The organism is Methylocystis sp. WRRC1 (assembly GCF_020733155.1).
Classification (GTDB): Bacteria; Pseudomonadota; Alphaproteobacteria; order Rhizobiales; family Beijerinckiaceae; genus Methylocystis.
Genome location: NZ_JAJFZJ010000001.1, coordinates 3203715 through 3258183, shown reverse-complemented (window position 1 = coordinate 3258183; position 54469 = coordinate 3203715). Strand labels below are relative to the sequence as shown.

The 54469-nt window shown below is 61.3% G+C and carries 61 protein-coding genes, 3 tRNA genes and 1 pseudogene (2 of these 65 only partly in view); 28 read left to right on the top strand and 37 right to left on the bottom strand.

The features are described 5' to 3' along the window. The 4 genes from LG047_RS16020 to mdh all read right to left on the bottom strand — a co-directional run. Positions 1 to 534, bottom strand: the start of a protein-coding gene (locus LG047_RS16020; RefSeq protein WP_227967747.1) for a tetratricopeptide repeat protein. Its footprint begins 1242 nt before the window's first position; 534 of the gene's 1776 nt are visible here — the first part of the coding sequence; it begins with the start codon at positions 532 to 534; its stop codon lies off the left edge, out of view. A gap of 183 nt (positions 535 to 717) precedes the next feature. Then, positions 718 to 1914: an ADP-forming succinate--CoA ligase subunit beta gene (sucC, locus tag LG047_RS16015; protein WP_036282971.1), complete on the bottom strand. Its 1197-nt coding sequence runs from the start codon at positions 1912 to 1914 to the stop codon at positions 718 to 720. Between the two features lie 716 nt (positions 1915 to 2630). Next, complete coding sequence (locus LG047_RS16010) at positions 2631 to 3137, bottom strand: YcxB family protein (RefSeq protein ID WP_227967745.1); 507 nt, start codon at positions 3135 to 3137, stop codon at positions 2631 to 2633. Positions 3138 to 3150: 13 nt separating this feature from the next. Continuing rightward, positions 3151 to 4113 (bottom strand): malate dehydrogenase, encoded by a 963-nt coding sequence (mdh, locus tag LG047_RS16005; protein WP_227967743.1) that lies wholly within the window; start codon positions 4111 to 4113, stop codon positions 3151 to 3153. Between the two features lie 272 nt (positions 4114 to 4385). Between mdh and LG047_RS16000 the strand changes: the two genes are divergently transcribed. The 3 genes from LG047_RS16000 (at position 4386) to LG047_RS15990 (ending at position 6365) form a co-directional block, all read left to right on the top strand. Beyond that, the gene (locus tag LG047_RS16000) at positions 4386 to 4949 is read left to right on the top strand and encodes a hypothetical protein (protein WP_227967741.1); all 564 of its coding nucleotides are present in this window, start codon (positions 4386 to 4388) and stop codon (positions 4947 to 4949) included. Between the two features lie 97 nt (positions 4950 to 5046). After that, positions 5047 to 5122: transfer RNA gene (locus tag LG047_RS15995), tRNA-Lys, on the top strand. A 718-nt stretch (positions 5123 to 5840) separates the two neighbouring features. Next, on the top strand, positions 5841 to 6365 hold the full coding sequence (locus LG047_RS15990; protein ID WP_227967739.1) for a hypothetical protein: 525 nt from the start codon (positions 5841 to 5843) through the stop codon (positions 6363 to 6365). Positions 6366 to 6573: 208 nt separating this feature from the next. Here LG047_RS15990 and LG047_RS15985 read toward each other — a convergent pair whose 3' ends face one another. Beyond that, positions 6574 to 8073 (bottom strand): ATP-binding protein, encoded by a 1500-nt coding sequence (locus LG047_RS15985; protein ID WP_227967738.1) that lies wholly within the window; start codon positions 8071 to 8073, stop codon positions 6574 to 6576. On the opposite strand from LG047_RS15985, the gene LG047_RS15980 reads away from it, so the two are divergent. Continuing rightward, positions 8072 to 8704 (top strand): response regulator transcription factor, encoded by a 633-nt coding sequence (locus LG047_RS15980; RefSeq protein ID WP_036285509.1) that lies wholly within the window; start codon positions 8072 to 8074, stop codon positions 8702 to 8704. The two genes, LG047_RS15985 and LG047_RS15980, sit on opposite strands and share 2 nt — an antisense overlap. Positions 8705 to 8713: 9 nt before the next feature. Here LG047_RS15980 and LG047_RS15975 read toward each other — a convergent pair whose 3' ends face one another. From LG047_RS15975 to LG047_RS15920, 12 genes are all read right to left on the bottom strand, one after another. Continuing rightward, positions 8714 to 9229 carry a hypothetical protein gene (locus tag LG047_RS15975; protein ID WP_227967736.1) on the bottom strand — a complete coding sequence of 172 codons (516 nt, stop codon included), beginning with the start codon at positions 9227 to 9229 and terminating at the stop codon, positions 8714 to 8716. A 2-nt stretch (positions 9230 to 9231) separates the two neighbouring features. Further along, positions 9232 to 9756: an SRPBCC family protein gene (locus LG047_RS15970; protein WP_036285504.1), complete on the bottom strand. Its 525-nt coding sequence runs from the start codon at positions 9754 to 9756 to the stop codon at positions 9232 to 9234. An 11-nt stretch (positions 9757 to 9767) separates the two neighbouring features. Then, complete coding sequence (locus LG047_RS15965) at positions 9768 to 10757, bottom strand: vWA domain-containing protein (RefSeq protein WP_227968516.1); 990 nt, start codon at positions 10755 to 10757, stop codon at positions 9768 to 9770. Then, positions 10757 to 11347, bottom strand: a complete 591-nt coding sequence (locus LG047_RS15960; RefSeq protein ID WP_227967735.1) for an MxaK protein — start codon at positions 11345 to 11347, stop codon at positions 10757 to 10759. Before LG047_RS15960 ends, LG047_RS15965 begins: the two co-directional genes overlap by 1 nt. Then, a complete protein-coding gene (locus LG047_RS15955; protein ID WP_227967734.1) occupies positions 11344 to 12345 on the bottom strand; it encodes a vWA domain-containing protein in 1002 nt (333 codons plus the stop codon). Before LG047_RS15955 ends, LG047_RS15960 begins: the two co-directional genes overlap by 4 nt. Next, complete coding sequence (locus tag LG047_RS15950; RefSeq protein ID WP_227967733.1) at positions 12342 to 13223, bottom strand: nonribosomal peptide synthetase MxaA; 882 nt, start codon at positions 13221 to 13223, stop codon at positions 12342 to 12344. Before LG047_RS15950 ends, LG047_RS15955 begins: the two co-directional genes overlap by 4 nt. An 8-nt stretch (positions 13224 to 13231) precedes the next feature. Then, the gene (locus LG047_RS15945) at positions 13232 to 14077 is read right to left on the bottom strand and encodes a DUF58 domain-containing protein (protein ID WP_227967732.1); all 846 of its coding nucleotides are present in this window, start codon (positions 14075 to 14077) and stop codon (positions 13232 to 13234) included. Further along, on the bottom strand, positions 14074 to 15105 hold the full coding sequence (locus LG047_RS15940) for a MoxR family ATPase (protein WP_227967731.1): 1032 nt from the start codon (positions 15103 to 15105) through the stop codon (positions 14074 to 14076). Before LG047_RS15940 ends, LG047_RS15945 begins: the two co-directional genes overlap by 4 nt. Positions 15106 to 15236: 131 nt before the next feature. Further along, positions 15237 to 15527 (bottom strand): methanol dehydrogenase [cytochrome c] subunit, encoded by a 291-nt coding sequence (locus tag LG047_RS15935; protein ID WP_036285493.1) that lies wholly within the window; start codon positions 15525 to 15527, stop codon positions 15237 to 15239. Between the two features lie 81 nt (positions 15528 to 15608). Continuing rightward, entirely contained in the window at positions 15609 to 16181 is a 573-nt protein-coding gene (moxG, locus tag LG047_RS15930) for a cytochrome c(L), periplasmic (RefSeq protein ID WP_255679583.1), read from the bottom strand. Between the two features lie 36 nt (positions 16182 to 16217). Further along, positions 16218 to 17135 carry a methanol oxidation system protein MoxJ gene (moxJ, locus tag LG047_RS15925; protein WP_227967728.1) on the bottom strand — a complete coding sequence of 306 codons (918 nt, stop codon included), beginning with the start codon at positions 17133 to 17135 and terminating at the stop codon, positions 16218 to 16220. Between the two features lie 97 nt (positions 17136 to 17232). Continuing rightward, complete coding sequence (locus tag LG047_RS15920) at positions 17233 to 19107, bottom strand: methanol/ethanol family PQQ-dependent dehydrogenase (RefSeq protein WP_036285491.1); 1875 nt, start codon at positions 19105 to 19107, stop codon at positions 17233 to 17235. Between the two features lie 350 nt (positions 19108 to 19457). Between LG047_RS15920 and LG047_RS15915 the strand changes: the two genes are divergently transcribed. Next, positions 19458 to 20267, top strand: coding sequence for a serine protease (locus LG047_RS15915; protein WP_227967727.1), 810 nt, complete (start codon positions 19458 to 19460; stop codon positions 20265 to 20267). A gap of 1 nt (position 20268) precedes the next feature. On the opposite strand, the gene LG047_RS15910 is transcribed toward LG047_RS15915, so the two are convergent. Beyond that, positions 20269 to 21096 (bottom strand): c-type cytochrome, encoded by an 828-nt coding sequence (locus LG047_RS15910; protein WP_227967726.1) that lies wholly within the window; start codon positions 21094 to 21096, stop codon positions 20269 to 20271. 157 nt (positions 21097 to 21253) lie between these two features. Then, positions 21254 to 21886 (bottom strand): pentapeptide repeat-containing protein, encoded by a 633-nt coding sequence (locus LG047_RS15905; protein ID WP_227967724.1) that lies wholly within the window; start codon positions 21884 to 21886, stop codon positions 21254 to 21256. Positions 21887 to 22062: 176 nt separating this feature from the next. On the opposite strand from LG047_RS15905, the gene LG047_RS15900 reads away from it, so the two are divergent. Together LG047_RS15900 and LG047_RS15895 are read left to right on the top strand one after the other, a co-directional pair. Next, positions 22063 to 22488, top strand: a complete 426-nt coding sequence (locus LG047_RS15900) for a DUF3617 family protein (protein WP_227967722.1) — start codon at positions 22063 to 22065, stop codon at positions 22486 to 22488. 282 nt (positions 22489 to 22770) lie between these two features. Continuing rightward, a pseudogene (locus tag LG047_RS15895) lies at positions 22771 to 23359 on the top strand (DUF932 domain-containing protein); the annotation flags it as partial. On the opposite strand, the gene LG047_RS15890 reads toward LG047_RS15895, so the two are convergent. The 3 genes from LG047_RS15890 to LG047_RS15880 all read right to left on the bottom strand — a co-directional run bounded on the left by LG047_RS15890 (position 23273) and on the right by LG047_RS15880 (position 24936). Further along, positions 23273 to 23653, bottom strand: a complete 381-nt coding sequence (locus LG047_RS15890) for a type I restriction-modification system subunit M N-terminal domain-containing protein (RefSeq protein WP_227968515.1) — start codon at positions 23651 to 23653, stop codon at positions 23273 to 23275. The pseudogene LG047_RS15895 and the gene LG047_RS15890 overlap by 87 nt on opposite strands. 249 nt (positions 23654 to 23902) lie before the next feature. Beyond that, positions 23903 to 24118: a SlyX family protein gene (locus tag LG047_RS15885; protein WP_227967721.1), complete on the bottom strand. Its 216-nt coding sequence runs from the start codon at positions 24116 to 24118 to the stop codon at positions 23903 to 23905. A gap of 95 nt (positions 24119 to 24213) precedes the next feature. After that, positions 24214 to 24936: a thermonuclease family protein gene (locus LG047_RS15880; RefSeq protein ID WP_227967719.1), complete on the bottom strand. Its 723-nt coding sequence runs from the start codon at positions 24934 to 24936 to the stop codon at positions 24214 to 24216. A gap of 347 nt (positions 24937 to 25283) precedes the next feature. Between LG047_RS15880 and LG047_RS15875 the strand changes: the two genes are divergently transcribed. Further along, positions 25284 to 25628, top strand: a complete 345-nt coding sequence (locus LG047_RS15875; protein ID WP_227967717.1) for a hypothetical protein — start codon at positions 25284 to 25286, stop codon at positions 25626 to 25628. 233 nt (positions 25629 to 25861) lie between these two features. On the opposite strand, the gene LG047_RS15870 is transcribed toward LG047_RS15875, so the two are convergent. Then, on the bottom strand, positions 25862 to 26674 hold the full coding sequence (locus tag LG047_RS15870) for an IS5 family transposase (protein WP_227965361.1): 813 nt from the start codon (positions 26672 to 26674) through the stop codon (positions 25862 to 25864). 188 nt (positions 26675 to 26862) lie between these two features. Here LG047_RS15870 and LG047_RS15865 point away from each other — a divergent pair, with 188 nt between their 5' ends. The 3 genes from LG047_RS15865 (at position 26863) to LG047_RS15855 (ending at position 30087) form a co-directional block, all read left to right on the top strand. Then, complete coding sequence (locus tag LG047_RS15865) at positions 26863 to 27180, top strand: hypothetical protein (RefSeq protein WP_227967716.1); 318 nt, start codon at positions 26863 to 26865, stop codon at positions 27178 to 27180. 277 nt (positions 27181 to 27457) lie between these two features. Then, positions 27458 to 29080 (top strand): carboxylesterase, encoded by a 1623-nt coding sequence (locus LG047_RS15860; RefSeq protein ID WP_227967714.1) that lies wholly within the window; start codon positions 27458 to 27460, stop codon positions 29078 to 29080. A gap of 674 nt (positions 29081 to 29754) precedes the next feature. Further along, positions 29755 to 30087 (top strand): hypothetical protein, encoded by a 333-nt coding sequence (locus LG047_RS15855; protein ID WP_227967712.1) that lies wholly within the window; start codon positions 29755 to 29757, stop codon positions 30085 to 30087. 98 nt (positions 30088 to 30185) lie between these two features. On the opposite strand, the gene LG047_RS15850 is transcribed toward LG047_RS15855, so the two are convergent. Then, positions 30186 to 31229: an AI-2E family transporter gene (locus tag LG047_RS15850; protein WP_227967710.1), complete on the bottom strand. Its 1044-nt coding sequence runs from the start codon at positions 31227 to 31229 to the stop codon at positions 30186 to 30188. Positions 31230 to 31368: 139 nt separating this feature from the next. After that, positions 31369 to 31434 (bottom strand) — tRNA-Ser (locus LG047_RS15845). A gap of 139 nt (positions 31435 to 31573) precedes the next feature. Between LG047_RS15845 and LG047_RS15840 the strand changes: the two genes are divergently transcribed. From LG047_RS15840 to LG047_RS15790, 11 genes are all read left to right on the top strand, one after another. Further along, positions 31574 to 32860 carry a site-specific integrase gene (locus LG047_RS15840; RefSeq protein WP_227967709.1) on the top strand — a complete coding sequence of 429 codons (1287 nt, stop codon included), beginning with the start codon at positions 31574 to 31576 and terminating at the stop codon, positions 32858 to 32860. Then, entirely contained in the window at positions 32853 to 33695 is an 843-nt protein-coding gene (locus LG047_RS15835) for a hypothetical protein (RefSeq protein WP_227967707.1), read from the top strand. Before LG047_RS15840 ends, LG047_RS15835 begins: the two co-directional genes overlap by 8 nt. 102 nt (positions 33696 to 33797) lie before the next feature. Beyond that, on the top strand, positions 33798 to 34094 hold the full coding sequence (locus LG047_RS15830; protein WP_227967705.1) for a hypothetical protein: 297 nt from the start codon (positions 33798 to 33800) through the stop codon (positions 34092 to 34094). Positions 34095 to 34097: 3 nt separating this feature from the next. Next, positions 34098 to 34436 (top strand): hypothetical protein, encoded by a 339-nt coding sequence (locus LG047_RS15825; RefSeq protein WP_227967703.1) that lies wholly within the window; start codon positions 34098 to 34100, stop codon positions 34434 to 34436. Between the two features lie 125 nt (positions 34437 to 34561). Then, positions 34562 to 36058, top strand: a complete 1497-nt coding sequence (locus LG047_RS15820; RefSeq protein WP_227967698.1) for a YfjI family protein — start codon at positions 34562 to 34564, stop codon at positions 36056 to 36058. 352 nt (positions 36059 to 36410) lie between these two features. Next, entirely contained in the window at positions 36411 to 36719 is a 309-nt protein-coding gene (locus LG047_RS15815; RefSeq protein ID WP_227967697.1) for a hypothetical protein, read from the top strand. Next, the gene (locus tag LG047_RS15810; RefSeq protein ID WP_227967696.1) at positions 36716 to 37207 is read left to right on the top strand and encodes a hypothetical protein; all 492 of its coding nucleotides are present in this window, start codon (positions 36716 to 36718) and stop codon (positions 37205 to 37207) included. The genes LG047_RS15815 and LG047_RS15810 overlap by 4 nt, the downstream gene beginning before the upstream one ends. Further along, on the top strand, positions 37200 to 37640 hold the full coding sequence (locus LG047_RS15805) for a DUF5681 domain-containing protein (RefSeq protein ID WP_227967695.1): 441 nt from the start codon (positions 37200 to 37202) through the stop codon (positions 37638 to 37640). Before LG047_RS15810 ends, LG047_RS15805 begins: the two co-directional genes overlap by 8 nt. Positions 37641 to 37803: 163 nt before the next feature. Further along, positions 37804 to 38301: a hypothetical protein gene (locus tag LG047_RS15800; RefSeq protein ID WP_227967694.1), complete on the top strand. Its 498-nt coding sequence runs from the start codon at positions 37804 to 37806 to the stop codon at positions 38299 to 38301. A gap of 52 nt (positions 38302 to 38353) precedes the next feature. Then, a complete protein-coding gene (locus LG047_RS15795) occupies positions 38354 to 40165 on the top strand; it encodes a hypothetical protein (protein WP_227967693.1) in 1812 nt (603 codons plus the stop codon). Between the two features lie 23 nt (positions 40166 to 40188). Then, the gene (locus tag LG047_RS15790) at positions 40189 to 40473 is read left to right on the top strand and encodes a hypothetical protein (protein ID WP_227967692.1); all 285 of its coding nucleotides are present in this window, start codon (positions 40189 to 40191) and stop codon (positions 40471 to 40473) included. 69 nt (positions 40474 to 40542) lie between these two features. Here the strand turns inward: LG047_RS15790 and LG047_RS15785 are convergent, their stop codons facing one another. Genes LG047_RS15785 through LG047_RS15770 form a run of 4 tightly spaced genes read right to left on the bottom strand, consistent with a single transcriptional unit; the run spans position 40543 to position 41955 of the window. After that, entirely contained in the window at positions 40543 to 40749 is a 207-nt protein-coding gene (locus LG047_RS15785) for a hypothetical protein (RefSeq protein WP_227967691.1), read from the bottom strand. Further along, entirely contained in the window at positions 40746 to 41411 is a 666-nt protein-coding gene (locus LG047_RS15780; RefSeq protein ID WP_227967690.1) for a hypothetical protein, read from the bottom strand. The genes LG047_RS15785 and LG047_RS15780 overlap by 4 nt, the downstream gene beginning before the upstream one ends. Next, positions 41408 to 41668, bottom strand: a complete 261-nt coding sequence (locus LG047_RS15775; RefSeq protein WP_227967689.1) for a hypothetical protein — start codon at positions 41666 to 41668, stop codon at positions 41408 to 41410. The genes LG047_RS15780 and LG047_RS15775 overlap by 4 nt, the downstream gene beginning before the upstream one ends. 26 nt (positions 41669 to 41694) lie before the next feature. Continuing rightward, positions 41695 to 41955, bottom strand: coding sequence for a hypothetical protein (locus LG047_RS15770; protein WP_227967688.1), 261 nt, complete (start codon positions 41953 to 41955; stop codon positions 41695 to 41697). 394 nt (positions 41956 to 42349) lie between these two features. On the opposite strand from LG047_RS15770, the gene LG047_RS15765 reads away from it, so the two are divergent. The 3 genes from LG047_RS15765 (at position 42350) to LG047_RS15755 (ending at position 44162) form a co-directional block, all read left to right on the top strand. Then, positions 42350 to 42610: a hypothetical protein gene (locus LG047_RS15765; protein WP_227967687.1), complete on the top strand. Its 261-nt coding sequence runs from the start codon at positions 42350 to 42352 to the stop codon at positions 42608 to 42610. A gap of 40 nt (positions 42611 to 42650) precedes the next feature. Continuing rightward, the gene (locus tag LG047_RS15760) at positions 42651 to 43733 is read left to right on the top strand and encodes a transposase (RefSeq protein ID WP_227965592.1); all 1083 of its coding nucleotides are present in this window, start codon (positions 42651 to 42653) and stop codon (positions 43731 to 43733) included. Positions 43734 to 43820: 87 nt separating this feature from the next. Continuing rightward, on the top strand, positions 43821 to 44162 hold the full coding sequence (locus tag LG047_RS15755) for a hypothetical protein (protein WP_227967686.1): 342 nt from the start codon (positions 43821 to 43823) through the stop codon (positions 44160 to 44162). Positions 44163 to 44393: 231 nt separating this feature from the next. Here LG047_RS15755 and LG047_RS15750 read toward each other — a convergent pair whose 3' ends face one another. The 4 genes from LG047_RS15750 to LG047_RS15735 all read right to left on the bottom strand — a co-directional run bounded on the left by LG047_RS15750 (position 44394) and on the right by LG047_RS15735 (position 47257). Next, complete coding sequence (locus LG047_RS15750) at positions 44394 to 45005, bottom strand: hypothetical protein (RefSeq protein ID WP_227967685.1); 612 nt, start codon at positions 45003 to 45005, stop codon at positions 44394 to 44396. 329 nt (positions 45006 to 45334) lie between these two features. Then, positions 45335 to 45814 (bottom strand): hypothetical protein, encoded by a 480-nt coding sequence (locus LG047_RS15745; RefSeq protein WP_227967684.1) that lies wholly within the window; start codon positions 45812 to 45814, stop codon positions 45335 to 45337. Positions 45815 to 46426: 612 nt separating this feature from the next. Next, positions 46427 to 46651 (bottom strand): hypothetical protein, encoded by a 225-nt coding sequence (locus LG047_RS15740; RefSeq protein WP_227967683.1) that lies wholly within the window; start codon positions 46649 to 46651, stop codon positions 46427 to 46429. 529 nt (positions 46652 to 47180) lie between these two features. Continuing rightward, a tRNA-Arg gene (locus LG047_RS15735) sits at positions 47181 to 47257 on the bottom strand. 113 nt (positions 47258 to 47370) lie between these two features. On the opposite strand from LG047_RS15735, the gene LG047_RS15730 reads away from it, so the two are divergent. Then, complete coding sequence (locus LG047_RS15730; protein WP_227967682.1) at positions 47371 to 48492, top strand: acetylserotonin O-methyltransferase; 1122 nt, start codon at positions 47371 to 47373, stop codon at positions 48490 to 48492. Between the two features lie 36 nt (positions 48493 to 48528). On the opposite strand, the gene pgi is transcribed toward LG047_RS15730, so the two are convergent. Beyond that, positions 48529 to 50172: a glucose-6-phosphate isomerase gene (pgi, locus tag LG047_RS15725; RefSeq protein WP_227967681.1), complete on the bottom strand. Its 1644-nt coding sequence runs from the start codon at positions 50170 to 50172 to the stop codon at positions 48529 to 48531. Positions 50173 to 50356: 184 nt separating this feature from the next. Here pgi and LG047_RS15720 point away from each other — a divergent pair, with 184 nt between their 5' ends. Further along, a complete protein-coding gene (locus LG047_RS15720; protein WP_227967680.1) occupies positions 50357 to 51397 on the top strand; it encodes a hypothetical protein in 1041 nt (346 codons plus the stop codon). On the opposite strand, the gene LG047_RS15715 is transcribed toward LG047_RS15720, so the two are convergent. Then, positions 51394 to 52359, bottom strand: a complete 966-nt coding sequence (locus LG047_RS15715; protein WP_227967679.1) for an L-threonylcarbamoyladenylate synthase — start codon at positions 52357 to 52359, stop codon at positions 51394 to 51396. The genes LG047_RS15720 and LG047_RS15715 overlap by 4 nt on opposite strands. Next, on the bottom strand, positions 52356 to 53108 hold the full coding sequence (locus LG047_RS15710; protein WP_227967678.1) for a peptidase: 753 nt from the start codon (positions 53106 to 53108) through the stop codon (positions 52356 to 52358). The genes LG047_RS15715 and LG047_RS15710 overlap by 4 nt, the downstream gene beginning before the upstream one ends. Positions 53109 to 53218: 110 nt before the next feature. On the opposite strand from LG047_RS15710, the gene mtnA reads away from it, so the two are divergent. After that, a complete protein-coding gene (gene mtnA / locus LG047_RS15705; RefSeq protein ID WP_227967677.1) occupies positions 53219 to 54319 on the top strand; it encodes an S-methyl-5-thioribose-1-phosphate isomerase in 1101 nt (366 codons plus the stop codon). On the opposite strand, the gene LG047_RS15700 is transcribed toward mtnA, so the two are convergent. After that, a protein-coding gene (locus LG047_RS15700) for a class II aldolase/adducin family protein (RefSeq protein WP_227967676.1) crosses the window boundary here: on the bottom strand, positions 54316 to 54469 show its end. It continues 497 nt past the right edge of the window; 154 of the gene's 651 nt are visible here — the last part of the coding sequence; its start codon lies beyond the right edge, outside the window; it ends in the stop codon at positions 54316 to 54318. The two genes, mtnA and LG047_RS15700, sit on opposite strands and share 4 nt — an antisense overlap.

The following is a 54469-nucleotide window of genomic DNA, read 5'->3' as shown; positions in this document are numbered from 1 at the left end:
GAGCGCCTTGCGCGTGTCCTTGGCGCCCGCATAGCTCCAGGCGACCAGCAGCGTGGAGGTGATGTCGCGCCGACGGTCGCCGCCGCCCTTGCCGAGCTCCGCGCGCGCCGCGGCATATTTGCGATTCTTGAGAAGATCGACGCCGCGCGCGAGATGGGCGAGGCTGTTGCCGCGGTCATGCGCCACGACCCGGCCCGCGAGCGGGATCGCCTCCGGCATATTGCCATTGGCGAGCGCGGCGACGAAGGCGCGGTCGACGAGATCCTCGTTGCGGGGATCGTCGCGCAGCGCCTCGCGGAAGAAGGTGGACGCGGCGAAAGTGTCGCGCGCCGAGCCTGCGACGATGGCCGCGAGATAATTGCCGGAGAGGCTCGTGCCAACCTCGAAGGGGCGCGCAACCGAAAGACTCTCGCGCGCCGCGAGGCTCGAATCGACGGGAAGCGCGAGCCAGACGGCCGTTGCGGCGACGAGTGTTGCGCTGGCGCGCGCGCCAAAGCTTTTGCTGCGAGCGGTCAGTCGAGCGGAGTTTGGCACAGGCGCGTTCCTATTGAGGTCGCGGGTCTCGCTGGCGCTCGATCGCGCAGCGACCCGGCTGGATGGACGAAGTGGCCGTTGGTCCATCGTCGGGCGTAAAGATGGCCCTTTTGCGCCGGGCCCGCAAGCAAAACTGCGTTTGAAAAACAAAGGGGGGAGGTCGCCCTCCCCCGCTCTGGCAAATCAGGCCGCCTTGATCGCGCCGACGATCTTCTGCGCGGCGTCGTCGAGGTCGTCGGCCGGGATCACGTTGAGCCCCGACTCGTTGATGATCTTCTTGCCCAGATCGACATTCGTGCCTTCGAGGCGCACGACCAGCGGCACCTTCAGGCCGACTTCCTTCACCGCCGCGATCACGCCTTCCGCGATGGTGTCGCAGCGCATGATGCCGCCGAAGATGTTGACCAGAATGCCCTTCACATTCGGGTCGGCGGTGATGATCTTGAATGCGGCCGTCACCTTCTCGGTCGTGGCGCCGCCGCCGACGTCGAGGAAGTTCGCCGGGAAGGCGCCGTAGAGCTTGATGATGTCCATCGTCGCCATGGCGAGGCCGGCGCCGTTGACCATACAGCCGATGTTGCCGTCGAGCGAGATATAGGCGAGATCGTGCTTGGAGGCCTCGATCTCCTTCTCGTCCTCCTCCGAGAGGTCGCGCAGCTCGGCGACGTCGGGGTGACGGTATAGGGCGTTGTTCTCGAAGCTCACCTTGGCGTCGAGGCAGCGCAGCTTGCCGTCCTTGGTGACGATCAGCGGGTTGATCTCGAGCAGCTCCATGTCCTTGGCGACGAATGCCGCATAGAGCTTCTCGGCCAGGTCGCCCGCCTGCTTGGCGAGGTCGCCCTTGAGGCCCAGCGCGTCGGCGATGTGGCGGCCGTGGTGCGGCATCAGTCCCGTGGCCGGATCGACCGAGAAAGTCACGATCTTCTCGGGCGTGTCATGGGCCACCTTCTCGATGTCCATGCCGCCTTCCGTCGAGACGACGAAGGCGATGCGCGAGGTGGCGCGGTCGATGAGCATCGACAGATAGAATTCCTTGTCGATCGCGGCGCCGTCCTCGATGTAGAGGCGGTTGACCTGCTTGCCGGCGTCGCCGGTCTGCAGCGTCACGAGCGTCGCGCCGAGCATCTGCTTCGCAAAGGCCTCGGCCTCCTCGATCGACTTGGCGATGCGCACGCCGCCCTGCGGGCCGGCCGAGTCTTCCTTGAACTTGCCCTTGCCGCGCCCGCCGGCGTGGATCTGCGCCTTCACGACATAAACCGGGCCCGGAAGCTGGCGCGCGGCGGCGGCGGCCTCCTCGGCCTTGAGCACGGGGACGCCCATGGCGACCGGCGCGCCGAATTCACGCAAAATGGCCTTGGCCTGGTATTCGTGGATATTCATGCCGAAGTCTCTCCTCGCAATAAACGGCGCGCCGCGCGGGCTTGGAGCCTAATGGCCATGGACGGGGCGGATTCGTCAAGCGGGCGAGGCGTCGCGGGGCGGATCACGCATCGCCCGCTGCGAACACCCTTTAGGGGACGGTGGAGGGATCGCCATTTTCGACCCAGGCCGGCAAGCTTGACAATCGCTGAATAAATTCCTATATCCCCGTCGCCCCCTCCAACCGCAAGGGGCGCTCCCGATGGGTCCGGGGCGCTGGCGGGGGTGCGGATCCGGCGGGGGCGGCGACCCTCGTTCCCGTCGGCGGCGCGTCGCCGGCTTTGGGCTTCTCCTTCGTGCGGAGCGCCCGTGAGGCTTTCGGCCTCATGGGCGAAAAATGAGCCCGGCCGCAATATCCGAGGTTGGCGCGGGAGCCGATTACCCGAACGGGGAAAAGCAACCTGGACCCGGAGGCGGCGAGAGAGACGCGATCCGCGTCCGGGACGATTTCGCGGCCCGATGACTTTTTGCGCCACGGCCGGACGGGCCAGCGGCGCCCCGGACGCCTTGCCCCGCGCCGTGACCGGCGGCGGGAAACTTCGCGCGGGCGATAATCCGCAGCCCTCATCCTGATGAGCCGCCGCAGGCTGCGTCTCGAAGGATGAGCCATTGGCGCGACTCGCGCGGCTTTCCACCCTTCGAGCCTCCTCGGCGAGAGGCCGCGGATCAATCCGCCCTCAAGGCTGCGACGGCGCCTCCGCCACATGCGCCTCGAGAAAATCCAGCGCCTCCTTCGGCGCGCCAGCGAGCGGCAGGGCGACGAAATGATTCGTCGCGAGGATGAGCAGCCATACGCCCTCGAACCGCCAGATCGCCCTGATCGCCGGCCATTCGAGCAGCGAGGCGGGATCGGGGCCGTCGATGACGACGCCGTCGTCGCGCAGCCGGGCCATCGCCCAGCGCCCGCGCATGGCCTCGATCTTCCCGCGCATCATGCGCCAGTGCATGCGCCAGCCGGAGAAAACGAAGATGGCGAGAATGGCCACTGCGGCGATGAAAAGCTCGACCGCGAGTTCATGGTCACCCGAGAAATAAAGCCCGGCGCAGGCGACGAGAATCGCCGCGAGCGGCAGGAAGGTCTTGAGAGGCGCCTCGCGAAACAGCGCGCGGGTCACGAATCCCGTGACCGCCGACCGCATCAGCTTCTCGTCGTAACGCAACGGGAAAACATAGCGGTCGGTCATGGGGAAAACCCCGTCAGGCGAAAGCCGGATTGAGCTTCTTCGCCGCCTCGATCAGCGAACGCACCGAGGCGACGGACTTCTCGAACATCGCCCTCTCGGCTGCGTCGAGCTTGATCTCCATAACCCGCTCGACGCCATTGGCGCCGATCACGGTCGGCACGCCGACATAAAGATCCTTCACGCCATATTCGCCCGAGAGATAGGCGGCGCAGGGCAGCACGCGGCGCTTGTCGCGCAGATAGCTCTCGGCCATGGCGATCGCCGCCGTGGCGGGCGCATAATAGGCCGAGCCGGTCTTCAGCAGACCCACGATCTCGCCGCCGCCCTTGCGGGTGCGGTCAACGATGGCGTCGATGCGCTCCTGCGTCGTCCAGCCCATGGCGATGAGGTCGGGCAGCGGCACGCCCGCGACAGTCGAGTAGCGGACCGATGGAACCATGTCGTCGCCATGGCCGCCGAGCACGAAGGCGCTGACGTCCTCGACCGAAACCTTGAACTCGTCCGCGAGGAAATAGCGGAAGCGCGAGGAATCGAGCACGCCCGCCATGCCGACGATGCGATTGGTCGGCAGGCCCGAGACCTTCTGCAGCGCCCAGACCATCACGTCTAGCGGATTGGTGATGCAGATCACGAAGGCGTCGGGCGCATATTGCCGGATGCCCTCGCCGACCTTTGTCATGACGCCGAGATTGACGCTCAGGAGGTCGTCGCGGCTCATGCCCGGCTGACGCGGCACGCCGGCGGTGACGATGACGACGTCCGCGCCCGCGATGGCGGAATAATCCGAGGCGCCGGCGAGGGCCGCGTCGAATCCCGCGACGGGCGAAGCCTGCGCGAGATCGAGCGCCTTGCCTTGCGGCACGCCGTCGACAATATCGAAGAGGACGATGTCGCCAAGTTCCTTGAGGCCGGCGAGATGGGCAAGCGTGCCGCCGATATGGCCGGCGCCGATCAAAGCGACTTTATTTCGCGACATAATTTATCTCATGCTGGACTTCAGATGAAACTGCTACCCCGGTTTCGCGCCGGATGGAAGACGCAAGGGCGGCTTTTTCACGCCGCGAATCCCCAATCGGAACAGAGCGGCTCCATCGCCCAAAAGCCCGGCGCCTCGCAGCGGGCGCCTGAATCCTGCGCAACACTCCCGCCGGAACGGGGCGCGCAAATGTCGCAGCGGATTGCGCGGGAGGGCGCGAGTTCCTACCTCACCGGACAGTCGCCGTTCCGGCGATCGGAAAGGGTGAAAACATGGGCAAGCAATTTGCGCAGGGCCGTTTCGGCGCCCTCGTCGCTGCGGCGGCCGCGGTTTTTCTTGCGGGCGGCGCGATGGCGGCGGAGGACGCCGACGAAGCGGAACTGCTGAAATACTTTGAGAAAGTTGACGTCTGGCATTTCCCGGTCGACACGACCGTTCGCTACAACAATCAGGACGCCGTGGTCACGCGCGAGCTGGTCTTTCAGCCCCCGGCGAGCGGCGAGCTTTGCTACGTCCGTTTCGACGTCTTAAAGGGCGAGGGCGATTACGGCTTCGGCCTCAAGCCCGCGACCGCCGCCGGCCCCCGCAAGAACACCGAATGGGGAATCAACGTCCTCAAACGAGGGACGGTTCTGAACCAGTGGTATTCGGCGCTGCGGATGAACGTCATCTATTTTTTCGTCGAGGGTCCGAAGGCCGAAGGCGCGAAGGAAATCTGCGCCCGCAAGCAGGCGGCCCCCACGGCGCAGGCCGGAAACGCCTATCAGGGCCCCTGGTCCGACCTCGTGACCAAGGCCAAGGCGATCCACGGCTGGCCGGCGACGGGCTCCAGGTGACAGAAATCTGACGGCGAGCGAATTACGGCGCTGGACATGGCGAGGCGCATTTGTTATTCGCTCGCTCGTTCCGGGGGCGCTGCGTCGCCCTACGGACGGGCGCATAGCTCAGTTGGTAGAGCAGCTGACTCTTAATCAGCGGGTCCAAGGTTCGAGCCCTTGTGCGCCCACCAATAAAATCAACGCGTTAGGTTGGTTTTTTGGCCGCTGATCCGAAGTAAGTCCGAGCTGATGTATGCACTGACGTAACACTCGGAATTTTCGGAAGCCCTTCACAGCCCATCGTGACGCGCATTTGGCGGACCGATCAATCTCGATAGGATTGATCGTGACTACGCCCAAAACCGTCCCTCCCCCGGCGCGCGCATCGCGAAGCCGCCGCCCGCCGGCGCGTCACTCGCGGCCCGCCGGCGCATTCGACCGCGCCGCCATCATGTCCGACGCCCATCGTCAGTTTCGCCTTATCGCGTCGCACGGCTGGAGCTGGTCGCGCTGTCTCGCCTTCTCATAGGCGCAGGCGAAGGCGCAGCGCAGCGGCTTTCCGGCGCTCGTCATGGACGGCGGCGAGAGCTTCGTGGAGACGGCCGTGCGGAAACTGCGTGTTGTCCATCAGACAATGTGCAGCCAGCCAGCGGGCGATGGCCGCGCGGCTAAGCCCGCGAGCCCGCCGCCGTCACCTGAAAAGTAGCTTACCGATCATGCCGACGACGGCGAGCGACGTCACTGAGTGAGTTTGATCCTGAACGGCGGCGCGTAGGTCAGGTTGACCCTGTTTGCGACCTGATAGAACGCGGGCTTGTTCACAGGCGACACCAGACACCTGAGCTGTCTCGACGCTGAATCGAAACGATATTGATAGATGCGCCGCTCGCGCATTGAACGGCGCACGATTTGCGCCGCACGGCGGCGAAATCTTTGCAGTCACTTGGCGGCGGCGTGCATATCGTCGAAAAGCGGTTGAATCACGTCTCGGGCAGCTTTCGAGGTATTGTCGGGGTGTATCAGCGTCACGAATATCTGAGCGAGCGGCGCCAGGCGTTTGCGATGCTGTCGGCGCAATTTGAATCGTTGACCGGCGCGAATGGCTTGGCGCTCCTGTTGCGCGCCTCACGGGCAGGACGAAGGACGACGATTGACAGAGAGAGAGAGACAAACGAGCGGCCGCATGAAGCAGCGTCGAATAAACCGCCGCAGTCCACCGAGCCGCGACAATCCGCGCTGGCGGAACTGGAGGCGCGCCTGAAGAATTTTCCCAAGGTCGCGGAAACGCTGGAGCAAAATCGCGTCGGTCAACGAACGCGGCGCCCAAGCTGGATTATTCCAGTAATGACGTGCGCCCTCGTCGAATCACCGCGACGCGGCTCAAAGCCACGCCGCCCGCGAAACGGCACGCTTTCATATCGTCTAAGACTTTAGACGATTCGTAGCGTGTGATTTCCATACCGACTCACGCTTCGACGCTCATCGGGCGCGACCAAGTCATGACTATTTCCTCCTAAATCGAGGCCACAGATGACGCCACTTGACAACGCAGCAATCGACCGCGCCTAACACAGCCAGAAATTTTACCTCGCGAGCATGCCAAAAATTCCCGAGCGATGCATCCACTGACGGCGGAGTCGAGCTAATCGCCACCCAACTCCTCTTCATCTCGGATCGGGAGCGAAACGATAACCCTGGTGCCGTCTCCCGCGCGACGCTCCACCTTCATCGATCCGCCAAGCCCTCGCACGCGTTCGCGCATGCCGAGCAGGCCCATTCCCGAGCGATGCTCTTCTGCAATCCCAATCCCGTTGTCCTCGATGACCAATGTCAGTGTCGGAACCTCTTCTGCTTCGCCCCCTCCCGTGTCGCAGACCAAATCCCACCCGAACGTCACGGAGACCTCAGCCCAATTCGCCTTTGCGTGCCGAAAAATATTCGTGACGCTCTCCTGAATGACCCTGTATGCAGTCAGGGCGGTCGTTTCGTCGAGCGATGATAAGTCGTGAGGCGAGACCAGCCGCAATTCAACCTCTGGATGACCCAGCGACCAAGAGGCAAAGAGACTTTTAAGCGCCGATTCGAGTCCAAGTTCTGTCAGGCCCTTCGGCCGCAAGCGCTCCAACAGGCCACGAAACAAAGACTGAAGCGCTTCGCTGGCGCGGTCCACAATTGTGCTGATCTGCCGCAGCCTTTCGGGATCTGGCGCCGTATGCGCCACTGCTTCTTGCAGCGAGGCCGCCGCCGCGCGGATTGAAAAGAGGCAGGGGCCCGCCTCATCGTGAAGATCTTGCGCGATTTCCTTGCGCTCGCTGTCCTGGATCTCGATGAGCTCATTGACGAGATCGCGGTTCTCCTGTCGCACGCGGTCGAGCGTCGTCGCTAACGAATTGAGTGCGTTTGAAATGCTGCGAAACTCCGACGCGCCGCGGGGGGCAATCCGGATCCCACTTTTTCCCGCTTCGAGGTCGGCGAGGCCGGCTTGCAACGCGCCAAAAGGCGTCAAGGAATAGCGGACAAGGAGAAGCACGAGAGCGATGATCGCAAGCGTCACAACCAGGCTGATTGACGCAAGCCACGTCATGTCCGACCAGATCTCCTCCAATTCGTCGAGTGGATTGGAAATGATCGCCACGTTGCCGTAATCGCTTTCATGGACGCGGATCGGCACAAGGATGACCCGTGGCGGGGGCACGTCGACCAGCTTGACGAACCAGATTGGTGGATCGGCGTCGGAGGCGTGATCTCCCGCTGACCAATGCGCCGGCGGGGCTTCTCCACGATCGAGTATCTTGATGTCGACGTGGCGCAAGCTGCCAAGGTTTGCATAAAGTCTGCGCAGAGCCGGCGTTGGGTTCCCGGCGTTGGGAAGACTTGCAATAGTTGTCAGGACGAATTCCCGAGCAAGACGGAGATTACTTCCCGCCTCGGCGCGAACGCGCGGCCCTGCGTGCGTCAATTGGATCCCGAGATTGATCAGCAGGGTGGCGAGAAGAACCATGCCAATCAGCCAGCTCAGCCCCGCTTTCAGAGAAATCATCGTTTGCCGCCCGGGAAAGAATGGCTGCGAAGCCACAAGATCATTGACACCGCGCACGCTTTTCACAACAAAGATCGAGGTCCACAACAAGAAAATCGTCATGCGCGTTCTTATCGTCGACGACCATCCGATGGTGATCGAAGGCTGCCGAGGCATGCTCTCGGGGCAGAAGGACATCGAAGTGTCCGAAGCTCACAACGCCGACGAGGCCCTCGAAAAATTCGCCTCGCTCGCGCCGGATGTAATCGTTCTCGACATCAACCTTCCCGGGGTCTCCGGCTTCGAGCTGCTGCGCCTTCTGTTGAAGCGAAACTCCAACGCAAAGATCATCGTTTTCACCATGAATGACGATCCGGTCTTCGCGGCGCGCGCGATCGAACGTGGCGCGCGAGGCTATCTGGCGAAGAGCGAGGACCCCAAGGCCTTCATCAAGGCGATCCGATCCGTCGGCGCCGGAGAACGCTATCTCTCCGGCAATCTGGCGCTCAAGCTTGCCTTTGGAGATCAGAGCCTGACCAGGAATCCACTCGACGCGCTCAACAGCCGGGAAATAGAAATCCTCCGCAATCTCGCCAATGGCAAAGATATGGCTGAGATCGCGTATATTCTGAAAATCTCCTACAAGACTGTCGCGAACAACTGCGTCCTGCTGAAGCGCAAGCTTGGCGCCAGGTCGAAGGCCGATCTTTTGCGCATCGCCGTCGAAAACAAGGTCGCGATGCGGTTGGTCTAGATCATTCCTTTATCTGAATTGCTTTTGCGTTTTGTAGCGCTCGGCAAGCACGCTTAAAGCCCCCTCCCGTGTCGCGCCTTTGTGACGCAGATTGTAATAGTGCTGGCAAAGCTCGCCATAGGTCTGCGTCTGCCCCGCGGCTTTCGCGATATCGGCGAGTTCGTAAAGGATGCCGGCGTAATCCTCCGCTCGCCCGTCCTCGGCGAGCATCTTGCCAATTTGCGCCGTTCTGTTGGCGAGCATGCGGTGGGATTCGAGGAAATGCGCGCGCGCCGCCACGATCGCCTCGCGCATCTTGTCGACGGCTGGATCGCTCTCCGCAAGCTCGCGGCCGGCTTCCCGGCTCGCGAGCCAAAGCGCAGGATCTACATGCTCGTTGGCGCGCAGCCAAATGGCGCTGCTTTTCTCGGCCTGCGTCTCGATCACGTCGTTCGTCTCATGCGCACGTTCCTCCTTGCCGCAAGCGACGCAGAGGAAGCACGCAACGAGCGCAACTCCGGCTTTCGAGACGCGAAGCAGCCTCAATGCTACTTGCCTTCGATCTTCTTCTTCAGGCCCTCCAGCCCGTTGTGAAGATAGGCCGCCATCGCCGTGCGCGCCGCATCGTCATTGAGATTGTCCGGCGGCTCGTTGCTCGTATCGCCGCGATAGAGACGGCCGTACCACTTCACCTGACTGCCGCCGCCTGCGGCAGGTTCGACAGAGAAGGAAAGCGAATAGGAACTCGCAGGCATCGCGTCGAGATTGGGGTCGGACATGCGCCAGGCGAGCTTGTGCGCGGCAGCGTCATATTCGTCCAGACCCTCCTTCAGCGCGCCGCCCTTCTTGAGTGTCACCTCGCGCTCCGCGCCCGCGGCGTCGCCGCCTGTGGCCTTCACCGACTGGACGTCTGGATGCCAGACGGCGAGTCCGTCGAATTTGCCCGCGACCGCCCACACGGCCTTGGGGTCGGCGGCAATGACGATCGTCTCGTCGACCTTGATGGGCGTTGGCCCATGCGCCAGGGCCGGCGCAGCGAACAGGAAGGCCATCAGCGACAGCGCCTTTTTCATTTGATACTCCCTCATTGATGTTTCCAGGCGAAACGCTTGCTTTGCCGTTTACGCACAAGGCGTTCCAAAAACGGGGCGATGCAGAAGGCTCCGAACAGGCACGCGGCGGACAAGCCGCCAAGATAGGGGCGTATGTCGAGCGCAGCAGCGCGGGCGCGCGCCGTCCCAGCGGCGCGATAGGCGTCGAGCAGGCTCGCCTTGTCATCGAGATGGAAGTATCCGAGGCCGGTCTTTTCCGAGAGCATGCGGATGTATTCCTCCTTCACCGAGGACAGATGCTCGACCCCGACTGTGGCCGTCGCGCCGAAGGGCGCGTTACGCGCGTTGAAGCCTTCGCGTTGCTCCGCGCCTTTGGGCGGGAGTCCGAAGCGACTTTCGTGCGGCACTTCGTCGATTGCGACAAAGCCGACCTCACGGCCTCTGTCATCGAATTTCGGGATCGGCGATAGTTCATAGCCGCCCGTACCGACAATCAGCCCACGCGTCTCTCCGGCTCTCCCCTCGAACACGGGACCGCCCGAGGCGGGTAGCGGCGGCGCCTCCTGGCCATCGGTGAAGAACAGGAGATCGGTCTTCAGCTCACGCGCCATATCCACGGCGCGGAACAGGCCCGCCGAAATCCGGCTGTCGCCCTCCCACGCCATGCGCCAGTCGATCGCTTCGACGGCCCCTTCCAGCGGAGAAAAGTTGGCGCAGGCGTCGATCGGCTCGAAGAGCAGAAAAGGTCGCCGCTCGGTGAAGACGCCGAGCGCCACGCGCGAGGGGCAAGGCAGCGCGACAATCAAATTCCGTAAGGCGGCCTTGACCTTTTCCAGCCGGCTTATCGGCTTCCCGCCCGCGACATAGTCGCGAACATTCATGCTTCCAGTGATGTCGACGATCGCAAGCAGATCATAGCCCGGGCGCGTCACCTGCACCGCGGGCGCGCCAAATGTCGTGACGAGCAGAGCCACTGCCAAGGCCAGCAGGATCAAGTGAGGATCACGCAGGTCGGGGCGCATCACGGAAGGCCCTTCGGCTTGCCGGGAATGTCGGTCCAGAGCTTCTTGGGGTCCGCGCTGAGTTCGTCGCCGCTTTTTCTCTCGAAATCCGGGAAATCGCGCACGAGCCGCGCCGCGACGTCCATGTTGAACTTCGCATCCCAAAATTCAGGGTCGAGCTGGAGCGCACGACGATATTCGCGTTTCGAGAGATTGACGAAGGGCCCCGCAGTTTCGAGTTCGGATTTCTCGATATGCTCTAGCGCAGTGCGAAGTAGCGCATTCGCGACAAGATAATGGGCGCGCGCGCGCATCGAGGCGTTCCCGCAGCGATCCAACGCTTCGAGGAAGCCGCGCGCCTGGTCGAGACGATCGCGCTTTGCCAGATAGGCGATGCGGGCGAAAAGCCCCTCGGGTGGCGCCTCAATATCGATGGGAATGTCCCGCCCGGCGTGAAGCGCCTCGATAGCGTCATTCGTCGCAACCGCGCGCCGCCACGCGACGCCTTCGAAGAGCGCGGCAAGGGCCAAGCCGAATGCGGCGGCGGCGAGAAGAAGGGAGCGCTGCGTGCGCCAGAAATGGGGGATTGCTTTGCGCGGACGCCCGATCATGACGCGCCTCTCGAGGGTGAGAGGCGGACCTCCGCCAGCTTTGCGAAGATTAGCAGGCAGGCCGCAAAAAGCGCTGCGCCGAAGAAAACGCCGCCAAGGTCACGGCGCGGCAGCTTCTCGAAATAGCGGATAGCCTGACGTTCGAGCCGGTCGATCTGCCGAAGCGCATCCTCCGTCGCCTTCGGCCCTTCCGCTTCGAAGGCGCGATAGGGCACGCCAAGCGATTTGAAATAAAGGTCGAGATGCCGTTCCGGCGCCGCTTGCGGCGACTCGGATTCAGCTTCTGAACTTCCGTAAATTCCACGGCTTCCTTCGGTTCGCAGAAACAGCCAATAGAGATTTACCCGGTTCTTCCTGAAGTCGGCGCGAAGATCGTCCTGAATTTTTGGATCGATGACGCCGGCGCCGTCGGATATGAGCAGAATTGCGCGCGAATGATCGGCGTCGCTTGCGCGAAACATCGACAGCGCCATTGCGAGGCCGCGCGCAATATTGGTGTAGTCGAGCCCCGGACGATCCATGGCGTCGATCGCCGCCTTGGTCGCGTCGATGTGATCCGAAAGGGGCGTCACCAGCATGGGGGACGTCGAGAAGGCCGCGACGCCGACAAGATCGCGCCCGCGGCTGTCGACGAAGGTCTTAAGGATGCGCTTGGCGGCCGCCGCCTTGGATTCCTCGCCACCCGACGGGTTCCTCCCCGCGAAGGTCTCGTTCATGCTACCGCTGCGATCGATCAGCATGACGATCTGCGCGCCCTCGGCGAGACGCTCGACTTCCTCACCGGGGAAGAAGGGCCCGGCCGCTCCCAACAGACTGGCAAGAAGAGCCGCCACGCCGAGAAATTTGAGCGTCACGCCGAGGATTTCCGAAAGACTATCTTCCGGGGCGCAATCAAGCGACGGGACTGTGGAGTTGCGCAAAACGGATCGCAGCAAGGGCGCGACGGCGACTGGCGCAAGTAACAGCAGTCCCGGATGATCGAAGCCGGGGAGCGTCATTGTGCGCGTTCCTGCCGGGCGAGCGCTCTCGCGAAATCCAGCAATTCCGCAAATCCGTAAGTGTCGGCCTTGCCCTCCGAGAAAAATTCGCCGCGCGAGGCGGCAAAGAAGCGGTCGAAGGAAGACTGCAACGACGCAAATTCGGGTCGCCGCGCCAAAAATGTGCTGACGTCTTCTCCGAGCAGCGTTCCTCCATTGGCGCCATCGATTGTTCGATGCATGCGCTGGATGGCCCCCGGGAGAGCGTCATGTCCAGCATGCGCCTTCGCGGCGAGTTCCCGCGCCAGCGCATTGAAAATGCGTTCGCGTCTTCTCTGGAATGGCGGCCAAGCGCGATCCCGCGCGACGGCTCCAAACACGAGAATGGAAAGCGCTCCGAAGGTGATCGCGAGGCGCTCGGGTTGCGTCTCATTGGCGAAGAACGTTGGCGAATCGGGACGCAAATAATCTTCGGGTCGCTCCTGCTTCGCGGGAGCGATTTCGCGCAAGGGCGCGACGCCGACGCTCCAGGCGGGGATTAGGACCGTCTCGTCCCCGAAATGCAGTTCGAAACCCGGGATTTCGATATTGCGTGCATCGAGCGCGACATAGAAATTCTGGTAGACGAGATCGAGGTCCCAACGCTTTTCGGCGCCGATCGTCGTCGCATGAATCTCGACCGCCTTGAGATCCAAAGAAACGCTGAGGGGACCGGGGCGCGGCAGCGAAGCGGCAGCGAGAGTCGCATCCGCCGACGTGGTGATTTCGATGCGCGCGCGGATGAGATCGCCAACGAAATAGCCGAAGGGCCGCGCAGAATGGATCGTCACGCGCGCGTCGCCGGCTTGCGTGGGAAGCGCCCAGAGCAGCGAGAGGACGATGAGAAGGGCGACACGCATGACGCGCCTCACGCCGCCATCAGGCGCGAACTGAGAGACAGCGGGTCGAAGCGATCTTCGATGAAGATCGGTGGCCGCGCGCGCCCGCTCGCCATCCGGATCAATTCTTCGCGGCGCTTCGTCTCCGCCTCGATCCATTTTTCGCGCAGGGCCGGGCGCATCACCATCAGGCGCCGGCGGGCGGTCTCCGCGTCACGCAATTCAAGCAGACCCCAGCGCGGCGGATCAAATTCGACGGAGTCGACGATCGCCACAGGGAGAACGTCGTGAAGGACGAGCGAGTTGAAGACGCTCTCAATCGACGGCGACGCCCAGCGAAAATCGGAGATGAGAAGGACGAGCTTTCGACCGGCGCCGAGACGCTCCGCTGCGCTAGCCAGGCTTCCGGCTTGGGCGCCGGCGGGTCGTATGCTCGCCAACTGCTCGACGGCGCGCATCGCCCCGCTTCTCGAACGCGTCGCAGGGAGGAAGAGGTCGTCGCGCAATCCGGCGCCGCCCGCGATGAGGCCGAAGCGGTCGCCAATCCGTGTCGCCGAAAATGCGAGCGATGCACAAATATCGCAGGCGACAGCGAAGCGATCGACAGCCCCGACAAAACCCATAGACGCCGAAAGGTCGACGATCGCATAGACCTCGATCGCGCTCCTTTGCTCGAAGCGTCGGACATGCGTCTCGCCAAAGGGATCGCGCAATGTGGCGCGCAGGTCTATGCGCCTTGCGTCTGGATAGCGCAAGAAGGGCGCCTGATCTCGAAACACGCCGAATCCACCCACCTCGCTCGACATGTGGGCGCCAACATGGTTGGCCCGGAAACGACCGCGCGGTCGATATAGGATGTCGGCGGGCGTCTTCATGGAACCGGCGTAGCGTCAAAAACGGCGTGACAAAGCTGCTTGACAGGCTCGTCGCCCCGCAGCGCATGAATGGGGTCGACAAAAATGCGATGCCCCATGACTTCGAAGAAGACGTCCTTGACGTCGTCGGGCGTCATATAGTCCCGGCCCTCGAGCCAGGCGCGCACGCGCGCCGCGCGCGCCAACGTCGCGAGGCCGCGCGGACTGGCCCCGCCTTTGACAAGCGTCGATACGTCGATATCCGGGAGAGATATGCCGACCGAGACAGGCTGCATGAGGCCCTGCCATAGGTTGAGAACGTAGCTCTCGAGGGTCCTGCTCGCCTTGACGGTCTGCTGGATTATCGCCGCAACACCGCCAATCTCACGGTAATCCACCGTGCCCGGCGTGACGCGCTTGAGCAGCGTGTCGACATCCTGGAAGGCGGGGTCGAAAACAAGTTTGCGCCTCGTCTCACGATCGGCTGGCGCGGCCATGGAGATTTCCATGAAGAAGCGGTCGCGCGCGGCGGCGGGGAGTTCGAAGGTCTCTTCGCGCTCGACCATATTGCGGTCGGCGAAGACCTGGAGATAGGGAAAGTGATACAGACGGTTGAACGCCGTGACGCTTCTTTCAGCCATCAGACGCAGGAGCAGCGAATGCACCTGCGGGCGCGCGCGATTGATCTCGTTGAAGAAGAAGACCGGCAGTGTATCGGCGAGGCGCAGAAGTTCGGAGGGTTCAACGCGGGGACGACCATCGTCGCCGAGATAGGTGTGATAGAGAATGTCGCTCGGCATCATGTCGACCGTGCCCTCCACACGGGCGAAATCGCCGCCCAGGGCGCGAGACACGGCGCGCAGCAGAGTCGTCTTGCCGACGCCGACATCGCCTTCGATCATGACATGGCCGCGCGCGAAGACGCCGATCGTAACGAGGCGGATGACGCGGTCCTGACCAACAACCGCTTTCTGGATTTCCTGCTCGAAGGCGATCGCGCGTTCGCGCCATTCGGCGAGCTTAGGCTCGGATTTGGAGACCTCGTTCAAGGCTCGACCTTACGCTATCGACAAAAAGGCGGCCACGATCTCGGGAAAAGGACTCGATGCGCTGTTGTTGAATAACATCGATTCCAGATCGTGGCCGCTTCACATTCACCGCGTGTCCGCGCGGTGAAACCTTACTGAGCGATCTTGCTCACGTCATATTCCCACTTGCCGGTCTTCTTGAAGTTCTCGACCCGCTTCTTGTTGCGCTCTTCCATCGCCTGGACAGAAGCGCCCTGCTTGGCGAGTTCCTTCGGATCGTGCTTGGGATCGTATTTCGAACCTTCGACCTTGTCCGGGAATCCGGGCTTGGGCTCCCAGCAATTGCCGGGCGCCTTGCACTTGGTGCCGTCATAGGCGAAAGCGCCGCCAGCGGTGAACATGAAGCCGACAGCGAGAGCCGCGGCGAAATGCATTTTACGCATCCCTGGTTCCTCCATTTGTGCGAGGCGTCAGCCTCTTTGTTTGCGCCTCCGGCCGATGGGGGCGAACTTTATTCCCGGGCCTTACTTCTTGGCCTGGCACTTTCCGGGCGGATTGTCCGGCAGAGTCTCATGGCCCGGATAGGGCTTGAACGACTTGCGTTGCGCTTCCGTCAGCCAGGTCGCCTTTTCCGGCTCTTCCTTGAAGAGGTGGCGAATCCAGGCCATCACCTTCAGCATCTCGTCGAGCTGAAGATTTTGATACTGCGGACCCATTGACGCCTGCGCGCCGCCATAGATCGTCGAGAACAGGCCTTCGTCGGTCTCGTTCTGCGGGTAGGTCCAATAGGAGTCGTTGAGGCCGGGACCGATCTTGCCTTCGGCGATATGGCCATGACAGCCAGAACAGGCGGAAAGGAAGATTTGTTCTCCCTGTTTGAGGCAGCTCATATCCTCGTTGTAGGGGTTCTTGCCCGTCGTCATGAACTCCTTGACAGCCGGGGTGTCCTTGCCTTCAGGCAGCGCGTCGCTGAAATTCAGAACCTCGCCGGTGATAGTGTTGCGGAACGTGATCGCTGACTGCGCGAGCGCCGAGACGGCCACGAAAGCACCAACTGCGGCAACGATAGCGCTGGCCGCCTTTTTCTTCTGGTTCAACACGTTTTTTCTTCCTGCTCGGTAAGCGCCGCACATCTACTGGGTGACTGGCAGAAGGGGCACGCCCTCCGCCTCGAGGATTTCCTGGATTTTTGGCTTCGCAGCGACGAGCGCCGCATCGACCGCCGCCAGCAGGGCCTTGTCGTCGCGGCGAACGGCGACCGACTGATCGAATCGCTGAGAAACCTTCTCGCCATTGCTCTTGGCCGCGTCGTCCTCGATCAAGGTCATCCGCAGGGGGACGGCGGAGGCCTTCACGTATCGCGCGATGTCAGGCGCGAAACCAACGGCGATTTCGGCTGCGCCATTCACGACCTCCCCCACCATGCGGGAAGGATCGATCTGCGTATATTGGTTGCGCGCGGATTTGAAATTCACCAGCGAGTAAAGATAGGCCATATTGTCTTCGTAGACGCCCATATCCTTCATCAGCGCCTCGCCGGGCGAGCCGAAGGCGACCACGATGTGACCCAGCTTTTTCAGCCGCGCGTCGTTCCAGGACTTCACGTCGAGATTACGATCGGCCCGACTCACGAAGACGTAGCCGGTTCGATAATAAGGCTTCGATGTCGCGACGCGCGGATCGCCTGTATCGAGGCCAATGATCACATCGCAGAGATTCTTGTCGAGATAATCGCGGACGAGATAGATCGCGGGCCGCTCGGACCACACGAATTGCGCCTTGCGTTTCATGGCGTCCGCTAGCGCGACGCCGATTTTGTTCTCAAGGCCCGAGCCGTCTTCCATCGACAGCGGCGGCTGATTCTTTGCCGCGCAAATGCGCAGGGAGTTCGAGTCGGTGGATTGCGACGGCGTCTGCGCCGAGGACGGCGCCGCATTTTTGGCGGCGTCGCTCGAGACGCCAGGAGAAGCAGCGGTCGCCGTCGCGGCGCCGAGGAGCGCCGCAGCAGCGACGGTTCCGAGCCAGATAGACGAGCGGGTAAGTCGCGACATCTTTATTTGTTCCGTGATTTTGATCGGGCATTGCTCGGACGCATGGCTATGCGCCCGAGCAATCGTCTCACAGTCGCTTTTTCAAGCGGGGAGGAGATCAGTTTGCCTTGTATTCGCCGAGGTTCACGTCGTCGTACGGGCCCTGGCCGTTCAGCGAGAACACCATCACGCCGCCGCCCATCTGGGTGTAGTTGGCGAGCTGCTTGAAGGCGCCGACCGCGCCGAGACCGGCCGTCGGATCCTGAAGATCGAACACAAGACCAACTCCCGGCCAGCCGCCGACGCCATACATGATGGCGACATATTCGACGCCCTTGTGCTGATAGACGATCGGATGGCCGATGACGCCGGAGGGCAGCTTGAACTTCCAGAGCAACTCGCCGGTGTCGCTGTTACGGGCCTTGATGAAGCCGTCGAGCGTTCCGTAGAAGACAACGTTGCCGGCGGTCGCGGCGGTGCCGCCCCAAACCGCAAAGCGCTCCATCTTCTCCCATTTGAACTGGCCGGTGATGGCGTTGTAGGCCTTGATCTGGCCGAGGCCCTCACCCTTCTGGCGATCGCCCTTCGGACCCGGATACATGTTCAGCGTCGCGCCGACGAAGAACTGCCCCGCGCGGTAGGGAAGCATGAAGGGTTCCCAGTCCATGCAGATGTGGTTCACGCCGAGGAAGAACAGCTCCTTGTTCGGATCGTAGGAGTCGAGGCCCTGATTGTGATAGCCCATCGCCGACGGACAAACGTCCTTGGCGAGATGGTCCATGCGGGTGCCATATTCCGGATCGCGAACCGGCAGCCCGCTCTTCAGGTCGATCTTCTTGAAGACGTTGACCGTGTCGTCGATCTTGTCGGCGGAGATCAGTGTGCCGTCGGTGCGGTCGAGCGTGTAGACGATGCCATTGCGGTCCGGATGGGTCAGCAGCTTGCGCAGCTTGCCTTCCTTGTCCTTCTGCTCAGAGAGCATCATGAAGTTGATGCCGGCGTAATCCCACTCGTCGTGCGGGGTCTTCTGGTAGCCGAACTTGGCCTGACCAGTTTCGAGGTCGCGGCCCCAGATGGTCATCGTCCACTTGTTGTCGCCCGGACGCATCGTCTCGTTCCACGGCGCCGGGTTGCCAGAGCCGTAATAGACGAGGTTGGTGCCCGGATCATAGGCGAACCAGCCCCAGTTCGTGCCGCCGCCGATCTTCCAGGCGTCGCCTTCCCAGGTGGAGGTGCCGAGGCCCTTCTGGCCGTAATGCGGATTCGCCTTGTTGAAGTCGTCGCCAATAAGGACGTCGGAGTCCGGACCCGTCGCATAGGCGCGCCACTTTTGCTCGCCTGTGCGCACGTCATAGGCGGTCATGTAGCCGCGCACGCCAAGCTCGGCGCCCGAGCTGCCGATCAGCACGACATCCTTATAGACATGCGGGGCGACGGTCAGGGTCGAGCCGACCTTGAAGTCGGAATTTTCGACCTTCCAGTATTCCTGGCCCGTCTCGGCGTTGAGCGCGACGACGTTGCCGTCGAGCAGCGTCTTGATGACCAGCGAAGGCGTCTTGCCGTCGCTCGGCCAATAGGCGAGGCCGCGATTGACGATGTCGCAGCAGGCGACCGCGCGCGCGGCGGCGTTCTGCTTGGGCTTGTGCTGCCAGAGGATGCGCGTCGGATCGTCGAGATTGAGGGCGAAAGTGTTGTTCGGGAAAGACGTATGCACATACATCTTGCCGTCGACGACGATCGGCGCGCCTTCGTGGCCGCTCAGAAGACCCGTCGAGAACGACCAGGAAACCTTCAGGTTCTTCACGTTCTCGGCGTTGATCTGGGTGAGCGTGCTGTAATGGTTCGAGCTGTAGTTCTTGCCCTGCATCGCCCAGTTGTTTTCGCTCTTGGTGAGCGCCTCCAGCCGATCGTCAGCCTGGGCGACCGACGCCGCCACGAGAGGCGCCGCGATCAGGACTGACAGCAGGGAAACGGAATTCATGAATTTCCTCATAGACGAGTCCTCCTGCGACGTCCTGCAAGGCCGTTCATGGCTTCTTGAAAGGTTGACGTCGCCTCGTGAAGACGCTCCGTTATCTTTTGGAGTCGTCGCGGTTCGTTGAAGGTCGCTTCCTTGGGAGCGCTTGCTGCGCTTTATGGGAGAGACGATCCGCCTGCATATAAATTTACGGCGCGCGACCTGTCTTCACGATTTATCGGTAATGTGCGTCGGGAAAAAATGGCATCCCCCACTACAATTGTTTCCTGACGAGGCCTCCTCGCTTCGTGTCGCATACGACATCTTGACGCGCGCGCTCTTGCGGTATCTCCTCGCGCCGAACGGCGTTGGAAAAGAAGAAAAACATGACCGATCGCGTGATCCGCCTCCTCACCGGCGGCATTCTCCTGTCTCTCCTCTTCACGACTTTCGAAGGCCTCGACGCAAAGATCGTCAATGTTGCGCTCTATCCGGAGGATGGACGCCGTCTCATGAGCGAGGCTGATACGGCGCGTTTCACCGGCGCAGGCGTTCTGATGTGCTATTCCGATTACGGCACGCTGGAGCGCGGGGCGGCCGCCTGGCTCATCGGCTCGCACGACCTCGTCGTTTTGAACGCGCATAATTTCGTCGATCGCCAGCTGGTCCCGACCCGTCCCGTCACGGACTGCTTCTTCCGCATCGGCGGCGGCGATTACTATTTCGACGCCGACAGCCTGCGCATCGGCGCCTCCGTCGAGTCGAAGGGGTTGCACATCACGGATGACTGGGCGCTGCTGCGCCTCCTTCAGCCGACCCCAGACAACGTCCAGCCGCAGCCGATCCCGGACGCAAGCGACATACTGACGGGAGCGCCCATGAAAGTGACGATGGTGTCGCCCGCGGGACATTCGAATACGCGTCTTCCCGCGACGGTGGAATCCTGCGCGATTCACAGGATCGACGAGCCCACGGAAGGGCATGTCCGGCGCGCACGCCATGACTGCAATGACGGCTATGGCGGATCTGGATCCGGACTCTTTTCAGAAGACGGACGGCTGATCGCGCTGCACAGCGCGTCGCTCGACATGAATTGGACGCGTCCCTTCGACATCGAAACGCATTACGGCTCCGCCATTCTCTTCGAGGGCGATCTTGCGAACGCCATTCGGGAGGCCGTTGGGAAGCCGCGCTGACCTATTCCTTTGCGGGAATAGTCCGCAGATAGGCGACCAGCGCGTCGAGATCTTCCGACGACATCTTGGCGAAGTGTGCCTTGGCAAGCGTAGACATAGGCGGTTTGAGCGACTCGCCCTTGCGGGAGACGGCTTGCGTGATCGCACGCTTGATCTCGTCATCCGTCCATGCGCCGACGCCCTTCTCCGGATGCGGCGTAATATTCGACGCGACGGAGACGCCCGCCGGGGTTCGGAAGATCTTGCCGCCGGCGCCGAGCCCGTTCACATAGTCCGACGCATCGTCGACCTCCCTGCTGTGGCAGGCCATGCAGCGGGCGATCGACGCAACATAAAGGCCGCGCTTAACCTTGTCGGAAAGCTCCGCCTCGTTGAACGCCGCTTCCGCGCCGGGCGCCGGATGGGGAGACCACTTACCTTGCCGCTGCGCCGGCGCGATAGGTTGAGCCTTCACGGGAGATTGGGCTCGCAGGAAGGCGATAATCGCATTGCGATCGGCGTCCGTCAGCACGCGATAGGAACCGGAAGGCATGGCGGGCGCGAGCTGTCCGTCGCGGCCGACTCCGGCGACGATGGCTGCGCCGAGCGCTTCGTCACTCCACTCGCCGACGCCCATCTCCTTGTCGGGCGAAATATTGGAGCCGCGCACGACATAGTCTTTGCCTGTGAAAGTCTGAGAGCCGCCGGAAAAGCGCGCGGAAAGGTCATAGCCGTTGGGGCCGCGCGGCGTGTGACAATTGTCGCACGCCGCCAGGGCCTCTACGAGATATTGCCCGCGCGACTGATCCGCCGCCAGGGAAGCGCCTGCGGTAAAGACGGTGGCTCCCATACAAAATGCCGCAAGAGCGAATGCTCGTTTCATCATGGGAAGGACCTGAATAGTCCCGTGGCGACGTTGCCGTCTGATTACCTAATCGAACGCCAGAAAGGCGTCTGCTTCATAGTTTCCCATCAATTTCGGGAAAGACCGGCAAGCTTCCTGGGAGCTATCGCATCAGCTTCAAATTGGAGCCGTCAAGCACGGCGTAGTCGAAGCGCGCGCCCGTGACGATTGCGCCGATGAAGCTGGCAGAGGTCAAAACCGCATGCGTGAGATTGGCCCGCGTCAGATCTGCGCCGTCGAAATTCGCTTCTGCGAGTTCCGCGCGCACGGGAACCATTCCCTGATTGGCGGGGTCGGCTCCAAGATCGGCGTCGACGAGTTTAGCGTTGATGAATTTCACGCCGCGCCCACCGCCAATGATCCTTGCGCGCGTCATGTCGGCGCCCGTGAAGTCTGCGCCGTCGAGCAGCGCCGCATAGAATGTTGCCCCGCGAAGATCTGCGCCGGAAAAATCCGCGGCCTGAACGTCGCTGCGCGTGAAATTCGCCGACGCCAAACGGGCGCCTTTCAACTTGGCGCCTGCGAGCCTGGATGAAAAGAAATCGGCGTCGTTCAGGTCGAGGCCGGAAAAGTCGGCGCCCGAGAGGTCGAGATTGGAGAAATCGGCGGCGCCACCCTTGTTCTGCGCCAATCGCCGCTCGATCTCGGCGCGCGTCAGCTCGCAGGCGAGACACGCGCTGATGACGAAAGGAAGTAAGCAATAGAAGAGGGCGGATAGCCCCAGTCGAAAAAACATCCGCCCCCTCGATGATGATTGCCTTGGAAGGGTGGTCATAATCAGCCGCTAGGGCGACCCACACAATGTGAGAGTTTCACCCGACGACGGGAAAAATCGGAAGCCGTCTTTACATCGCCGCGGCGAGATCGCTATGCCGGAAATCGAAGATATCACTCAACGCTCAGGCAGAGATCATGAAAAGCCCGTCCTGGATACGCGTGCTTATACCTGTCATCGCGCTCGCCGGAGCAGCATTGGCGCGAGATTCGGCGTTCGCGGATGCTTCTTCAGAGCTGCCAAAACGAGAGCGGGGTCTGTGGAGGATCACGACAGTTTCCCCCGAGGTCGGCATGCATACTCATAATGTCTGCATCGCCGAAGGAGACAGCATCATTGGAAATCAGGCGGCAGACTGCGCCCAACCATCGGTCAAGCGCGCAGGGGATCAAGTGATCGTGACGATCGAATGCGGAGTCGGCGACAGACGTAATGTCGAAAGTCTCCTGTTCACGGGCGATTTCAAGTCATGGTACCGCGCTCAATCCAAGATCAGCTCGGGCGGTAAACGCTCTGGCTTTTCGATTGACGCCAAATTTCTTGGAGGCGATTGCTCTCCTTGATTCTAGGCGCAAAATAGCAGGGGTCCCTGCTCTAAACATTGTCCTCGTCAGTCGGGATCGATGCGAATATCAGGAGTCAATTGTGCTAATCGAAAAGGCCTCATTTCTGGAATGACGAAATTAAGAGGAAATTCGCGTTTTTTCAGTGACGGATCAAGGATCGAGAGAGAGGCATTCGGCGCCCGCCTTGGAGAAGCCCCATGACCCAGGTTGAAATTCTCGACGCTGCAGGCGCTCGCGAGACCGGACCGAGCGGAGCCGAACTCCCACCGTCGAGAGCGCCGCGCCGGACAGGTCAAAACGCTGAAGATCGACGACGGCCGCGTCGAGCTGCGCGCCCTGACCGGACCGGATTACGGTCCGAATTTGCGATCATGAACTCGTGTCCGCCGTGCAGCGCACCGCCGGCGACGGCGCGAGCGACATCCGCTGGACAGTCCCGGGCGTGCTCGGCTGGTCCACGGGAATTTTCAACCCCAATGTCGACGTCAAGCAGGACACGACGGCGCTCTACGCCTCGGACCGTGACGTCTTCCTCTTTCTCGTCGACGATCTGAACCCGATTGAAACTGGCCGGCTGCCGGATGACTCGCCCGACCTCTTCATTCGAGGCTTCTAGTGCTGGAATTCGGAGGTAGGCGCGAAGGCTCTCGGCGTTGCGAGCTTTTATCTTCGCGCCGTCTGCCAGAACCGCAATCTCTGGGGCGTGGAGGACTTCGACGAGATCACGATCCGCGATTCCAAATACGCCGCCGCGCGCTTCGCCTATGAGACGGCGTTACCATTAACCCGCTTCACCAATTCCTCGCCCTTGACCTTCATCAACGGCTTCAAGGCGGCGCGGAAGCACATTGTCGCGCGCAACGACGACATGGTCGGCGGCCACTTCCATCATCTCGCGCGGCTCGAAATTCTTGAACCGCGACCAGCGCATGTCGGCCAAAGCCCGCCCGCGCTCGGCCACGCCTGCCGGGAAGATGCGCCGCTCCATGGGGAGCCCAAGCGTCTCGGCCTTGTTCTCCTCCAGCGTCTGGAGGTCGTCCAGCCGCTTGATGAAAAGGAGGTAAGTGATCTGCTCGATCACCGAGAGCGGGTTGGAGACGCCGCCGGACCAGAAGGCGTTCCAGATATGGTCGATTTGGTTGCGGATTTCGCCGGTGAGCATGGGTGGGCGGGGTTCTCGGAATAGGAGGGTCCGGTCGGGCGGCAAATCACCGCCGACGGCTAGTATATCGCCAGCCTTAGCCGTCGTCAGGTGGACCGCATTCCTCGCCACGGCGCCGGCGGGCGCATGCTCCATTCGCGACGCCCGGCGCCTTCATCCCGAAAAGCCTGTCAGGCCCACACCCGCCAACTCTTCCCTAAGCGCGCCGAAAGCTTCGAGGGCGCGGGCCGGCCGTCGCGGCCAAATCCATCAGTAATGAGGCGGCGGCGGCTCGGGGGCGTCGCGCTGCGGCGCGATGTTCTGGAGTTCCTCACGCAGTTGGGCGACCAACCGTTCCAGCACGTCGATCTTGCGCCATTGCAAGGTGACGACCTCGTTCAGTTCTCCAAGCATCTTATCCTGATGCGCGACGCTTGCCTCCAGCGTGTCGAGGCGGGAGGAAAACTCTGAACCGGCGTCATTCATATCGACATTCCATCAAGGTTTCGATTTCGATCGGCTGCTTATTCGCGGGCGAGCGGGCGGCCCCCCGCGCCTCGGATAGCTCCGACGCTGCCTGTTCATCGCTGCGGCGGGGCGCCGAATATGTCGCGTATCGTTCGATCTATCCCGTTGAATACGTCCTCGAAAAACCCTCCCACGTCATCCAGGACGAGGTCGAAGTCATCTTCCGGGTCGACAGGCTGCGCGGATGGCTGCGCCTCCGGAGGAGCATAGTCGACGCCGCCGCGGGATTTTGGCTCAGGCCAAGGCTTTACCTGGGCCGGCGGCGGCAGTTGCGGCGCGGGGCCCGCTGCAGCCACTTCCGGCAGCGTCTCCGTTTTTGGGAACGAGCTGCATGACCAAAGACCGGGACGCGTGTTGCGCGCCTCGCGCTCCTGTTTGGCGTAGGTCACATCCCCAATCTTGGTGACGGCGAAGCCATTTATGATAGCCAACTCACCAATGTCCTGACCGTTGACGGTCCCGCGGCCAACAATCCTCCCACCTTCGTCGAGGCGACCCTGTATAACGGCCTCAGCGCCTGCCAGCTTATGGTTCAGCCCATCAGCCACCTCAGACCCAATATCGACGCTCTCGCCGCCCCGAATGCAAATCCGCCCCCGTTTCGGCGCGCGCACACCCGCAAGGTGAACGCTCTTTCCGTTGATGACGATGTCCGCGCCGGTTAGCGCCCGCGTGATCCGTCCCTGAATAACGAACTCACCGCCCGGCGACGGCATGGCCTCCTGAGCGATTGCCGCCGGCCCGAGGAGCAGAAGCAGGGCAGCCAGGACTTTCATCAGCTCGTTCCATATGCGCCGGGACTGACAAGTCGTCCCAGAAACTTTTTGCGCTGGCGTCCAGTCTCATAAGCAATCACAGACCGTCGCGGCAACAGAGCGGCCGACCAGTGCAACGTCGATCATCAGCCTCCCCGGCTTGGTCGGCGCTTCAGCGCGGGCGACGGCGCGGCCGACGCGGCGTCGGGCAGTATTCGATCCCGCGGACGATCCGAAAAAGTTGGATTTGCTAACGATCACGAATGGTCTCGAGCTCGTCCGGCAACCGGCGCTCAGCGAAGAACAGCTTGTATTGGACGACGATGGCGATGAGCTGTGTCCGCGAATAGGGCGGCCGCGCGGCGCGGATGATGGCCGCGCGGCCGCCCTATATTCGGCGACAATGCGCGCGCTTTCGGAATCGGATGGCGGCCATTCAAGCGGCGCTCGGCGGCGACGTGCAGGCCATGCGACTCGTGTTGGACCGTTGGCTGCCGCGGGAGCGCTTGGTTGCCGCCGACATGCCGAAAGTCACCAGCGTCGCGTCGGCGCAGTTGGCCGCCGCTCGGGCGCTGGAGCTGGCGACGTTGGGCGAGCTGACGCGCGCGGAAGCGGAACACATGAGCCGCTTGGCCCGCAACTATCTCGAACTTTGCAGTATTGAGAAGCTGGAGGCGCGCGTCGCCGAGCTCGAAGCGGAGCGTTCGGCGTGAGGCTGCGAAGTCTCGACCGACGAGTCAGGAAGCTGGAGGCCGAACGCGCCGGGCCGAGCGGAATTCGCATCGGGCGCGGCATGGCGGGCTTGCGATCGGCGCAGGAGCAGCTTGACGCCTTGCCGGGGCGAACTCTGCCCGGAGAGCCGCCGGACGCGCCGGCGGGGCTTCTGAAGGGCGGGGCGGACGATGACGGGACGCCAAATGCGGAAAGGCTCCCCACCTCGAGTGTGTTATGCACTCTGGATGATGAACTCCGCGGCGCGCTTGAGCATGAGACATGCGAAAGCGACGACGTGTAGTCCTGCGAGGGTCTGAGCATAGCGCTCGTAATCTTTGACGAGCCGCCTGCATCGCGTCGCCCAAGCGAATGAACGCTCGACCACCCAGCGCTTGGGCAGCAGCACGAAGCCCTTCTTCGCCTCGGCGAGTTTGACGACGCAAAGTTCGGCGCCCTGCGCTTTTGCTGCTTCGGCCGCGTTCTCGCCGGTGTAGCCCTGATCGACATAGATGAGTTCGACGCTGTCGCCGGTCGCTTCCTGCACGGCGGCGGCGAGCTTGCCGACCTCGGCGCGGTCGTCGACGTTGGCCGGCGTGACATGCAGCGCCAGTAGATGGCCCAATGTATCGACCGCCATGTGCAGCTTCGAGCCACGCTTGCGCTTTGCGCCGTCATAACCGGCTCGCGGGCCGCTCTCCGGGGTCGACCGCAAGGTGCGGCTGTCGATGATCGCCGCCGTCGGCTCGGCAGCCCGCCCGGAGGCGACGCGCGAGACGGCGCGCAAATCCTGCGCCAGCGCCTCGAATACGCCCGCCGCCAGCCAGCGCTGCGATTGCTGATACACGGCCGACCACGGCGGCAGATCATTAGGCATGGCGCGCCATGCGATGCCGTAGCGCAGCACGTAACGTAGCCCGTTGAACAGTTCGCGCAGCGAATGTTGGCGCTGCGGCGCGCTTTCGTCCATGAGCGTCAGATACGGCGCAACGAGCGACCACTCTTCGTCGTTGACGTCAGACGGATAAGGCTTCCGAATCGGAGACATCCGATTCTACTAAGGCAATCAACGACCAAAGTACATAACACCCTCTAGTGCGCTCACCAATAAAATCACCATGTTAGGTTGGTTTTTTCGCCGCTGGAAATTCCCCGTAAAAGCGATAAACAGTTATAAGCTTTCCGAGCCTTCGATCGGGCTTCGACGGACGCCTTCTACATTTCGAGGACGATCCAATGAACCTCGCCATCACCCTGGCGCTGCTTGTCTCGCTTACCAGCGTTTCCATTCCCGACGTGGCGGATGCCCGGTCGGCGCATTCTCGCCCCTTCGCTGATAATCAGACGCCCCGTTCCGCGCGCGCCAAAGTCAAAGCGAACCGCGTTGGCGGCGTCGAGACGATCAAGCCTCAGCAGCCCCCGTCGAAAGATCGCGAAAGCGGGAGCGGCTGGAACGGCGCTTACGTCGGCATCAACGCCGGAGCGGGGTTCGGCGCGACAGCCGGGACCAACGTCATGCTTCCTTTCGGAGCTTCAGGACAGCCGGAGAGATAGGATAGCCGAGCATCGACAGCGGCTCGGTCTCGACGAGTCCCGGCAAAAATGCGAGGCTTGTCGCGGAGGCCAAATTGGGCTGCGTTCGCGTAGCTCGATCTGGAACGATACGCTGACGGAGCATCATTTTCCCAAGACAGACCCGGCCGGCCGCCACGGGTGAAACCGGGACTTCCCGGAAATGTCGGTCGAATCTCGGGGACGGATTAAAACGACCAATTGCCGTCCATGAAGATGGGCTCGTCGATGCGGCTGACCAAAATCGACCGAGCAGCGGATGAGGACCCAATATATGCTGGGCGCGGCGTTCAAAATCGTAAAATGGTCCCTCGCGCTGCTGAGTCTTGTTGCAGTTATATTTCTCGGCGTTCGGATTTATGATTCTCAACGCGGTCTGCCTCTCGACGTGTGGCACACCTACGCGCCCGACGAACTGAACGTCGAGGAAATGGAAAAGGCGGATTGGCGCGACTACCTCGCAAACGAGGAGAAAATATTCGCTTTGATGCGCGTCAACGTCAGTAGGAAACTTACCCCCGATGAACAAGTCCCCTTCAATCGATACTTCGAAGGTAGTCCTGTCTATCCGGCAAATTTCCTGCGGGACTGGAATCGCTCCTATACTTTGGAGCCTTCAGGACCGCCGTCAGGCGCCGTCGTGTTGCTGCACGGATTGACGGATTCTCCTTATAGCCTGCGTCACATTGCTTCTTATTATCGAGATCGGGGTTTTGTTGCTGTCGCCATCAGATTGCCCGCGCACGGTACAACGCCCGCAGCCTTGACGACCGTCGAATGGCGATCATGGGTGGCGGCCACCCGGCTGGCTGTGAGAGAGGCGCGACGACGGGCGCCCGCTCCTTTGCCAATCCACATCGTCGGCTTCTCGAATGGCGGATCGCTTGCCCTGAAATATGCGCTGGACGCCATAGAGAACAAAGATTTGGCGCGAGCCGACCGGCTGATACTGATTTCGCCAATGGTCGGCGTCACCCGTTTCGCGCGCTTCGCGGGTTTCGCGGGGCTTCCGGCAATGTTTCCAGCCTTCGCCAAGGCCGCCTGGCTCAGCGTGATGCCGGAGTTCAATCCGTTCAAATATAATTCCTTTCCCGTAAACGGCGCGCGTCAATCCTATCTGCTGACAGATTCGCTTCGAACGCAGATCGCCGCGCTTCGACAAGATGGACGACTGGAGGATCTGCCGCCAATTCTGACTTTTCAGTCCGTGATGGATTTCACGGTCAGCACACCGGCGGTCCTTTCCGGGCTTTACGATCATCTTCCCGCCAATGGCAGCGAACTGGTCCTGTTCGACGTGAATCGTAACGTCAAGTTCGGACCGCTGCTTCGAGAAACTGCCGATACAAAACTTTCAAGGATCGTGCCGCCCGGGGTCAGAAACTACCGCCTGACGATCATTACCAACGCTGGCGACGGAACCGACGAGGCGTCGGAGCAGGTGGTGGACGTGGGCGCGGTGGAGGAGCACAGCCGCAGACTTGGCATTGACTATCCAAAAGGCGTCTTTTCGCTCTCGCATGTTGCGCTGCCGTTCCCGCTTAGCGACTCGCTCTATGGCCTGACGCCCGATAACTCCGAGGACTTCGGAGTCCACTTGGGATCTCTCGCCCCGCGTGGCGAGCGGGGCACGCTGATCGTCAGTCTCGACGCCCTCCTGCGCATGTCGTCAAATCCGTTCTTCCCTTATCTGGTCGAGAGGATTGGAGCGCAGATTCCGGTCTCTCCGACCCGAAAGGTTCTCGAGCCCGTCGGAACGGCGCCTGTTCCAGAACGGCGGGAAGAATTTGTTCCCTCCACGCCTGCTGCTGCTCCAGCGCAAAACCATTACCGCTCGCCGGCGAAGGGCGACAGCACGACGAGAAGTCGTCGCTCCCGCTAAAAACATCCGCACGACACGCCAAAAAAACCGCCCAAGGTCAAGGCTGGCTATGGAGAGCGGCGCTGCGGCGGGACGCCCGCCGACCACTGTCGTCATCTTGACGGCGGCCAAATTTAGGAGGAACATGAGTGCTGTAATATTAACGATTTCGGGGAGGACACAAAAAGTGGACGTCGAAGCTGAAAAAGACAAAACAATCTCTCGGCGGTCATTCGTCGCCGCATTGCTCGGCGCTGCGCTGGTAATTCCGGCCGTTACTCTTGCGCCCTCGGACGCGGAAGCCCAGGAGTCTCAGGAGCGGCAATTCACCAGTTTCCGTCACAAGCCGCGAACGACGCGGCCCCGGAGCCATACGAGAGGATCACGTCGCCATCGGCGCGTCGCCCGCGTGCGACACACCGGGCGCCCGCAGCCGCGCCCTGACGTTCCCCAGCAATAAGTCGGGTCTCGTCCCGGACCGCGTCGCTCCTGAAATAAATCGGGGCGACGCGTGTTCCTGCGTTATGACGGAACCGGCGACTACCTCAATTTTTTGTTTGTAAATTCTTCGGAATTTACCAAGCGCCGCGCTAAAATCGAGCGCTCGAGCCAAGCCCCTGCAGTCTCGCGAACCCATGACAGGCAGGCGCCTGAAGAAATCGCCGAGAAAGTTGAAACGGCACGGAGAGATTTAAATGCTTTGGCTGATCCGGTTCACAGGCCTCCTCGGCAAAGCAGTCGTGCTCGAATTTGTCCACGTATTTGGATTGATAGTGTTTCTGATCGCGATTCTGCTCGGTTATTTCCGCAGTTACTGGTGGACCGTGCCTGCGCTCGCCATAGCGACAGGATTTATCGCCGATAATTTTATAGACCACGTCTATCTGACGGACATACTCGAAAGGGCAGTTTCCGCGAACAGACGCGGCGCTTTCGTGATCATCGTCTATTTTGCGATCACAATCAGCGGATACCTCGCCGGAATTATCGGTCGCATTCTCTCAAATCGGCGGAGACGCGCCAGTTAAGATCGCTTACACGTCGCTTCCAAAGATATCGAAATGCTCTGGCCCGACTGATGAATTTGGTCTGCAGGTAACGCTTCCCCTTGTGCGTGTTTGTGAAGTCACGCCTCCAATTCACCGGCGGCGGCGCGGCCGCCGGACAATATGTCGGCGATCCAGCGCGTCGAGGGGAACTCCTCGAAAAGCGTCAGCGCAGCGATCATGAGTGGAACGCCCAGAAAGGCGCCGAGAGCGCCCCACAGGAATGTCCACAATACGATCGAGAAAAGCACCAATGGAGGCGAGATCGACAAGGCCGAGCCCGAAAAAACCGGTTCGAGATAGCTGCCGATGACGGCCTGGATGAAAGATATGCCTAACAAAACAAGCAATGGGGTCTCGAATGATCCGAACTGAACGAAGGCAAAGAGCGGCAGAGCGGCCGTGACGATCAGCGATCCGATGTACGGTAGGTAATTGAGCGCGAACGCCAGCACGCCCCACGCGCCCGCCATCTCCAGATGCAGCAAGACGGCGAACCCCCAAACTGCCAGGCCCGTCGCAATACTGGCGACTGTCCGCACCAACATATAAGTGCGAAATTTCACCCCGATCTTTCTGCCCGCCGCGATCAGACGTCGGCTGGCATCCTGATTCTTCAGCGTCGCGATACGCCCGGTCAAGATGTCCGCTTCGCCAAGGCCGAGGACAACATAGATCAATACGATGACCGCGAAGGCCATGATGGTGTTGGCGCGTATCGCCATTGCATGGATCATTCTAACGACTGTAGCAGGGTCGAAGTGATCCGAGAGAAGCGCGAAGACGAAAATGTCATGCTCCTCGAGCCAGGCGGTCGACGAAATCAGCGACTCCTGAATGCGATCGAGATTCCCCCCGACCCACTCCGCCACCTGGCGGCCGCCCCAGACGATAACGGAAAGAAGCGCCAGGGCGAGGGTGGTTGTCACCACGACCGTCAAAGCCAATGCCGTCGCCTTCCCTATTTTCGACCTCAGCGTCTTCTGCATCGGCCAGGCGATCTCGATGATGAAGATCGCGAATACGACTGGCTCCAGCACAGCCTGGCCGACCTTACATGCTGCGAGGATGAGAAGGACGGCCACGATAACGGAGGTCGATTCAATTACATTTCCGCCGCCCATGATGATTCTTCCGTCGTTAGACTCGCCACACGGCAGCGAGTGGACCCGTTCGGGGCCGTCGCATTTTATGAATCCGGGGCCGTGCGTGCGCGGGTGACGCCTGCGAAACTTTGATGCGAACCGATTCCCTTGATTTCGCTGGCGCGCCCGAAAGGATTCGAACCTTTGACCTCTGCCTTCGGAGGGCAATTTCCGCGAATTGCGCTAGGTTGCGACGCCTTGCGCGAGATTGAGAAATACACAGAAAAACAGCGGTATTTGCATTGCCAGCAATTGCCGTCTTTTGATATGATTTGCGCAATCCTGTTACCTACCTGCTACCTAGGTAATGCGCCTAGACCAAAATGATGGCTGCTCGCTCCAAAATTGGTTTACGCGAAATTCGGGCTCTTGGCCAGAACCAAGAGATTTGGGACTCGTCCGTAATTGGCTTCGGAGCACGCCGGCAGCGCAGCGACGCCATCTCCTACATTCTCATGTATCGAACGGCGGAGGGCCGGTTACGTCGTCACACGATTGGGCGGCATGGTTCGCCGTGGACGCCAGACATGGCCCGAGATGAAGCGCGCCGCATTCTCGGCTCAGTCGCCGGTGGCAACGATCCAGCAGCCGAAAAGATTGCCAAGCGTAGCGGTGCGACAGTCGGCGATCTGTGTGATCTGTACTGGGAAGATGCACAAGCTGGGCGCTTGCTGACCCGCCGCCGTACGCCGAAGAAGGCGAGCACACTGGAAACCGATAAGGGGCGCATAGACCGACACATTAAGCCGCTCTTGGGAACATTGAAGGTCGCGTCGGTGAGCCGCGACGATATTGAAAGGTTTATGCACGCCGTCGCCGAGGGCCAGACCGCAAATCGATCAAGGACAGGGAAAAAGCGCGGTCTCGCCAATGTGCGGGGCGGTAGAGGGACAGCCAGCCGAACAGTCGGCCTGCTTGGATCAATCTTTTCCTATGCCGTTCACAAACGGATGCGCCCGGACAACCCATGCCGCGGCGTGATGCGATTCGCTGACGGCAAGCGCGAGCGTCGACTGAGCGACGAAGAATATGCAGCCTTGGGGCACGGACTCCGAGAAGCGTCAACGAACGTGTGGCCGGCGGCGGTGGCTGCAGCACGCTTCCTCGCCCTTACCGGCTGGCGTAGCGGCGAGGCACTGGCATTGCGCTGGAGCGAAATTGACCTTGCCCGCCGCACGGCGACGCTGGCGGACACGAAGACCGGGCGCTCTATCCGGCCCATGTCGCACGCCGCAATTGAGACGCTACGCGCCCTGCCCCGAACCGGTGATTTCGTCTTTCCAGCAACACGTGGCGATGGCCGTATGACGGGCTTTCCAAAAATTTGGGCGCGTATCGCAAAACTCGGCAATCTTCCTGCCGATATAACCCCTCACGTCCTGCGTCATTCCTTCGCGAGCCTCGCCGCCGATCTCGGATATTCGGAGCCGACCATAGCTGCGCTCGTCGGGCACAAAGGGCGGACGATTACCTCACGGTATGTTCATGCGGCAGATGCAGTGTTGTTGGCCGCCGCCGACACTGTGGCGAACAAGACGATTGAATTGATGGGTGAGCGGGAACCGGCTGCATCCATTGTCCCGCTCAGGAGATCGTCTGTAAATGTCTGATAACGACAAAGGCGCGCGGATGCACGCGATGAGGAAAAAGCAGGGACGCCCACCGAAGAAATATCCACACATGATGCATAGTCATGGTGAGCTGTTTAGGTTGGATTCTGATAAGGCAAACGGGACACCCACAATCCGTGCCATCGGAACCTTTCGTGACGTCAATGGGGTAATGATTGGCCAGATAAAACCTGACTGGCGATTATTAGAAGCGCATGCGCGAGCCGCTATAGCTAACGAACAACGTCAACTAATCGAAGATATCCTGCTAACTTTCGCGCAGGAACGGGCGGGAGAAATCGGCGCGATGCCGTGGACGGATCGAGACAAGGGACTAATAGATTGTGCTCAAGATATAGATATCGCTGCAAAGGCACTTTTGGCGGCCATAGATAAGGCTGCCCCCGCCACCACCTATATATTGGAACGAATGGAGCAAATGCAGGGGCGGCGTTTTGACGGAACCAGTTTCTCACGCGATGAATTTTATCCACACCTGGCCCAACTGGTTTCTCGATCACACCTTCTGCTCCAAGAATTGGTGGCGGAGAAAAAGCAAGGCGTCAGATTAAGAATTGGTGACGCATGGCGGCGCTTCGTGACCGGCATAGCGGGAATTTATCGGGAAATAACAGGCGCGGAACTTACGACGCCGGAATTGAGCAACAGGAACGCAGACACATCGAAACCATCACCATTTTTGACGTTCGCTCATACGGCAATGTTACAGGTTCCGGAAGAGTTGCGTGTTTATACGACGGGCAGCGGTGAAAATGGCATCTATTCATTTTCCAGCAAGCTGTCTGAAACGGTATCGGAATTAGGTTTACGGTAATTTACGAAAGGAAAATCTCGTAATCCCCGTTAGCGCAGGAGGGAATAACGCGGGATCGTCGCGCCATCACAAACGAGCGCACTTGCGCAAGTGAGGTGGCAAATGGATTTGCAGGACAACGAGTCGGCTAACGGCACGGCGGTGACACGCCCCGCCAATACAGCCATTCCTGATAACCTCGACGCACTTTTGACCCGTGCCGACACCGGCGCTGCTCTGCGAGCCGCTGGCTATCCGGTCGCTGATGCGACCTTGGCGACGAAGGCAACACGCGGAGGTGGTCCGCCCTACGCCCGTTTCGGCAACAAGCCGCTTTACCGTTGGGGCGACGCGCTGGCGTGGGCGCGCTCTCGCCTGAGCGCGCCGGCGCATTCTACCTCCGAGCATGAGGCCGCTTGATCGATGCTGGCCCCTGAAACGATGAAGGCCGCCGCCCTGCGTGATGCAGGGGGCGACCCTCGAAATAATGAGATGCGTGGCGGCTCTCGCGATTTCAATACCGCAACCCAGCTGAAAATCCAATACCCGACGGATGCCGAGTTGCTGGCGCTCGATTTCGTCAACGAGATTGCCGCAACCTTCTGTTCGCTGTCGGCTGCGCTCGTAGCGGCGACAGCACGTGCGGACGTTGCCGCGACCGAGGCGGCGCTTTGGTCAATGCGGCGCGCACTGACGGCGGCAATCGTCTCTTGGCGCGAGGCTGTCCCCGCGATCGAAATTCAGGGGGACCTGCATCAATGAGAGACCCCCATTTACGAGCTCGCGTCGCAGATGCTGCGCGAGAGCATCGCCAAGATCAGGAGCGCCAGCGGTTGGTTCCGCCGCGATGGCGAGAGGAGCCAATCGAGCCTCCGGGACACCCTATCATGGTCGCGGTCCGCAAGGCGGAAACGGAACCATCTTGGCCAGCTCCCAAGCCGCTGCCGGACGGCCTCCTGCCAGTCGCGGCCTTCGAGATGGACTTCCTGCCCAAGAGCATCGCGCCATGGGTGGCGGATATATCCGACCGCATGCAGTGCCCGGCCGACTTCGTCGGTATCCCCGCGATGGTCGCGCTCGGCGCTGTCCTTGGACGGAAGATCGGCATTCGTCCTCAGCAAATGACCGACTGGACCGAAGTTGCGAATTTATGGGGCTGTATCGTCGGACGCCCGGGCGCGATGAAAAGCCCGGCGGCGCAGGAGGCTCTGCGTCCGCTAAATCGCATCGAGGCGGATGCCCGAAAGGAGAGCGACGAAGCGCGAAAGGACTACGAGTCTGCGCTTACCCTGCATAAAATCGCGAAGGAGGTGGCGACGGCGAAGGCGCGCGAAGCCCTGAGGAAGGGAGACAACGCCGAAGGGCTGCTCGATATCGACGAGCCCGAGGAGCCCAAGGCGAAGCGCCTCGTTACGAACGACACTTCCTATGAAAGGCTGGGTGAAATCCTCGCCGACAATCCGAATGGCGTGCTGGCGTTTCGTGACGAATTGGTGTCGCTCTTGAAAACGCTCGACCGTGAAGAATATGCGGCTGCACGTGGCTTCTATCTGACTGCCTGGAATGGAACCAGCGGTTACACATTCGATCGCATCACGAGAGGCAAGACGCATATCGAGGCCGCCTGTGTCGCGCTTCTCGGCTCCACGCAACCGGGGAAGATCGCCGAATACATCCGGCGCGCGACATCTGGGGGTGCTGGCGATGATGGCTTGATCCAGCGATTCAGCCTGCTCGTCTGGCCGGATCAGGCGGGCGACTGGAAAGAGCAGGACCGCTATCCGCTGATCGAGGCCAAACAAGCCGCTTGGGCGACTTTTGGCAGTATTGGCAGTTTGGACCCCATGGCTATTGGGGCGCAGCGGGACGACAACGAAGAATTGCCTTATCTCCGCTTTGACGACGCCGCGCAGCAGGTCTTCCGAGAATGGCGCGCGGACCTCGAGGGGAGGTTGCGCAGCGGCGACATGTCGCCTGCCATGGAAAGCCACATGGCAAAGTTCCGCAAGACCGTGCCCGCGTTGGCGCTGATCAATCACTTGGCCGATGGCGGCTGCGGCCCCGTCAATGAGCGCGCCATTCTTCGAGCGCTGGCGTTTTCCCAATATCTGGAAACTCACGCAAGGCGAGCATATGCCGCCGGAAGCGAAGGCGAAACGACCGCTGCGAAGGCGATCATTTCTCGCATCCGGCGACGCCAATTGAGCGATGGCTTCACGGCTAGAGAGCTTTGGCGAAATAAGTGGAGTGGGCTTGATGACCTTGATCACGTGAAGGCGGGGCTCGCGCTTCTGACCGATTACCATTGGTTGTCATTGGCGGTGGCGCAGACCGGAGGCCGTCCCAGCGGGACTTACACCATAAACCCGAAGGTGCTGGCATGAGCAAATATCTCGATCGCCTTCGCGCCCTATCCGACGAAAAACGGATACCCGAGCAACTGCCAAAACTGCCAAAAGCCCCTTTTGGCAGTAATGGCAGTATCCCGAGTGAGCGTTTTTGCCCGACGCGCCCCAAGAGGAAAGTCGGGGAGAGCGCAGACGCGACGCATTCAATGTTCGACTCAGCGCGCCTCCAGCGGGAAGCCGATCGCCGGAACGCCGTAGCGATGCGCGAGGGGACAACCGACCGTTGGTGCGTATGCGGTCGGCTGGCCACATTGGCATGGCCGGATTGCCAATGGCGGGATGTATGGCGCTGTGACGACTGCGCGCCGACGGCGGGGAGGGCGTGACGATGGCCCGCAGACGCCTCCCCGACCGACGGTCACACGAGGTCATCGCCTTCATCTTCCGCGGCCGGGCCTATACCGCCGGTGTCGGTCGCTTCGCCGATGGCTCCCTCGCCGAAATCTTCATCGACGCCGAGAAGCAATCCACCGATGCGGCTGACGATGCGCGTGACGCGGCGGTCACCGCGAGCATCGCCCTGCAATATGGCGCTCCCGCACAAGCCATCCGCGACGCCGTTACGCGCGACACCGCCGGCAATCCGGCCGGGATCATCGGCGCTGTGTTGGACTTGCTGGCGGAGGAACGGAAATGAAGAAGATCATTGGAATCGACCCCGGCCTCAATGGAGCTATCGCGATCCTCACGGAAACCGGAGAACTTATCGAAATTCACGACATGCCGACGCTGCACGACGGTGCGAAAGGCCGCCGAGCGGTCAACCCGGCCCTATTTGCCCGCATCATTTATTCCGCGCACGCTGACCGCGCCTTTTGCGAGCTGGTCGGTCCCCGCCCCACGGACGGCACAACCGGCGCATTCGGTTTTGGACGCACGCGTGGCGTGATCGAGGGCGTGCTCGCCGCCGCCTGCATCCCGCTGGAAATGATCGCGCCGCCGACATGGAAGCGCGCGACGAAGATCGCCCCGGGCAAGGAGAACAAGGACAGCGCCCGCAGTGTCGCAATCTCCCGCTGGCCATCGCAAGCAGGGTTGTTTTCCCGCAAATGCGATTGTGACCGGGCTGAAGCAGCATTGATTGCCATCGCCGGCATACTGAAGGAGGCCAACCACCATGGCTGATAATTCAACGGGGAAGCAGCGGGGCAAGCCTTTCGAAAAGGGAAAATCCGGCAATCCGGCCGGCAAGCCCAAGGGGGCGCGCCACAAGACGACGCTGCTCGCCGAAAAGCTCATGCAGGATGACGCCGAGAACATCGTCAACGCTGTCCTGAAAGCGGCGCACAACGGCGACATGACGGCGGCGCGGATCGTTCTTGATCGGATTGCCCCTCCGCGACGGGACAATCTCGTGCGCTTTACCTTACCGAAAATCGAGCGTGCATCCGACGCGGCGACGGCGAGCGCGGCGATTCTTGATGCCGTGGCAGAAGGCGAGCTGACGCCTGCCGAGGCGGGGGAAATTGTCAAATTGATCGAAGGTTTCGTGAAGACGCTCGAGCTGACGGAAATAGACGAGCGACTGAAACGACTGGAAGGAAAGGCCGGGATATGAGGTCTGCTACCGAAACACGCGTAGAGCGCCTGGAGGCCGCGACGCAGCCCCGCAATCTCTATGTCGTGCTGGACACATTACCAGACGACGATTTTGACGCTGGCCACGTCATGACGCCCGAGGAATGGGAATCGACCTACTGTCAAAATCGTGGAGGCGTCAGATGAGCAACGCACGAACGAACGCGCGTCTCTCTCGGCTGGAGGACAAGGGAAATTCTCCGAAGCGTAAATACACACGCTATCTGTTTTCGTCCCTGAGCGCGGAAGACCAAGAACGAATGATGCGTTTTGAGTTTGCATTTGATTATGAAAACCGAGCTGACGACTTGGCCAAGGCTATGGCCGAGGCAATGGGTTGGGATATCAATCATGCGCGGGCATACATAATACGTAATGATGTTGAGCGGGCGCACGAGGAAAGCGAATGCAAGGCGCGCGGTGAGCCTGACCCGTTGGAAAGACATCCGATTAAAGACCTGACTGATGCCGACATAAAAGCATTGGGTTTGGCGATGCTGGACGGCGTCGCCGATGTTCAAGAGCTATCCGACCGCATGGGTTGGCGCGTCGAACGGACGGAGGCGTTCTTGAGTGATGTCGCGGAATGGGAAGCCGCACAATCTCCGAAACCTTCGGGCCATCCATGCGAGCGGGCCTGACTGCGGCAACAATCTCGACACTGCGCAAATACAACCAGAAAGGCGAATAAGAATGAACCAGGGAAACCGCAAAGGCATGTTCGACGATCTCATTCCATCCCAGCGGGCGAAGGCGCAGCCCCGTGACGATTGGGATGAGCTTATCGCCCGCTACGGCAGGAAAGACCTCGCCGCTGCCTCACAACAAGGCGACGATTGGGACGAGCTTATCCGGCAACATGGCAGAGCAGCGACCACTGGCATGTTTGATGATCTGATACCTCCGCAGTCTGCCAAGCAGCCGAACACCAGACCGGGCATGTTCGACCATTTGCCGGACCTCCCAAATCCCTCCAATGGCGCGCACGCTGGCAGGGGCCTTTTCGATCATCTTCCGGATATTCAGTCAGCCGACGATTTCGAGAATTCGCCGGAGGGACGCCAGCTCGCCGCCGAACTGCGCACAAAGGCCGACAGAATGCTTCTCGATCACGCGGGACATACGGCGGCGAGCCCGGCTTATGCAGCCTTATCCTCAGCGGCAAACGCCGCCTTACTGAATATCCCCCGCAATGTCGCTGCGGCCGCGCGCACGCTGACAAAGCCGGGCGCTGGATCGTTCGAGCAGGAATATTCCTATCTGCGCGACATTGACGAAGCCGCCGCGAGGCAGAATCAAGCGGCGTCATTTGGCGGCGCGCTGGTCGGAGCAGTCACCGGCGCGGCTGCCCTTCCCGTCGCCCCCGCAGTGTCGTTGGTTGGCCGAATGGCGCAGGGCGCAGCGTTAGGAGCCGGATATGGCGGCCTGTCCGAACTCGCGGACACGAAAGACCCGGCCAAGGCGCTCCAGTCTGCGGCCATCGGCGGCGTTATTGGCGGCGTCGCGGCCCCGATTGCGGAAAAGATCGTCACGGCTCCAATCAACGCGGTCGGGCGTGTCGCGTCCAAGGTCCGTGGAACTGCGCCGGTCATTCCCACAAAGGAAGAAATCAAGGCGTCGTCTCAGGCGGCCTATGACGCAGCGGACCAAGCCGGGCTTATCGTCAAGCCGCAAGGCGTGCAAACGCTTTGGAACGATACGAAGGCCATGCTAGCGAATGAGGGCTACCACCCCTCAAATCAGCCGAAGCTGTCGAATTTCATCAATGAGCTTCAGAACCTTCAATCCGGCAATGTCACGCTGAAGGGGCTGGAGACGACGCGGAAGATGCTCCGCGCGGCCCGCACGGACACGGACGCGGAAACGCGCCGCCTTGGCGCGATGGCGGCGGAAAGGTTCGATGACTTCCTTACGAACCTGAAGCCGTCTGACGTGCTCATGGGCGACGCGAAGGGCGGCGTCGCGGCGCTGAAGGAAGCGCGGTCGCTCTGGTCATCCTATCGCAAGGCGGACCTCGTGGATGAGGCGTTGCAGGCCGCTAAGATGCGCGCGGCGTCAACCGGCTCTGGCGGGAATGTTGACAACGCCATCCGTCAGGAATTTCGCAAAATCCTTCAGAACAAGAAGAAATCCCAATCCTTCACGGATGCGGAAAAGGCGGCTCTCGCGCGCATCGTCACCGGAACGCAGGGGCAGAACACGCTTCGCCTTCTTGGCAAGCTTTCCCCGCAAGGGAACGGATTAATGATGGCGCTGCATGTCATCGGCGGCGTTTCCTCTGGCGGCGCATCCGTCCCGCTTGCCGCGCTCGGGGCCGGAATCAAGGCGCTCGCTGATCGCGCCACCCCCGCCAACGTCGAGCGCCTCTCAAAAATCATTCGCGCACGTGGTCTTAACATTGATCCACAGGATTTGATCAACCAGCAAGCAAGCGAGCGACTACGGAGCTTCTTTTCCTCGATTGGCGTAAACGTCGAAAAGATGATGCAAAACGAGCAAGCATAGATGCCGTGTGCGCCGAACTTGCGATGATTGACGAAAACCTGATGCGGGCTGAGCTAAGCCCGGCGGACAGGGCCGCCAATACGGCGCGGCGCAAGGCTATATACCTGGAATTACATCCTGAGACGGAGCGAGGCGGAAACTACCAGTCTGGCCAATTTGGCCACACTGAAAAAGACAGCTTTATTGAAGCTACAGCGAACGCGCTTGGCAAGGGAGAACGGACGATACGTCGCGACGCCGAACGCGGGGAGAAGATCAGCGAGCAAGCGCTTGCCATGGTTCGCGGGACGCATCTCGATAAAGGGTAGCTGGGGCTCATGCTCGATGGGATGCAACGGACAATTTGTCCACTGCATTTGCGACGCCGAACGCGCTATTCATCGCGCTCGCGCTTTCTGATTTATGGCGTCAAACGCCGCCACCAGCCCGTCCAAATGGATCGCTACATCTTGCGCTTGCTGCGCTATGGCTTCCCCGTAAACGCCGTCACCCGCCTCGTTGGTCTGTGTCAAGGCCAGTTCCAAAAGCTTGGCGCGGGAGCGGATGCGGCAAAGCTCGTCAATGCAATCGAGTAGCGTTTTCACGTGCGGTTCTCCCTTGCCAAGATGGCGACTGCCTTCCGGATGGCCTCGGTGAATATGTCATCAAGCAGACCATCGCTAAATCCAACAAAGTCGATACGATCGGCCGCGAGTCTGATCAGCGCGGCCGCCCCTTTCGGCGTTGTCGGCTCTGATTCGAACACCATGCGTTGCGCCGCGTCGGCATGTTCTTCTGCCTCCGAGGCCGCGTTTTCGGCCGCCTCGACGCCGCTATTAATCAGGGCCTTTTCAAAATCCGGTTGATGGGCCTCCAACGCCGTGCGAGCGACCAAATATTCCGGGTCAGGTCGCGCCGCCTCTTCCGTCAACTTCGCTGTGGCCTTGCGTAGCCGGTCGATAGCATTTTCCAACTCAGTCTCAGTCAATGGCCGGTTTGGGTTCCTAAGGATGTCGAGATGCCCCAGGGAGCGGATTACCTCGCCCTTGTAGGTGACGACACCAATAGCGTCACATGCGGAATGAAAATTGTCTCCGGCGTCGGCGGCAAGCTTCCACGCTGTATCGGCAGCGGCGCGAAGCCGCATATATTCGCCGATGGCGACGAGCGCCGGATCATCGCTGGCAACAGAAATGGCAGGAAGCCCGGCAGCGGGCGCGACGGCGAGAGCGCCAAGGATGGCGCGACGTGAAGAAGCTTTGCTCATTTGCCTTGCTCCCTTTTCTCTGAATCATTGTAATAGGCATATCGCGCCGCGCTCGTATGATCCGAAATCACACGAGCCATTTCGATTAATGCTTCCTGAGTTCGTTGGTCTCCGCTCAGGAGATCAGGGGAGTGGGCCATCTCCCACAATGCGCGGGCGAGCCGTGCGGCGGTGTTCAGGTGCTCTTCAAGTCCTTCGATGCAGGCAGCGCGTCCCGGCCACTGCAGCATTTCCGAACCATCTGATTGATGCGTCATCTTCTTTTCCTCCTGTCGGTGATGGGTCAAGCCGCGATTATGTGCGCGATGCGGGCATGGCCGCGGGTGAAGTAGTTGCGGCGCGACGGCGCATCGGCGAGGCAACTGCGGATCGGTAGGCCAATGTTTTGTTCGTGGCGCTGCTTGGCTTCCTTCGCGCGCTTCCACTCGTAGGAGAGCGCCCGCTTGAAGTGTTCGCGGTAAGAGCCGCCGACGCTGGCGACACGCCATTTCGCGGTCCAGTGAGCGGCTTGCATGATGGCGGAACGGTTGTAGGTGGCGGACATGGGCGGCTGCCTCTTGATCTAAGGCGGAATGTTACGCATAATGCGTCATATGTCAATAGGAATGACTCAAAATGAGTAACTATCTTGAGCCTTGGCAGTGTCGAGCGGCTAGGGCGTCACTAGATTGGTCCGCTACGCGCCTGGAAACGGAAAGCGGGGTCTCGCGGAAAACACTCACAGATTTCGAGGGAGGGAAGCGCAAAATGCAGGCTGCGAACGTCGAAGCGGTCTTATCTGCGTTCGATCGCGCCGGGGTCTATTTCGACGAAAAAGGCTGCGTCTGTCGACGCCGCGAAGGTTGATGTGCCGGCGACGGGTTCGTCGCTGAGGAACGCTGTGGGTCAAGCGTGACGATTCGAAGGAAATAGAAATTTCGAGCCAAGGAGATGGTGGGATGGAATGGTTGGCTCTCAGCATCGCATTTGTAGCAACGATATACTTCGCCATCCATTATCGTGGATTTCGACGCGGGTTGTTGTTCCTCGCGGCGGGAGCGGTGGTGCTGGCAGCAATGGCCGCGATCTATTTTTGGAACGACTCGCGCCAAACCGAGGCACGGCGACAAATTGCGAGCAAGCTCATCAGTCGAGAACAGATCATTATATCAAACGCGCAGCTGGACACCTCCATAAACCCCTGGGCAAAATGCGCTTGAGCTGATTCACTCATATCATGTCGCGAAGGGGATGGCGGGCATGACGAAAGAAGCTCCCGGTTTTTTCGATGTGGACGAGCGCCTGGCGGAGTTGTCGGCCAAGGGCGACGATCTGGAGCGGCTGAACGCTCTCGTCGATTTCGAATTGTTCCGCCCTTCTCTGGAGTCGGCGGTTCCGCGCGGGGATCGCTCGAAGGGCGGGCGGCCGCCATTCGATCATGTGTTCATGTTCAAGATCCTGATCCTGCAGGCCATGCATGCGCTCTCCGACGAGCGCTGCGAATATCTGATCAAGGACCGGCTGTCCTTCATGCGCTTCCTCGGCTTGGGGCTCGCCGACGCGGTTCCCGACGCCAATACGATCTGGTCGTTTCGCGAGGCGCTGAAAAAGGCCGACGCCGTCGACGCCCTGTTCGCGCGCTTCGACACGGCGCTGCGCGAAGCGGGCTTTCTGGCGATGAGCGGACAGATTGTCGATGCGACGATCGTCGCCGCGCCCAGGCAGCGCAATACGCTTGAAGAAAAGAAGGCGATCCGGGACGGCCGCATTCCGAATGGCTGGACGGACAAGCCGAAGAAGCTCGCGCAGAAAGATCGCGACGCGCGCTGGACGGTGAAATACAGCAAGGCCAAGCCGCGCGAGGATGGCTCGCTTCCGCCGGTCGATCTGGCCATTGCGGCGTTCGGCTACAAGAATCACGTGTCGATCGACCGCGGCTTCGGCCTCATCCGCAAATGGACGGCGACCCACGCCGCCGCGCATGACGGCGCGCGGCTCGAAGACGTTCTGGACCGGACCAACACGGCGAGCGACGTCTGGGCGGATACGGCCTATCGCTCGGCGAAGAACGAGGCCATGCTGACACGGCGCGGCTTCGTCTCGCGCATCCACAGGAAGAAGCCGCAGGGCCGGCCGATGCCGGAACGCGTGCGGATCGCCAATGCGCAGAAGTCGAAGGTGCGCAGCGCAGTCGAGCATGTGTTCGCCTTGCAAAAGGGACCGATGGCCCTCTTTGTCCGCACGATCGGCATCGGAAGGGCCAGGGTCAAGATCGGCCTCGCCAATCTCGCCTACAACATGCGCCGCTTCGTCTTCCTGAAGGGAAAATACGCAACGGCCTGAGGCCGGGAGCCGACAGTAAGGCTGCCGCAGCCGCCTGAGGCCAAGATATCAGCCAGCCCAATCCGCGCTCGCGAGACGGTCGCCGGTATGCGACGACCTCCACCAGCCAAAATCGCGGTTTATGGAGGTCTCCAGCTGGCGCTCGGCACTGTTCCGCAAATCACTGGAACTGTAACAAATAAGTCGCCTTATGAACTGAAGGAAATGGAAATTAAGGTGGTGGTATCAGATTGCCCGGGCATATTCGACGATATTGGTCCCGAAGCAAAGTGCGGCATTGTTGGTGAGAGCAAAGAGTGGATTTATTCAATAAACTCTCCTAGGGGGCAAAAACGCGCTTTCAAATCATACGTTTCCTTGCCCAACCTTCCCGAAATGAAGGAATGGAGCTGGAGATATTCGATTGAACAGGTGATCGCGAAGTATTGAGGAACAAGCGCCCGTCACAATCGGAATTCATTGACTATCCCTCTGATTTAAAGCGCTGGAAAATAGCTGAAATGCTCGCCAGCAAGTGCATTTTGAGCAGCCGGAAGCTGTTCCTCTGCTGGAAACTTTTTGGACAATTATCACTTTAGCGTAGTGAGGGCAAATGGTAGAGTTCAATGGTCGGGCCACCGGTGACATAGATATAACGAAAGAAATGGGTAAATGCGGGCGTTAGGGTGCTTGAGGAATGTGATATACCCTCGGGTATAACTGGTCGCTCTCCTCTACGCGTTGCGGTCGTGCGCGAAGTTTTAGAAGCAGCGCTTGATCTTGCTTCAATTCCGAAAGAAAGTCATGAACATCTTTAGATAATAAAATGAATGACTTAGCCCATTCTTCCAATTCCTTGTGGCTATAGAAGTCTTTTTCTGCTGGGGCTTTCGGGAATTTCCCAATATCAAAAGTACTTTTTCCTAAGAACGCCTTTCTTTTTGGGTGCTTGCCGAAGAATACAAAGTTTCCGTGAGCAGCTATGTTTCGCCCTTTAGACTTTTTTCTAATCTTTTTGTGGATTAAAGACCAGTCGCCAATTTGTTGTTCATTTGCAAATTGAGCCATGAGCGCGTCAATCATTTGCATTCTTGTTTCGAGTGCTTGGACAGCAAAGAACGCGACTGCGGCTACGTCGTAATGATCAGGCGCGAAAAAATATCGGAAAACATCAAAAACAAGGCTTTCAATTCCTTGCCAAGTGACCATGACTTGCCCGATGTTTTTCAGGAGATCGATCGCGCTGTCTTGCTCTTCTTGAGACGGCATCTTCGGCTGATAGGAGTCTGACATGGCTGGAAAAAGACCCTTTGGAGAAGGTGGTAGCGTTGATCCCAATGTCTGGGAGCGATTTGAGCGCGCGGTTGATGCTGCGGTCAAGAGCGGCCCGAAGCATAAGGCTGCGCCCGAGACCACGAATAAAAAGGACCGCCATATGAGCGCGAGGCGGGTCAATAAGGAGGATCATCACGGCGATGCGGAAAATGCAGTGGACAAATTGTCCGTTGCATCCCATCGGGCATTAGCGCCAGCCGCCCCGTGCGCCGTTTCAGGGTGCAATTCCAGGTAGATTGCCTTCCGACGCGCCGTGTTCGCCGCGCGATGGGCGCTGCCTTCTTGCCCTAATTTTTCGGTAAATATTTCGGCCCTAGGTTCTGGATAATCTCATTCGCAGGCAGCATGTCGGAGCAGGGATTGGCCTTGTCCTGCTTACAGAACTTAACCATAGCATCCGCGCCCGGCTTGATCACAGTGTCGCGATATCCGGGGTTGTAAGTGGTGTAGGCAGAATTGCCATAAACGCTGGTCTGCATCGTCCCGGGCGTGGTGTATGAAGATACGGACGTGACATTTTCTGACCCAAGAATAGCGAGATGGGAAAAACCGTGCGCGGCGGCGGTTTCGGCGGCCTTCAGCAAGACAAAGTCCTGAATTCTCGCTTTATCTGTAAACCCGTTGCCTCGCCCTGAAATTCGGGCGGTATCGTTCGTAATCATCTGAGCTTCAACGCCGCCGCTGAAGCCCATGCCGTCACGACTGTATTGGGTGGCGCAGCCGGCAGCTAAAGTCGCGACTGAAAAACAGAGAAGAAGCCGAGACATGAAAAACCTCGCCATTTTCGTTGTGCAATGGCTACCAATTGTGTCTCAACCAGGTCTCAAACTGTTCGTCTGTTTTTGGATATTCGCCGTATTGTTGATGATACAAGTCTTCGAGCATGCCGCGAATATCTTGATGGGTATGGCCAGACCGTATTCTGCCTGACCCCGTTCCAGTGCCTCCGGTTCCGGTGCCGGTTGAGCTTTGCGCTCCCGACCCAGTTCCGACGCGCGTGGTCCCAGGAATGCCTATGAACGAGCCTGGATCGCCATGCGACATGCCGTCGAAAATAACACCCATTTGAGTGAGCCAATCGCGAGCGAAACCCATAGCGTCACCTTTCCGGTTGGTCTGAGAATGTCAAAGCCTATTCCTAATTGATAAGTGAGGGACTGCGCCGAGTTGCCGCAGAACTTCCAGCACTGGAGCCTTTCTACGTCCTTGGCCCGGCCATTCCTCTGTTGTTCTGGGTGAATTCCACGCCGGGACGAGGACGGCGGCGAGGGGCTGGGGAGCACGGGAGATAAACGAGGGAGTGATCCCGCCCGCCATGTAGGAACACGCACCGTCCTGCGAAAGCAGGGAAGCGATATTAGGTAGCAAACGCACCTACGCTATTTTCCAATAGGTTCCGCGTCGCATTGGCAATGCTGGCGAGCGGCGTCTGCTTGATCCGCGATCCTGCCAAGAACGAACCGGACCATATCCCGAGATGCTGCGTCGTCGATGTAGTCAAAAGCGGCCCAAAGGAGCATGATCGCAACATCCCGGCGCTTCGCCTTTCGGATATGCCGCAGATAGACGAGACGCCTTGCCCTCGCTTCATTCGCGCCGCTCATGAACACCTCCTATAGAAAGGCCACAGCGGAAACATTCGCTGTGTAAATAGCTGTTTTTGTTGTGAAAAGTAATTAACAGCCGAGTTTGGCGGCGCGCACCTCCCAAAAATGGGAGGGCGGAGGCGAAGGAATAGGTACGGCGTTTACACGCGATCCCACGTCGGAAAAGAAAAAGCCTCCCGGACAAATCCGGGAGGCTCTCGAATATCCCGTCGCCGCGTGAGAGGGGCGGGGTTGCGGCGAGAGGATTAATGAAGACGAGTCTCTCACATTCTCCCTGAACGCCGCATGTCCGCATCATTCATCGCTGGTTCAGGAAATCCGGAAGGCCCAGCGGGCACGATCTTGGCGGCACATCCTTGTCGATGACCGCGCAGACGCTGCCGAACCTTGCGATCGTCGCCAGCGTGCGCCGGACTAGTCGCTGAATTGGATAGCGACATCTGAACTAGGAAAGCAGCGTGTTACCTATCTGCTACCTAGCCATTCAAAGCAAGCTAGGAGAAATGCGCTAAACCCTTGATTTAGCTGGCGCGCCCGAAAGGATTCGAACCTTTGACCTCTGCCTTCGGAGGGCAGCACTCTATCCAGCTGAGCTACGGGCGCCCTTTGCGCTTGGGCGTCACTTTTCTACAGGAAGGAATACGCTCCTGCAACGCCATCGAGGCTTCGCCTCGTCCGGGCGGCGTGCTATCGGGAGAAAAATTCGGAGAAACGGCGTGGCGGCGTTTTTTGAGGAATGGATCGACCGGTTTCGGGCGGCTCGCGACAGGCTGATCGCCGACCCTGCGTTCCAGCGCTGGTCGCTGGCCAATCCGCTGACCCGCGCCATCGCCCGCCGCCGCGCCCGGGCGGCGCTCGATCTCACCGCGGGCTTCGTCTATTCGCAGGTGCTTTTCGCCTGCGCGCGGCTCAAGCTTTTCGACCAGCTGATCGACGGCCCCCTGACTTCGGGGGAGATCGCCTCGCGACTCGCGCTTTCCGAAGACGCGACGCGGCGACTGCTCGACGCCGCCGCCTCGCTCGATCTCGCGGAGCGGCGCTCCGGCGGACGCTATGGACTCGGCCAGCTCGGCGCGGCCTTTGCGGGTAATCGCGCCGCGCTGTCGCTCGTCGAGCATCAGCCCCTGCTTTACGCCGATCTCGCCGATCCGGTGGCGTTGTTGCGCGGCGAGCGGCGCGCCCGGCTCGCCGACTACTGGCCCTATTCGGACCTGACGCAACCGAAGTCGCTCGGCGACGAACCGGTCGCGCCATACAGCGCGCTGATGGCCGCCTCGCAGCCGATGGTGGCGCAAGAGGCGCTCGACGCTTACGACATCACGCAACACAGCCGCCTGATGGATGTCGGCGGCGGAGAAGGCGTGTTTCTCGCCGCGGCCGCCGAGCGGGCGCCGCAACTGCAACTGACGCTGTTCGACCTGCCTGCGGTCGCGGAACGCGCGCGGGCGCGCCTCGACGCGGCGGGCCTGCTGTCCCGGGCCGAAATATCCGGCGGCGATTTCCTGCGTGATGCGCTGCCGCAAGGCGCCGACGTCGTCACGCTGATCCGCATCGTGCACGACCATGACGACGAATCGGCGCTGACGCTGTTGCGAAATGTGCGCAAGGCGCTCGCGCCGGGCGCGACGCTGCTGATCATCGAGGCGATGTCGGGCGTGAAGGGCGCCGAGCCGCTCGACGCCTATTACGGTTTTTATACGCTGGCCATGGGCCGCGGCGAGCCGCGCAGGGTCGAGGAAATCGAGGCGTTGCTCACGCAGGCGGGCTTTGGCGAGTTCCGTCTGCTACAAAATGCCCTGCCGACGCTGACGAGCATTCTGGTCGCGAAGGCGGCGTAGAGGAGGCGCCGCGAGTCTGGCGCATTGCAAAGCCCTTCAGCTCGTCGCCGACCGCCGCCAGGCGATGAGACCCGCCGTCGAGGCGTCGAGGCCCTCGGTCGAGGCGCCACCGTTTTCGACGATCGGCGCCAGACGGTTCGCAAGCTCCTTGCCGAGCTCCACGCCCCACTGGTCGAAGGGGTTGATGTCCCAGATCACCGACTGCACGAACACCTTGTGCTCGTAAAGCGCGACGAGACGCCCGAGCGTGCGCGGGTCGAGACGGCGATAAAGCATGACGCTCGACGGACGGTCGCCCGGAAAGACCTTGTGCGGCGCAAGGGCGTCGACTTCGTCCTCGTTCAGGCCCTGTGCGCGCAATTGGGCCTTGGCCTCCTCCAGCGTGCGCCCGCGCATGAAAGCCTCGGCCTGGGCGAGACAATTGGAGAAAAGCAGCGCGTGATGATGCGCGTCGGCCGCCGTCGGCACAGCCGCGACGAGGAAGTCGATGGGCGTGACGTCGGTTCCCTGATGCAGCAACTGGAAGAACGCGTGCTGGCCATTGGTGCCCGGCTCGCCGAAAATCACCGGCCCGGTCTGATGCGTGGCGAGCCCGCCGTCGCGCGTGACGGACTTGCCGTTCGATTCCATGTCGAGCTGCTGCAGATAGGCGGGGAAGCGCGCGAGACGCTGATCGTAGGGGATCACCGCATGCGCGCCGCGTTTCATGACGTTGCGATGCCATACGCCGAGCAGGCCCATCAGCGCAGGGATGTTTTTGTCGAGCGGCGCGGAACGGAAATGTTCGTCGATGTCGTAGCCGCCCTGAAGGAACTGCGTGAAATTCTCGGGCCCGACGCTGATCACGAGCCCAAGTCCGATCGAGGACCACAGCGAATATCGGCCGCCGACCCAGTCCCAGAATCCAAATACGCGCGAGGCGTCGATGCCGAAGGCCGCGACCTTGTCGAGCTTCGTCGACACGGCGGCGAAATGCTTGGCGACTGCATCCTCGCCGAGCGCAGCGACGAGGCGCGCGCGTGCGCTCGCCGCATTGGCCATCGTTTCCTGCGTCGTAAAAGTCTTCGAGGAGACGATGAAAAGCGTGCGCGAAAGATCGAGCGTGGCGAGCGTATCGGCGAGATCGGCGCCATCGACATTCGAGACGAAATGCGCGCGCGGACCCTCCGAGCCATAAGGCGAAAGCGCGCGCGCCGCCATCGCGGGGCCGAGGTCGGAGCCGCCGATGCCGATATTCACGACATCCGTGAAAGGCAGGCCCGTCGCGCCTTTGGCCTCGCCGCTGCGCACGGCGCGCGCGAAGGCGAAGACCTTCTCCCGCTCCGCCTCGATCAGCGGCCGGACATTCTCGCCTCCGATCATGAGCGGACGCGTCGAAAGATCGCGCAAGGCCATGTGCATCGCGGCGCGATTTTCAGTGTTGTTCACCGCTTCGCCTGAAAACAGCGCGTCGCGGCGCGATTCGAGATTGCGGGCCTTTGCGAGCGCGACGAGCAGATCGAGCGTCCCGCGCGTAATCTTGTGCTTGGAGAAATCGAACAGAAAATCGTCGTCGAGCGCGACGCTGAACTTCTCGAAACGCGACGGGTCCGTCGTGAAGAGATCGCGCGTGCGCGTGTCTTCAAGCGTTGGCGCATGAGTCTCGAGGGCGAGGAAGGCGGCGGCGACGGCGTGGGACATATTGGTCTCGGACAGGGATAGAGCGGCCGAATCGGCTGCGAAGCATGGCGTTGTTTATATCAGAACCGCCTGAATCCGCTCGTGTTGCATTGCAGCGACAGCTGTCCGAGATTTCACTGTATTGTGACAGAGGGATGTGAAAACCATATCGGTTCAATGACGCTTTTCTGACAGAAGGACGACGATGAACCCGATCCCTTTCCTCGACGTGCGCGACGGCGGACCCGTGGCCCATGCGCAGGCGCGGGTCGACGCCGCAGTCGCCTTGCGCGACGCCTGTCTCGGCGTCGTGGCCCCGCTCGGGCGGCTCTGCCTTTCGCCGATCGACCGCGTCGCCGCCAACTGGCTGCGACGTTCGGGGTCCGCCTATCGCGCCGAGCTGGAGCATGTCGCCGCTATTCTCGGCTTCCCCGGCGCCATGACGCTCAACATGTCCTATCTCTTCGCCTGCACGACGCAGGCTTATGAGGGGGTGGACGGACTGCCGCGCATTCGCCGCACGCTCGATTGGCCCTTCCACGGCCTCGGCAGGGCGGTCGAGATCGCTTGGCAATCGGGACCGGCCGGCGACTTCTACAACGCCACCTGGCCGGGCGCGGTCGGGGTTCTCAGCGCCATGGCGCCGGGACGCTTCTGCGCGGTCATCAATCAGGCGCCGATGCAGCGGCGCACCAGCAGCGTCCTAGGTTTCCCCTATGACGCCGCGGTCAATCTCCGCAATGCGCTCAGGAGCGAGGGCGACTGGCCGCCGGATCATCTGCTGCGCTACGCCTTCGAAACCTGCGAAACTTTCGAGGAGGCGGTGCGGCTGATCGCCCGCGAACCGCTGTCGCGCCCCACCCTGTTTACGCTCGCGGGCGTGAAGCGCGGCGAGATGGCGCTGATCGAGCGCACCGAGCGCGAGGCGCGCATCATTCGCGGTCCCGTGATCGTCGCCAACGACTGGCAGGAGCCGCGGCCCGGCTGGCAGGCGCGCATGAACCAGGAGAACAACGAGCATCGCAAGGCGGCGATGCGCAAGGTGACGCCGGACGCGCCGCTATTTTCCTGGGTCGAGACGCCTGTGCTCAACAAGCTGACGCGGCTGGCGGTCGAAATGCGCTCGGCGGGCGCCGGCGATCTCGTCGCGCGCGGATATGAGTGCTCCTATCTGAGAGGCGAGCCGGAGGCCGCAACGGAGGATTTCCACCTTCGCGCGGCGACGCCGACGGCGCTGGCCGCCTAATCCAGCCTCGGCGCGCTGGCTCGGCGCAGGCGATCATTGATCGCCTCTCCCAGCCCGCGCTCCGGGATGTGCGCCACGGCGACGCTGCGCACGCCGCGCGCGTCGAATTCGCGCAAATAGGCGAAAAGATTGGCCGCCGCCTCGACGAGATCGCCAACCGGCGAAAGATCGAGCACGGTCGCGCCCGGGGGCGCCAGCGCCGTCAGCCGGCCGCCGAAATCCAGCGCCCCTTCCCCGGGCTCCAGCTCATGCGCCTCCAGCCGCAGCCGCGCGTCGGGGGCGTAATGCGAGGCGGTCATGCCCGGCGCGAGCACCTCCGCCCGGGGGGGCGCCGCGAGTTTCTCGCCGAGAACCTTCTCGATCGCCTCGCGCGAGATGGCGCCCGGGCGCAGCAGGATCGGAGTCGCCTCGCAAAAGGAGACGATGGTCGATTCGAGCCCCGCCGTCGTGCGGCCGCCGTCGAGGATCATTTCCACCCGGCCGGAGAGATCTTCCGCCACATGAGCCGCCGTCACGGGGCTGACATGGCCGGAGCGATTGGCGGAGGGGGCCGCGATCGGCCGCCCCAGCGCCGCGATCAGCGCCTGCGCGACCGGATGATCCGGGATGCGCAGGGCGACGCTCGGCAATCCGGCGCGCGCGAGTTCGCAGACCGACCCGCCCGGGGCGACGGGCGTCACAATTGTCAACGGCCCCGGCCAGAAGGCTTCAGCGAGACGCAGCGCCGCTTCGGGCAGCAGCGCCTCGCGCCGCGCAGACTCAATATCCGCGACATGAGCGATGAGCGGGTTGAAGGACGGCCGCCCCTTGGCGTCATAGATGCGCGCGACCGCCCAGGCGTTTGTGGCGTCGGCGCCGAGACCGTAGACCGTCTCGGTGGGGAAAGCGACGAGCCCGCCCTCCCGCAGCGTGGCCGCCGCCCGAGCGATCGCGGCGGCATCCGCCCCGGCGAGAACCGTCACGATCCGCGGCCGCGATAGGGCGGCACCGGGATCGCCATATGAGCGGCGCGCAAGGCCTGTGACCAACGTTCGCGCAGATCGCGGAAATATTCGTCACTGGCGTCGATGCGCGTCGACACCTCCAGACGCAGCGCGTCGCGCCGCATCATGGCGATGTCGATCGGCAGGCCAACCGACAGATTGGAGCGGATCGTCGAATCCATCGAGATCAGGCCAATCTTCAGCGCGTCATACAGGTCGGAATCGAAATTGACGGCGCGGTCCAATATCGGCTTGCCGTATTTGTGCTCGCCGATCTGGAGGTAATTGGTGTCCGGCGTGCATTCGATGCTGTTGCCGGCGGTGTAGATCATGAACAGCCGCGGCGCGCCGGCGCCGATCTGGCCGCCGAGCAACAGCGAAACGTCGAAACTCACGCCCGCCGCCTGCTCTACCGAACTATGAGCCTCCTTGCGCGCGCGCCGCACCGCGCGGCCGATCAGTTGCGCGGCCTGCAGCATGTTGGTCGCCGTCATGATACTCTCGGTCTCGCCCGTCTCCGGGTTCTCGAATCCGTCGGCGATGAAGTTCACCACGCCCTGCGTCACGGAGAGATTGCCGGCAGTGGCGAGCATGAGCGCGCGCTCGCCCGGCTTCTCGAAAATGTGAAGCTTGCGAAAGGTCGCTATATTGTCGAGGCCTGCGTTGGTGCGCGTGTCGGCGACCATCACAAGTCCGTCGCGCACCATGATGCCGCAGCAATAGGTCATAGAAGCTCCCCGAGCCGAGCGCGCCGCCCTGGCTCGCGCTCGCCCCGGTTTACAAGTTCCGGGCCAGAAGGCACAAGTGTTGGAAGGCTCCCCGCGAACAATGTTTCTCCATGCGCATAAATGGTCGAGACTACAGGACGATCTGGATCGATGACGACGGCCGCAGGGTCCATGTCATCGATCAGACCCGCCTGCCCCATTGTTTCGAGACCCGCACGCTCGACGATAGCGACGCCGCCGCGCGCGCGATCAAGGAGATGGTCGTGCGCGGCGCGCCGCTGATCGGCGTCACGGGCGCCTATGGCCTCGCGCTCGCGGCGGCGCGTGATCCCGGCGACGCGGCGATCGAGGCGGCGCATAAAAAGCTTCTCGCGACGCGCCCGACGGCGGTGAATTTGCGCTGGGCGCTGGACCGATCGCGCGACCTGCTGCTGGCGGCGGTGCCGGAATTGCGAGCCGATCTCGCCTATGCCGAGGCCGGGAGAATCGCCGAGGAGGACGTCGCCTCCTGTGCGGCCATCGGCGACTTCGGCGCCGATCTGATCCGCGCGGCGGCGGAGAAGAATCCCGGGCGGCCGGTGAATATCCTCACCCATTGCAACGCGGGCTGGCTCGCGACGGTCGACTGGGGCACGGCGCTGGCGCCGATCTACAAGGCCGCGCGGGCCGGAATCCCCCTCCATGTCTGGGTCGACGAGACGCGCCCGCGCAATCAGGGGGCCAGCCTCACGGCCTATGAGCTTCTGGGCGAGGGGATTTCGCATACGGTCATCGCCGACAACGCCGGCGGCCATCTGATGCAGCACGGGCTTGTCGATCTCGTCATCGTGGGGAGCGACCGCACCACCCGCGCGGGCGACGTCTGCAACAAGATCGGCACCTATCTGAAGGCGCTCGCGGCCCACCATAATGACGTCCCCTTCTATGTCGCCCTGCCGAGCTCCACCATCGACTGGCGCATCGCCGACGGCGTCGCGGACATTCCGATCGAGGAGCGCGACGCGCGCGAGGTCACGCACATCGTCGGCCGCGCGGGCGACGGGTCGATCGTCGAAGCCCAGCTCACGCCCGACGGCTCGCGCGCGCGCAACTACGCCTTCGACGTCACGCCCGCGCGTTTCGTAACGGGCCTCATCACCGAGCGAGGCGTATGCGCGGCGACGGAACGGGGGCTGAAGGAGCTGTTCCCCGACCTCGCGGACGCCGCCTAACGCTCCCGCGGCCCATAGGATTTGAAGCGCTCGACGGTGCGGTAAATCTCGTCGTCCGGCAGGATCACCGGCTCGCCGGCGATCGAGCCGAGATAAAACACCTGCGCGAGCGCCTCCAGCTCCACCGCGCGCCAGAGCGTCTTGCGCATA

Bases quoted from the DNA above. Each gene is read 5' to 3' on its own strand.
- LG047_RS15770 (WP_227967688.1), bottom strand. From the start codon at position 41,955: ATGTCCGCCACCTACAACCGTTCCGCCATCATGCAAGCCGCTCACTGG.
- LG047_RS15865 (WP_227967716.1), top strand. From the start codon at position 26,863: ATGAACCTCGCCATCACCCTGGCGCTGCTTGTCTCGCTTACCAGCGTT.
- LG047_RS15970 (WP_036285504.1), bottom strand. From the start codon at position 9,756: ATGAAAAAGGCGCTGTCGCTGATGGCCTTCCTGTTCGCTGCGCCGGCC.
- LG047_RS15855 (WP_227967712.1), top strand. From the start codon at position 29,755: ATGCTTTGGCTGATCCGGTTCACAGGCCTCCTCGGCAAAGCAGTCGTG.
- LG047_RS15850 (WP_227967710.1), bottom strand. From the start codon at position 31,229: ATGGGCGGCGGAAATGTAATTGAATCGACCTCCGTTATCGTGGCCGTC.
- pgi (WP_227967681.1), bottom strand. From the start codon at position 50,172: ATGTCCCACGCCGTCGCCGCCGCCTTCCTCGCCCTCGAGACTCATGCG.
- LG047_RS15745 (WP_227967684.1), bottom strand. From the start codon at position 45,814: ATGTCTCGGCTTCTTCTCTGTTTTTCAGTCGCGACTTTAGCTGCCGGC.
- sucC (WP_036282971.1), bottom strand. From the start codon at position 1,914: ATGAATATCCACGAATACCAGGCCAAGGCCATTTTGCGTGAATTCGGC.
- LG047_RS15825 (WP_227967703.1), top strand. From the start codon at position 34,098: ATGCTGGCCCCTGAAACGATGAAGGCCGCCGCCCTGCGTGATGCAGGG.
- LG047_RS15830 (WP_227967705.1), top strand. From the start codon at position 33,798: ATGGATTTGCAGGACAACGAGTCGGCTAACGGCACGGCGGTGACACGC.
- LG047_RS15955 (WP_227967734.1), bottom strand. From the start codon at position 12,345: ATGACGCTCCCCGGCTTCGATCATCCGGGACTGCTGTTACTTGCGCCA.
- LG047_RS15820 (WP_227967698.1), top strand. From the start codon at position 34,562: ATGGTCGCGGTCCGCAAGGCGGAAACGGAACCATCTTGGCCAGCTCCC.
- LG047_RS15965 (WP_227968516.1), bottom strand. From the start codon at position 10,757: ATGCGCCCCGACCTGCGTGATCCTCACTTGATCCTGCTGGCCTTGGCA.
- LG047_RS15905 (WP_227967724.1), bottom strand. From the start codon at position 21,886: ATGTTTTTTCGACTGGGGCTATCCGCCCTCTTCTATTGCTTACTTCCT.
- LG047_RS15765 (WP_227967687.1), top strand. From the start codon at position 42,350: ATGGAATGGTTGGCTCTCAGCATCGCATTTGTAGCAACGATATACTTC.
- moxJ (WP_227967728.1), bottom strand. From the start codon at position 17,135: ATGTCGCGACTTACCCGCTCGTCTATCTGGCTCGGAACCGTCGCTGCT.
- LG047_RS15750 (WP_227967685.1), bottom strand. From the start codon at position 45,005: ATGTCAGACTCCTATCAGCCGAAGATGCCGTCTCAAGAAGAGCAAGAC.
- LG047_RS15870 (WP_227965361.1), bottom strand. From the start codon at position 26,674: ATGTCTCCGATTCGGAAGCCTTATCCGTCTGACGTCAACGACGAAGAG.
- LG047_RS15810 (WP_227967696.1), top strand. From the start codon at position 36,716: ATGAAGAAGATCATTGGAATCGACCCCGGCCTCAATGGAGCTATCGCG.
- LG047_RS15910 (WP_227967726.1), bottom strand. From the start codon at position 21,096: ATGGGAGCCACCGTCTTTACCGCAGGCGCTTCCCTGGCGGCGGATCAG.
- LG047_RS15915 (WP_227967727.1), top strand. From the start codon at position 19,458: ATGACCGATCGCGTGATCCGCCTCCTCACCGGCGGCATTCTCCTGTCT.
- LG047_RS15880 (WP_227967719.1), bottom strand. From the start codon at position 24,936: ATGAAAGTCCTGGCTGCCCTGCTTCTGCTCCTCGGGCCGGCGGCAATC.
- LG047_RS15800 (WP_227967694.1), top strand. From the start codon at position 37,804: ATGAGCAACGCACGAACGAACGCGCGTCTCTCTCGGCTGGAGGACAAG.
- LG047_RS15840 (WP_227967709.1), top strand. From the start codon at position 31,574: ATGATGGCTGCTCGCTCCAAAATTGGTTTACGCGAAATTCGGGCTCTT.
- LG047_RS15720 (WP_227967680.1), top strand. From the start codon at position 50,357: ATGAACCCGATCCCTTTCCTCGACGTGCGCGACGGCGGACCCGTGGCC.
- mtnA (WP_227967677.1), top strand. From the start codon at position 53,219: ATGCGCATAAATGGTCGAGACTACAGGACGATCTGGATCGATGACGAC.
- LG047_RS16010 (WP_227967745.1), bottom strand. From the start codon at position 3,137: ATGACCGACCGCTATGTTTTCCCGTTGCGTTACGACGAGAAGCTGATG.
- LG047_RS15875 (WP_227967717.1), top strand. From the start codon at position 25,284: ATGATGGCCGCGCGGCCGCCCTATATTCGGCGACAATGCGCGCGCTTT.
- LG047_RS15950 (WP_227967733.1), bottom strand. From the start codon at position 13,223: ATGCGTGTCGCCCTTCTCATCGTCCTCTCGCTGCTCTGGGCGCTTCCC.
- LG047_RS15760 (WP_227965592.1), top strand. From the start codon at position 42,651: ATGACGAAAGAAGCTCCCGGTTTTTTCGATGTGGACGAGCGCCTGGCG.
- LG047_RS15920 (WP_036285491.1), bottom strand. From the start codon at position 19,107: ATGAGGAAATTCATGAATTCCGTTTCCCTGCTGTCAGTCCTGATCGCG.
- LG047_RS15885 (WP_227967721.1), bottom strand. From the start codon at position 24,118: ATGAATGACGCCGGTTCAGAGTTTTCCTCCCGCCTCGACACGCTGGAG.
- LG047_RS15780 (WP_227967690.1), bottom strand. From the start codon at position 41,411: ATGAGCAAAGCTTCTTCACGTCGCGCCATCCTTGGCGCTCTCGCCGTC.
- LG047_RS15945 (WP_227967732.1), bottom strand. From the start codon at position 14,077: ATGAAGACGCCCGCCGACATCCTATATCGACCGCGCGGTCGTTTCCGG.
- LG047_RS15755 (WP_227967686.1), top strand. From the start codon at position 43,821: ATGCGACGACCTCCACCAGCCAAAATCGCGGTTTATGGAGGTCTCCAG.
- LG047_RS15805 (WP_227967695.1), top strand. From the start codon at position 37,200: ATGGCTGATAATTCAACGGGGAAGCAGCGGGGCAAGCCTTTCGAAAAG.
- LG047_RS15935 (WP_036285493.1), bottom strand. From the start codon at position 15,527: ATGCGTAAAATGCATTTCGCCGCGGCTCTCGCTGTCGGCTTCATGTTC.
- LG047_RS15710 (WP_227967678.1), bottom strand. From the start codon at position 53,108: ATGACCTATTGCTGCGGCATCATGGTGCGCGACGGACTTGTGATGGTC.
- LG047_RS15795 (WP_227967693.1), top strand. From the start codon at position 38,354: ATGAACCAGGGAAACCGCAAAGGCATGTTCGACGATCTCATTCCATCC.
- LG047_RS16000 (WP_227967741.1), top strand. From the start codon at position 4,386: ATGGGCAAGCAATTTGCGCAGGGCCGTTTCGGCGCCCTCGTCGCTGCG.
- LG047_RS15835 (WP_227967707.1), top strand. From the start codon at position 32,853: ATGTCTGATAACGACAAAGGCGCGCGGATGCACGCGATGAGGAAAAAG.
- LG047_RS15815 (WP_227967697.1), top strand. From the start codon at position 36,411: ATGGCCCGCAGACGCCTCCCCGACCGACGGTCACACGAGGTCATCGCC.
- LG047_RS15740 (WP_227967683.1), bottom strand. From the start codon at position 46,651: ATGAGCGGCGCGAATGAAGCGAGGGCAAGGCGTCTCGTCTATCTGCGG.
- LG047_RS15775 (WP_227967689.1), bottom strand. From the start codon at position 41,668: ATGACGCATCAATCAGATGGTTCGGAAATGCTGCAGTGGCCGGGACGC.
- LG047_RS15960 (WP_227967735.1), bottom strand. From the start codon at position 11,347: ATGATCGGGCGTCCGCGCAAAGCAATCCCCCATTTCTGGCGCACGCAG.
- LG047_RS15980 (WP_036285509.1), top strand. From the start codon at position 8,072: ATGCGCGTTCTTATCGTCGACGACCATCCGATGGTGATCGAAGGCTGC.
- LG047_RS15900 (WP_227967722.1), top strand. From the start codon at position 22,063: ATGAAAAGCCCGTCCTGGATACGCGTGCTTATACCTGTCATCGCGCTC.
- mdh (WP_227967743.1), bottom strand. From the start codon at position 4,113: ATGTCGCGAAATAAAGTCGCTTTGATCGGCGCCGGCCATATCGGCGGC.
- LG047_RS15890 (WP_227968515.1), bottom strand. From the start codon at position 23,653: ATGCTCACCGGCGAAATCCGCAACCAAATCGACCATATCTGGAACGCC.
- LG047_RS15860 (WP_227967714.1), top strand. From the start codon at position 27,458: ATGAGGACCCAATATATGCTGGGCGCGGCGTTCAAAATCGTAAAATGG.
- LG047_RS15985 (WP_227967738.1), bottom strand. From the start codon at position 8,073: ATGACGATTTTCTTGTTGTGGACCTCGATCTTTGTTGTGAAAAGCGTG.
- LG047_RS15790 (WP_227967692.1), top strand. From the start codon at position 40,189: ATGATTGACGAAAACCTGATGCGGGCTGAGCTAAGCCCGGCGGACAGG.